The sequence below is a fragment of the Gluconacetobacter diazotrophicus PA1 5 genome (assembly GCF_000021325.1).
Lineage (GTDB): Bacteria > Pseudomonadota > Alphaproteobacteria > Acetobacterales > Acetobacteraceae > Gluconacetobacter > Gluconacetobacter diazotrophicus.
Genome location: NC_011365.1, coordinates 2,463,483 through 2,520,003, shown reverse-complemented (window position 1 = coordinate 2,520,003; position 56,521 = coordinate 2,463,483). Strand labels below are relative to the sequence as shown.

At 67.2% G+C, this 56,521-nt stretch carries 49 protein-coding genes and 1 tRNA gene (2 of these 50 only partly in view); 22 read left to right on the top strand and 28 right to left on the bottom strand.

The features are described from left to right. Together GDIA_RS11435 and GDIA_RS11430 are read left to right on the top strand one after the other, a co-directional pair. On the top strand, positions 1 to 1,280 hold the 3' portion of the coding sequence (locus GDIA_RS11435) for a hydantoinase/oxoprolinase family protein (RefSeq protein WP_012222437.1). The gene continues 814 nt to the left of window position 1, outside the view; the window shows 1,280 of its 2,094 coding nt (coding positions 815-2,094); its start codon lies beyond the left edge, outside the window; the stop codon is at positions 1,278 to 1,280. Next, positions 1,277 to 2,890, top strand: a complete 1,614-nt coding sequence (locus tag GDIA_RS11430) for a hydantoinase B/oxoprolinase family protein (RefSeq protein WP_012222436.1) — start codon at positions 1,277 to 1,279, stop codon at positions 2,888 to 2,890. The genes GDIA_RS11435 and GDIA_RS11430 overlap by 4 nt, the downstream gene beginning before the upstream one ends. Positions 2,891 to 3,008: 118 nt before the next feature. Here GDIA_RS11430 and GDIA_RS11425 read toward each other — a convergent pair whose 3' ends face one another. The 10 genes from GDIA_RS11425 to GDIA_RS11380 form a co-directional block, all read right to left on the bottom strand. Beyond that, a complete protein-coding gene (locus tag GDIA_RS11425) occupies positions 3,009 to 4,427 on the bottom strand; it encodes an Asp-tRNA(Asn)/Glu-tRNA(Gln) amidotransferase GatCAB subunit A (protein ID WP_012554227.1) in 1,419 nt (472 codons plus the stop codon). Further along, positions 4,424 to 4,618 (bottom strand): hypothetical protein, encoded by a 195-nt coding sequence (locus GDIA_RS11420; RefSeq protein WP_183116236.1) that lies wholly within the window; start codon positions 4,616 to 4,618, stop codon positions 4,424 to 4,426. The genes GDIA_RS11425 and GDIA_RS11420 overlap by 4 nt, the downstream gene beginning before the upstream one ends. A gap of 186 nt (positions 4,619 to 4,804) precedes the next feature. After that, positions 4,805 to 5,710: a LysR family transcriptional regulator gene (locus GDIA_RS11415; RefSeq protein ID WP_012222433.1), complete on the bottom strand. Its 906-nt coding sequence runs from the start codon at positions 5,708 to 5,710 to the stop codon at positions 4,805 to 4,807. Between the two features lie 56 nt (positions 5,711 to 5,766). Then, a complete protein-coding gene (locus GDIA_RS11410) occupies positions 5,767 to 6,441 on the bottom strand; it encodes an RraA family protein (protein ID WP_012554225.1) in 675 nt (224 codons plus the stop codon). Between the two features lie 37 nt (positions 6,442 to 6,478). Beyond that, entirely contained in the window at positions 6,479 to 7,939 is a 1,461-nt protein-coding gene (locus tag GDIA_RS11405) for an MFS transporter (RefSeq protein ID WP_244410083.1), read from the bottom strand. Positions 7,940 to 7,964: 25 nt separating this feature from the next. Next, positions 7,965 to 10,451, bottom strand: coding sequence for a TonB-dependent receptor plug domain-containing protein (locus GDIA_RS11400; protein WP_244410081.1), 2,487 nt, complete (start codon positions 10,449 to 10,451; stop codon positions 7,965 to 7,967). 441 nt (positions 10,452 to 10,892) lie between these two features. After that, positions 10,893 to 12,239, bottom strand: coding sequence for an MFS transporter (locus tag GDIA_RS11395; protein WP_012222428.1), 1,347 nt, complete (start codon positions 12,237 to 12,239; stop codon positions 10,893 to 10,895). A 139-nt stretch (positions 12,240 to 12,378) separates the two neighbouring features. Further along, positions 12,379 to 13,218: a putative hydro-lyase gene (locus tag GDIA_RS11390; RefSeq protein WP_012554224.1), complete on the bottom strand. Its 840-nt coding sequence runs from the start codon at positions 13,216 to 13,218 to the stop codon at positions 12,379 to 12,381. Positions 13,219 to 13,481: 263 nt separating this feature from the next. Next, positions 13,482 to 14,372 carry a LysR family transcriptional regulator gene (locus GDIA_RS11385; RefSeq protein WP_012554223.1) on the bottom strand — a complete coding sequence of 297 codons (891 nt, stop codon included), beginning with the start codon at positions 14,370 to 14,372 and terminating at the stop codon, positions 13,482 to 13,484. Between the two features lie 217 nt (positions 14,373 to 14,589). After that, complete coding sequence (locus GDIA_RS11380; RefSeq protein ID WP_012554222.1) at positions 14,590 to 15,609, bottom strand: zinc-binding alcohol dehydrogenase family protein; 1,020 nt, start codon at positions 15,607 to 15,609, stop codon at positions 14,590 to 14,592. Between the two features lie 100 nt (positions 15,610 to 15,709). Here GDIA_RS11380 and GDIA_RS11375 point away from each other — a divergent pair, with 100 nt between their 5' ends. Beyond that, the gene (locus GDIA_RS11375; protein WP_012222424.1) at positions 15,710 to 16,120 is read left to right on the top strand and encodes a winged helix-turn-helix transcriptional regulator; all 411 of its coding nucleotides are present in this window, start codon (positions 15,710 to 15,712) and stop codon (positions 16,118 to 16,120) included. Positions 16,121 to 16,253: 133 nt separating this feature from the next. Here the strand turns inward: GDIA_RS11375 and GDIA_RS11370 are convergent. Beyond that, positions 16,254 to 16,328: transfer RNA gene (locus GDIA_RS11370), tRNA-Gly, on the bottom strand. 199 nt (positions 16,329 to 16,527) lie between these two features. Between GDIA_RS11370 and GDIA_RS11365 the strand changes: the two genes are divergently transcribed. From GDIA_RS11365 to GDIA_RS11355, 3 genes are all read left to right on the top strand, one after another. Then, positions 16,528 to 17,544: a thioredoxin family protein gene (locus GDIA_RS11365; protein WP_012554220.1), complete on the top strand. Its 1,017-nt coding sequence runs from the start codon at positions 16,528 to 16,530 to the stop codon at positions 17,542 to 17,544. A gap of 64 nt (positions 17,545 to 17,608) precedes the next feature. Beyond that, entirely contained in the window at positions 17,609 to 18,283 is a 675-nt protein-coding gene (locus GDIA_RS11360) for an LON peptidase substrate-binding domain-containing protein (protein WP_244455139.1), read from the top strand. 26 nt (positions 18,284 to 18,309) lie between these two features. Further along, the gene (locus GDIA_RS11355; RefSeq protein WP_012222421.1) at positions 18,310 to 18,501 is read left to right on the top strand and encodes a Trm112 family protein; all 192 of its coding nucleotides are present in this window, start codon (positions 18,310 to 18,312) and stop codon (positions 18,499 to 18,501) included. A gap of 15 nt (positions 18,502 to 18,516) precedes the next feature. Here GDIA_RS11355 and panC read toward each other — a convergent pair whose 3' ends face one another. Beyond that, entirely contained in the window at positions 18,517 to 19,440 is a 924-nt protein-coding gene (panC, locus tag GDIA_RS11350) for a pantoate--beta-alanine ligase (RefSeq protein WP_012554218.1), read from the bottom strand. Positions 19,441 to 19,524: 84 nt separating this feature from the next. Between panC and GDIA_RS11345 the strand changes: the two genes are divergently transcribed. Further along, a complete protein-coding gene (locus GDIA_RS11345; protein WP_012222419.1) occupies positions 19,525 to 19,749 on the top strand; it encodes a hypothetical protein in 225 nt (74 codons plus the stop codon). 55 nt (positions 19,750 to 19,804) lie between these two features. On the opposite strand, the gene GDIA_RS11340 is transcribed toward GDIA_RS11345, so the two are convergent. The 4 genes from GDIA_RS11340 to GDIA_RS11325 all read right to left on the bottom strand — a co-directional run bounded on the left by GDIA_RS11340 (position 19,805) and on the right by GDIA_RS11325 (position 28,007). Continuing rightward, entirely contained in the window at positions 19,805 to 20,707 is a 903-nt protein-coding gene (locus GDIA_RS11340; protein ID WP_012222418.1) for a transglutaminase family protein, read from the bottom strand. Next, positions 20,704 to 23,271 carry a circularly permuted type 2 ATP-grasp protein gene (locus tag GDIA_RS11335; RefSeq protein ID WP_244410079.1) on the bottom strand — a complete coding sequence of 856 codons (2,568 nt, stop codon included), beginning with the start codon at positions 23,269 to 23,271 and terminating at the stop codon, positions 20,704 to 20,706. Before GDIA_RS11335 ends, GDIA_RS11340 begins: the two co-directional genes overlap by 4 nt. A gap of 90 nt (positions 23,272 to 23,361) precedes the next feature. Beyond that, a complete protein-coding gene (locus tag GDIA_RS11330; RefSeq protein WP_012222416.1) occupies positions 23,362 to 24,453 on the bottom strand; it encodes a zinc-binding metallopeptidase family protein in 1,092 nt (363 codons plus the stop codon). Between the two features lie 116 nt (positions 24,454 to 24,569). Next, the gene (locus tag GDIA_RS11325; RefSeq protein WP_012554216.1) at positions 24,570 to 28,007 is read right to left on the bottom strand and encodes a transglutaminase family protein; all 3,438 of its coding nucleotides are present in this window, start codon (positions 28,005 to 28,007) and stop codon (positions 24,570 to 24,572) included. A 246-nt stretch (positions 28,008 to 28,253) separates the two neighbouring features. Here GDIA_RS11325 and GDIA_RS11320 point away from each other — a divergent pair, with 246 nt between their 5' ends. Then, positions 28,254 to 29,726, top strand: a complete 1,473-nt coding sequence (locus GDIA_RS11320; RefSeq protein ID WP_012554215.1) for a circularly permuted type 2 ATP-grasp protein — start codon at positions 28,254 to 28,256, stop codon at positions 29,724 to 29,726. A gap of 38 nt (positions 29,727 to 29,764) precedes the next feature. Further along, positions 29,765 to 30,766: an alpha-E domain-containing protein gene (locus tag GDIA_RS11315; RefSeq protein ID WP_012554214.1), complete on the top strand. Its 1,002-nt coding sequence runs from the start codon at positions 29,765 to 29,767 to the stop codon at positions 30,764 to 30,766. A 38-nt stretch (positions 30,767 to 30,804) separates the two neighbouring features. Here the strand turns inward: GDIA_RS11315 and GDIA_RS11310 are convergent, their stop codons facing one another. Then, positions 30,805 to 31,695, bottom strand: coding sequence for a LysR family transcriptional regulator (locus GDIA_RS11310; RefSeq protein ID WP_012554213.1), 891 nt, complete (start codon positions 31,693 to 31,695; stop codon positions 30,805 to 30,807). A 97-nt stretch (positions 31,696 to 31,792) separates the two neighbouring features. Here GDIA_RS11310 and GDIA_RS11305 point away from each other — a divergent pair, with 97 nt between their 5' ends. Beyond that, positions 31,793 to 33,469 (top strand): alpha-keto acid decarboxylase family protein, encoded by a 1,677-nt coding sequence (locus GDIA_RS11305; protein ID WP_012554212.1) that lies wholly within the window; start codon positions 31,793 to 31,795, stop codon positions 33,467 to 33,469. A gap of 24 nt (positions 33,470 to 33,493) precedes the next feature. Here GDIA_RS11305 and GDIA_RS11300 read toward each other — a convergent pair whose 3' ends face one another. Then, positions 33,494 to 33,817: a hypothetical protein gene (locus GDIA_RS11300; protein WP_012554211.1), complete on the bottom strand. Its 324-nt coding sequence runs from the start codon at positions 33,815 to 33,817 to the stop codon at positions 33,494 to 33,496. Positions 33,818 to 33,951: 134 nt separating this feature from the next. Here GDIA_RS11300 and ku (GDIA_RS11295) point away from each other — a divergent pair, with 134 nt between their 5' ends. Then, positions 33,952 to 34,758, top strand: coding sequence for a non-homologous end joining protein Ku (ku, locus tag GDIA_RS11295; RefSeq protein ID WP_012222409.1), 807 nt, complete (start codon positions 33,952 to 33,954; stop codon positions 34,756 to 34,758). An 11-nt stretch (positions 34,759 to 34,769) separates the two neighbouring features. On the opposite strand, the gene ligD is transcribed toward ku (GDIA_RS11295), so the two are convergent. The 3 genes from ligD to GDIA_RS11280 form a co-directional block, all read right to left on the bottom strand. Then, positions 34,770 to 37,340, bottom strand: a complete 2,571-nt coding sequence (gene ligD / locus GDIA_RS11290; RefSeq protein ID WP_012554210.1) for a DNA ligase D — start codon at positions 37,338 to 37,340, stop codon at positions 34,770 to 34,772. A gap of 3 nt (positions 37,341 to 37,343) precedes the next feature. Further along, the gene (gene ku / locus GDIA_RS11285; RefSeq protein ID WP_012554209.1) at positions 37,344 to 38,207 is read right to left on the bottom strand and encodes a non-homologous end joining protein Ku; all 864 of its coding nucleotides are present in this window, start codon (positions 38,205 to 38,207) and stop codon (positions 37,344 to 37,346) included. Between the two features lie 68 nt (positions 38,208 to 38,275). Continuing rightward, complete coding sequence (locus tag GDIA_RS11280) at positions 38,276 to 38,908, bottom strand: NTP transferase domain-containing protein (protein ID WP_012554208.1); 633 nt, start codon at positions 38,906 to 38,908, stop codon at positions 38,276 to 38,278. Between the two features lie 112 nt (positions 38,909 to 39,020). On the opposite strand from GDIA_RS11280, the gene mobB reads away from it, so the two are divergent. Both mobB and cysG read left to right on the top strand, forming a co-directional pair. Continuing rightward, positions 39,021 to 39,554, top strand: a complete 534-nt coding sequence (mobB, locus tag GDIA_RS11275; RefSeq protein WP_012222405.1) for a molybdopterin-guanine dinucleotide biosynthesis protein B — start codon at positions 39,021 to 39,023, stop codon at positions 39,552 to 39,554. Further along, positions 39,551 to 40,963, top strand: coding sequence for a siroheme synthase CysG (gene cysG, locus GDIA_RS11270; protein ID WP_012222404.1), 1,413 nt, complete (start codon positions 39,551 to 39,553; stop codon positions 40,961 to 40,963). Before mobB ends, cysG begins: the two co-directional genes overlap by 4 nt. Positions 40,964 to 40,983: 20 nt before the next feature. Here cysG and hpxZ read toward each other — a convergent pair whose 3' ends face one another. Next, positions 40,984 to 41,370 (bottom strand): oxalurate catabolism protein HpxZ, encoded by a 387-nt coding sequence (hpxZ, locus tag GDIA_RS11265; protein ID WP_012222403.1) that lies wholly within the window; start codon positions 41,368 to 41,370, stop codon positions 40,984 to 40,986. A gap of 263 nt (positions 41,371 to 41,633) precedes the next feature. Here hpxZ and GDIA_RS11260 point away from each other — a divergent pair, with 263 nt between their 5' ends. Continuing rightward, complete coding sequence (locus GDIA_RS11260) at positions 41,634 to 42,806, top strand: GGDEF domain-containing protein (RefSeq protein ID WP_012554207.1); 1,173 nt, start codon at positions 41,634 to 41,636, stop codon at positions 42,804 to 42,806. 24 nt (positions 42,807 to 42,830) lie between these two features. On the opposite strand, the gene hflX is transcribed toward GDIA_RS11260, so the two are convergent. After that, the gene (hflX, locus tag GDIA_RS11255) at positions 42,831 to 44,183 is read right to left on the bottom strand and encodes a GTPase HflX (protein WP_012554206.1); all 1,353 of its coding nucleotides are present in this window, start codon (positions 44,181 to 44,183) and stop codon (positions 42,831 to 42,833) included. A 73-nt stretch (positions 44,184 to 44,256) separates the two neighbouring features. Here hflX and GDIA_RS11250 point away from each other — a divergent pair, with 73 nt between their 5' ends. The 6 genes from GDIA_RS11250 (at position 44,257) to glgP (ending at position 49,112) form a co-directional block, all read left to right on the top strand. After that, the gene (locus tag GDIA_RS11250) at positions 44,257 to 44,472 is read left to right on the top strand and encodes a hypothetical protein (RefSeq protein ID WP_012554205.1); all 216 of its coding nucleotides are present in this window, start codon (positions 44,257 to 44,259) and stop codon (positions 44,470 to 44,472) included. After that, on the top strand, positions 44,469 to 45,122 hold the full coding sequence (locus tag GDIA_RS11245; RefSeq protein ID WP_012222399.1) for a helix-turn-helix transcriptional regulator: 654 nt from the start codon (positions 44,469 to 44,471) through the stop codon (positions 45,120 to 45,122). The genes GDIA_RS11250 and GDIA_RS11245 overlap by 4 nt, the downstream gene beginning before the upstream one ends. A 54-nt stretch (positions 45,123 to 45,176) precedes the next feature. Continuing rightward, the gene (gene acuI, locus GDIA_RS11240; protein ID WP_012222398.1) at positions 45,177 to 46,160 is read left to right on the top strand and encodes an acrylyl-CoA reductase (NADPH); all 984 of its coding nucleotides are present in this window, start codon (positions 45,177 to 45,179) and stop codon (positions 46,158 to 46,160) included. A gap of 99 nt (positions 46,161 to 46,259) precedes the next feature. Beyond that, positions 46,260 to 47,336, top strand: a complete 1,077-nt coding sequence (locus GDIA_RS11235; RefSeq protein ID WP_012554204.1) for a hypothetical protein — start codon at positions 46,260 to 46,262, stop codon at positions 47,334 to 47,336. A 63-nt stretch (positions 47,337 to 47,399) separates the two neighbouring features. Further along, the gene (locus GDIA_RS19540) at positions 47,400 to 47,702 is read left to right on the top strand and encodes a hypothetical protein (RefSeq protein ID WP_197535942.1); all 303 of its coding nucleotides are present in this window, start codon (positions 47,400 to 47,402) and stop codon (positions 47,700 to 47,702) included. A 24-nt stretch (positions 47,703 to 47,726) separates the two neighbouring features. Next, positions 47,727 to 49,112, top strand: a complete 1,386-nt coding sequence (gene glgP, locus GDIA_RS11230; protein WP_197535941.1) for an alpha-glucan family phosphorylase — start codon at positions 47,727 to 47,729, stop codon at positions 49,110 to 49,112. Positions 49,113 to 49,117: 5 nt separating this feature from the next. Here glgP and GDIA_RS11225 read toward each other — a convergent pair whose 3' ends face one another. From GDIA_RS11225 to GDIA_RS11205, 5 genes are all read right to left on the bottom strand, one after another. Next, positions 49,118 to 49,789, bottom strand: coding sequence for a TetR/AcrR family transcriptional regulator (locus GDIA_RS11225; RefSeq protein ID WP_012222396.1), 672 nt, complete (start codon positions 49,787 to 49,789; stop codon positions 49,118 to 49,120). A 57-nt stretch (positions 49,790 to 49,846) separates the two neighbouring features. After that, on the bottom strand, positions 49,847 to 51,043 hold the full coding sequence (locus tag GDIA_RS11220; RefSeq protein WP_012553962.1) for an IS256-like element ISGdi8 family transposase: 1,197 nt from the start codon (positions 51,041 to 51,043) through the stop codon (positions 49,847 to 49,849). A gap of 275 nt (positions 51,044 to 51,318) precedes the next feature. Then, positions 51,319 to 52,914, bottom strand: a complete 1,596-nt coding sequence (locus GDIA_RS11215) for an acyl CoA:acetate/3-ketoacid CoA transferase (RefSeq protein WP_012224907.1) — start codon at positions 52,912 to 52,914, stop codon at positions 51,319 to 51,321. A gap of 55 nt (positions 52,915 to 52,969) precedes the next feature. Beyond that, positions 52,970 to 54,565: a GMC family oxidoreductase gene (locus GDIA_RS11210; protein WP_012224905.1), complete on the bottom strand. Its 1,596-nt coding sequence runs from the start codon at positions 54,563 to 54,565 to the stop codon at positions 52,970 to 52,972. Continuing rightward, positions 54,562 to 55,527: an aldehyde dehydrogenase family protein gene (locus GDIA_RS11205; protein ID WP_231854245.1), complete on the bottom strand. Its 966-nt coding sequence runs from the start codon at positions 55,525 to 55,527 to the stop codon at positions 54,562 to 54,564. The genes GDIA_RS11210 and GDIA_RS11205 overlap by 4 nt, the downstream gene beginning before the upstream one ends. Here GDIA_RS11205 and GDIA_RS19535 point away from each other — a divergent pair. Continuing rightward, positions 55,481 to 56,101 carry an ABC transporter permease gene (locus GDIA_RS19535; protein WP_012224902.1) on the top strand — a complete coding sequence of 207 codons (621 nt, stop codon included), beginning with the start codon at positions 55,481 to 55,483 and terminating at the stop codon, positions 56,099 to 56,101. The two genes, GDIA_RS11205 and GDIA_RS19535, sit on opposite strands and share 47 nt — an antisense overlap. 15 nt (positions 56,102 to 56,116) lie before the next feature. Next, a protein-coding gene (locus tag GDIA_RS11195; protein WP_012554202.1) for a zinc-dependent alcohol dehydrogenase crosses the window boundary here: on the top strand, positions 56,117 to 56,521 show its start. It continues 627 nt past the right edge of the window; the window shows 405 of its 1,032 coding nt (coding positions 1-405); it begins with the start codon at positions 56,117 to 56,119; the stop codon falls past the right edge of the window.

The window sequence follows — 56,521 nt, the reverse complement described above, 5'->3', positions numbered from 1 at the left end:
TCGCCGCCCAATGCGCCGGGCGCCTGGCCGAGGATCGTGTCCTGTCCTTCGACATGGGCGGCACCACGGCCAAGATCTGCCTGATCGAACACGGTCAGCCCGCATCCTCGCGCGTGTTCGAAGTGGATCGCACGGCCCGTTTCATGAAAGGATCGGGCCTGCCGCTGCGCATTCCCGTCATCGAAATGGTCGAGATCGGCGCGGGGGGCGGGTCGCTCGTCCATCTGGACGCCATGAAGCGCGTCGTCGTCGGGCCGGAAAGCGCATCGTCCGTACCCGGGCCGGCCTGCTACGGGCTGGGGGGCACGCGCCCGGCCGTGACCGACGCGGACGTGACGCTGGGCCTGATCCAGCCGGAGGCCTTCGCCGGCGGCAGCATGACCCTGCAGCCCGAGCGCGCGGCGATCGCGTTGCAGCAGGCCGTCGGCACCACGCTGGGCCTGTCGCCGGAAATGGCGGCCCACGCGGTCTATGAAATCGTGTGCGAGAACATGGCCAGCGCCGCCCGCGTGCATGCCGCCGAACGTGGGGCGGTCATCGGTACCCACACCATGATCGCCTTCGGCGGCGCGGCCCCGCTGCATGCCGCCCGCGTGGCCGAAAAACTGGGGGTCCGCCGGCTGGTCGTGCCGTCGAACGCCGGTGTGGGGTCCGCCGTCGGCTTCCTGGCCGCCCCGGTCTCGTTCGAGATCGTCCGCTCCTGCCCGGTGCGGCTGAATGCCGGCTTCGACACCGCCGCCATGACGTCCCTGCTGGACGATATGACGGACACGGCGCGGGACATGGTGCAGGACGGAGCCGACGCGGCGGCGCTGACCGTCCGGCGCGGCGGCTTCATGCGCTATGTCGGACAGGGACACGAAATCATCGTGTCCCTGCCGGACGGACCGCTGACGCCCGACGCCCTGCCGGCGCTGCGGGCGGCATTCGAGGCGGAATATGCCCGCCAGTTCGAGCGCGTCATCCCCAACGCCCCGGTCGAGATCCTGAACTGGTCGGTCTGTGTTTCGACCACGCCCGCGAAACCCGAACCCTTCGCCCCCACGCCGGCACGGCACGGGGCGGCGCCGGAACGGACGCGCCGGCTGTTCGACGGGGCCAGGGGGCAGTTCGTAGAACTGGCGGTCCATGACCGCGACGACATGCGCCCCGGCAGCATCGTTCCCGGACCGGCCCTGATCGCCGAGCGCGAGACCACCACCTACGTTTCGGCCCGCTTCGACGCCTTTATCGACGGCAGCGGCAATATCGTCATGGACATGAAGGAAACGGCCCAATGAACGCGCGGAACCAGATCGATCTCCAGATCATGTGGAACCGCCTGATCGCCGTCGTCGGCGAGCAGGCTCAGGTCCTGATTCGCACGGCCTTCAGCCCGATCGTGCGCGAATGCGAGGATATTTCGGCGGGAATCTTCGACCTGCGGGGCCGCATGATCGCGCAGGCCGTGACCGGCACCCCCGGCCACGTCAATTCGATGGCGGAATCCGTGGGCCATTTCCTGCGCCACTTCCCCATCGAGACCATGAAGGACGGCGATGCCTACATCACCAACGACCCGTGGATGGGCACGGGGCACCTGAACGATTTCGTCGTCACGACCCCGGCCTTCCACAGGGGAAAGCTTGTGGGGCTGTTCTCCTGCACCAGCCACCTGATGGATATCGGCGGCCTGGGCTGCGGCCCGGAAGGGACGGACGTGCTGATGGAGGGGCTGTCGATCCCCATGCTCAAGCTGATCGACCAGGGCCGGGTGAACGAGACCCTGATGGCGATGATCCGCACCAACACCCGCCTGCCGGTCGACACCGAGGGCGATACCTATTCCCTGGCGGCCTGCAACGACGTCGGCGTGCGCGCGCTGCGCGCGATGATGGACGAATTCGCCATCGATACGCTGGAACCGCTGGCCGATTTCATCATCGAGCGATCGTACGATGCCGTCGTGGAAAAAATCGCCGCCCTGCCACGCGGCACATGGTCGTACGACATGACGATAGACGGCTACGATGCGCCGCTGACGCTGCGGGCGAGCCTGACGATCGATGCCGATGGCGTGCAGGTCGATTATGACGGGTCGGACCCCGTCGTGCCACGCGGAATCAACGTACCGCTGGCCTATACCAAGGCCTATACGGTGTTCGGCCTGGCCTGCGCCATCGCGCCGGACGTGCCCAACAATGCCGGATCACTGGCGGCCTATCGCGTCACGGCACCGGCGGGAAGCGTGCTCAACGCGCCGTACCCGGCGCCGGTCTCCGCACGGCATATCGTCGGGCAGATGCTGCCGGACATGGTGTTCGGCTGCCTGCGCACGCCCCTGCCCGACCGGATTCCGGCCGAAGGCACATCCTGCCTGTGGAACATCACGGTACGCGGAAACTGGGTGCCGGACGGCCAGGATACGACGCAGGCCTTCGCCCTGGCCATCACGACCAATGGCGGCACGGGCGCGCGGCCGGGCCTGGACGGGCTGTCGGCCACCGCGTTTCCCTCCGGCGTCCATGGCACCCCGATCGAGATCGCGGAAATACAGTGCCCCCTCATCTTCTGGCGCAAGGAATTCCGCGAAGGCAGCGGCGGCGACGGCGAGACCCGCGGCGGCCTGGGTCAGATCATGGAGATCGGCAGCACGGAACAGCGGCCGTTCGACCTGCTGGCCGCATTCGACCGGATCACATACCCCCCGCGCGGCGCAGTCGGGGGCAAGGACGGCGCCCCCGGCTGCGTCAAGCTGGCGGGCGGCAGGGAACTCGCAGGCAAGGGGCTACAGATTATCCCGCCCGACGAGACGTTGATCATCATGACGCCCGGCGGGGGCGGCCTTGGCGCGCCCGGGGCCCGGACGGAAACACGACGCCAGGCGGACCGCGAGGGCGGTTATGTATAGCATACGACGGTACTGGCAGGCGGTCGAAAGACCGCCTGCCCCCGAGGCAGCCAGTGCCGGTTCACAGACATGACGGAACGGACGCATCGGCCGATGAGTCCGTTCCGACAGGCAGGATTCAGAGAGGCGGCTGTCTGGTGTGCCAGTCCGTGTCGCGCTGGTAGGCATCGGCAACCGTCATCACGCGCGCCTCGGCGAACGGTCGGCCGGCGATCTGCAGGCCGATGGGGCAACCGTTCGGGTCGAAACCGCAATTCACGCTGATTGCCGGCAGGCCCAGATAGTTGAACGGCCGCGTATTCGCGGACACGGCCATGAACGCCTGCATGGAAGCGGGCGACCCCTGGTCGATATTGGTCTCGGCCAGGGTCGGCAGGCAGGTGCGGATCGTGGGCGTCGCCAGGACATCGACCTGCCCGAAGACCTCATCCGCGAAGGCCTTGAGGATCGGGCCGCGCCGGCTCAACGCCTCCACGTAATAAGGAGCGGGAATGGCATTGCCGCCAAACAGCCGCGCGCTGAGCTGTACGGAATAGTCCTGGGGGCGCTCGCGCATCCATTCGGCATGGATCGCCGCGGCTTCGACACGGAGGAGAACACCGGCATAGACGGAAACCGCATCCATCAGCGGCAGCGGCAACCGCATTACGGTTGCGCCGCGTCCGGCCAGGACAGCTACCGCGGCCTCGAATGCGGCGACAACCGGAGCATCGGCGCCATCCAGAAAATAAGTGGTCGGAATGCCGACCCGCAGGCCCCGCAGATCGCCGTCCAGGGCGGCCTCATAATCCGGTACGGGCTCGGCGGAACTGGTCGGGTCGCGGCTGTCCTGCCCGGCGATGACCTTCATCATGCGGGCACAATCCCGCACCGTGCGCGTCAGGGGGCCCACATTGTCCGCCGAAAAGGAAAGCGGCATCACCCCCGCGCGGCTGACCCGCGTCTGTGTCGGCTTCAGGCCCGTCACGCCACAGGCAGCCGCCGGCAGACGGATGGAACCACCCGTATCGGACCCCAACGCGCCATAGGTGCAGCGCGAGGCGACCGCCGCCCCCGATCCGCTGGACGAGCCACCGGTGATATAGGGAAGGTTCCAGGGGTTATGACAGTCGCCGTAATGCGCGTTGTGACCCGTCGGGTTCATTGCGAATTCGGCCATGTTCAGGCCGCCATAGGCATAGGCCCCGGCCGCGGCCATGCGCTCGACCACGGTCGCCGTCACCGTGGGGACGAAATCCTTGCGGATCACCGATCCGCAGGTGCACGGCCTGCCGGCCTGATAGTACATGTCCTTGTGCGCCAGCGGCAGGCCGTGCAGCAGCCCCAGCGCAGCGCCCGCGGCCACGGCCTTGTCGGCGGCCTCCGCCGCGCGGAAAGCCCCCTCCCGATCGAGCCAGATGGTGGCGTTGATCCGCTCCTCGGCGGCGTCAAGCCGGGCCAGACAGGCCTCCAGAAGCGCCATGGAGGTCGTCTCGCGCATAGCGACCGCGTCCACCGCATCCACAAGGCTCAGATCGGCCAGATCCCGCGCGGTCATTGCTTTGCCGCCTGCAGCGCTGCTTCGAAGCTCGACGGTTCATCCTCGAACCGCAGTTGCCCCCGCATCGCCTCGAACGCGGAGATCGTCACCGCCAGTTCCGCCTCCAGCCGTCGCGCGAGTTCGCTCGGCGGTACGATGCCGCTCCATGTGGCGATGCCCGTCTCTATCATTTGTTCGAATTTCGTCACGATCTTCTCCTTCAGACGTCGAGACGGACACAAGACCATCCGCAACCGGCGACAATCCAGACGGCGTCACCATCAATGACTATAAAGGCACTTTGAACGAAAACCAGAAAAACAACGATGATAAGGTATTGTTATACAGTCATATATGACTTCATTACTTTGCCACACACCGGACCGATCGATGCATCATCCGGACTCACCGAATTCGTCAATCGCAACCTGCTGGGCAATCTTGACGACATCCTCGATAATTTCGGAATTATGCCTGATGAGGCGCCCCGCCACGCAATTGACCTTTGGAACGGGCATGCCGACGTCCAGAAGGCAGAGTTCCCCGGATTCGAGATGGTTCCTGACGACCGCCTGGGGGATCAGCGCCAGTCCCGGACGCTTGAGGAGCATGTTGACGATCATCGGCGCCGAACTCATGGCATGAATACGATGGCGACTGATCCCTTCCCTGGCCAGGAGGCTGCACAGCATCGAATGCGGGACGGTATTGCGCGAGAACGTCATGAGCGACAGGGAGGGCAGATTTCCGAGTCCGATCTCCTCCAGCCTGGCATCCTTGAATTTCTTCGAGGCGACAAGACCGAGCTTGAACTTGTAGACGGACGTCTCGATCATGACGGGAGAGTTCACCGGCCCGATGAAGATCCCGAGATCCAGCATCCCCTTCGTAACCTTGCGCTGAATATCGTCGGAATTCCCGATATCGAGATCGATCGTGATATTCGGATATTTCACGCCGATTCGCGAAAGAAGATGCGGCAGCCAGGTATGGACGACGGTCTCTATCGTCCCGAGACGCAGGATTCCGTTCTTCTCGCTGTGCCCCTTGATCGTCGCGACGGCCTCGTCATGAAGTTCGAGAATGCGCTCGGCATAATAGATCAGCGTCTTGCCGATAGGCGTCGGCGAGACCTGATTGCCCGTACGATAGAACAGCTTCGCGCCCAGTTCATGTTCCAGTTGCGCGATGCGTATCGAAATTGCCGGCTGCGTCAGGCGAAGACTCTCCGCCGCAGCCTTGAACCCTCCCAGACGGTCTATCGACAGAAGGACCTCGAGCGACTTGAGGTTCATCGCCATTCACCCTTGTCAGACATCACGGTTCCGGAAACACGCCATCCTGCGAACGGTCCCGCTCAACATCCGTGGCGCGCCACCCATTCGTTGATCACGTCGGTCGTGCCCATGATATCCGGATATTTCTCGCCGGCGGTGAGACGGGCAAGCGTCACCTTCTCGTCGGCCTGCATCTGGATGGCTCGTGCCGCGGCCGCAGCGACATCCGCGGGCGGCAGGACCAGTACCCCGTTTTCGTCCGCGAGGATCGCATCCCCCGGGTTGACCGCGACGTCACCGCAACTGACCGGAATGCAGAACTCGCCGCCCAGGCCCAGGGTTTTAACCGTGACGGCCGATGTACCGCTCGACCAGACAGGCACGCCGTACTGCCGCAATTCACCCAGGTCGGTCACCGCGCCATCGACGATGATACCAGCGACCCCGGCACATTTGGCCGCATAGGCGACCGCCCCCCCCATGGCGGCGATGGCCGTGTCTCCACAGCGGTCGATCACCAGGATATCCCCCGGACGCGCCTTTCCTATCGCATAATGGACGATCGACCCATCCATGCTGGGCATGCGGAGCGTCACGGCGGTCCCCGCCACACGCCGATCCTGGAAATGGGCGCGGATCCTGGGCATCATAAAACCGGCATAGCGAAAATGACCGATCACGGCGGGCTCGGCCTGGATCAGGAGCGCGAGGTCGCTGGCCGCCACGGCAGGAGGCAAAGGATTGAGGACAAACATTCTTTTATCCGATCTCAAGAGGATACAGAGTAACCGGCTATGACTGTTCGGAGGGTGTCCTGTGCCCCGCGGCGACAATGCCGGCCGCGGTGACTGCCAGGGTCACCATGACGTAAAGTGTAATCCCCCAGGTGCCTGTCCATCCGCCCACAATGCTGCTCATGATCAGCGGGGCGAATGCACTGCCGCCTGCCAGGCTGCCAAGCGTGTAAGCCAGGGACGACCCGGTATAGCGCACGGTGGAAGGAAACTGATTGGTAATGAATGTGCCCTGCGCCGCATACATCGCCGCATGGGACACCGTCCCGATCGCCGTCAGGCCGAAGATCGCCAGGGGCAGTTTCATGCCGAATACCGGAAAGAACGCTAGCGTGATGAGCGAGCCGGCCAGGATGCCGCCTGCATAGACTTTCCGGCACCCTATCCGGTCGATCAGAGAGCCGAAGACCGGAATCGCGACAAGTTCGCAGGCGCTGCCTGTCAGCGTGCAGCCCAGCGCGACGGAACGGGGCATATCGAGAAACTGCGTTATGTAGGAAATGCTGAAAATGAGCAGGAGCGAATAGAGGACGTCCGTCCCGATTCTCGAAGACGATGCGATAGCCAGCGCGGCCTTATGCTTGCGCAGCACTTCGACCAGGGGGGGCGCGCCGGCCTCGTGGCGGCTCTTGGCGAACACCGGCGTCTCGGGAACGGCGCGACGGACCCAAAGGCCGAACACCATCAGGAACGCGCTCAGGGCAAAGGGAACACGCCAGCCCCAGGACAGGAAAGCCCTGTCGGGCATGAAAATCCCCACGCCACCGATGACGAACGTCGCCAGCAATATCCCCGCCGCCGGCCCCATCTGCGCCCAGGATGAATTCCGCCCCTGACGGTGCGCACTTCCGTGTTCCGTGGCGATCAGAACCGCCCCCGCCCACTCCCCGCCCAATGCGAGCCCCTGCAGAAAGCGGACGATGCTGAGGCCCAGCGGGGCGACGATCCCGATCGATTCGAATGTCGGCAACACGGCAATGCTGGCAGTACAGGCCCCCATCAGGGTCAGGGCGAATACCAGGACCGTCCTGCGACCATATCGATCCCCGATCCAGCCGAACACGACCGCTCCGACCGGGCGCGAAACGTAGCCCACGGCATATGTCGAGAATGCGAGGATCATGCCCACACGCGGCTGCGCGGAGGGGAAGAAGAGGCGACCGAAAATCAGGGCCGCCATGGTATTGTAGATGGTGAAATCATACCATTCCAGCATCGTCCCCACGATGCTGGCAAACGCGATCCGCCATTGTGACAGCCGCGCCCGCATGATCTGCGGATTCTGGTCCTCCTGGAACGAAGCCTGCCGTGGCGTCACATTTTTCATCAATGACCGTTTCCTGAAAACAGAGCCGTCCCGTGCCGGTGTCGTCCACGCGACCTTTGCAGCGTTCAGTTCCCGGGGCGCCTTCACAGCGCCCCGGCGGAACATCGTAACAAGGTCCGTGATGGCGAACATCCGCGTTTCGGCGCCTTGTCCGTCGTCAGAATTTCAGGGATGTCTTGACATAGTACATCCCTCCATTGAAGCCGTATGGCGAGTTTCCTGCGTAGATAAAGGCATTCTGCAACGCGGCGCGCGAGGCGGCATTGGCGCGGGTAGGATAGTGGTTTCCCGCATTGTAGGCACCGACCGCGATGTGCCAGCGCTTGAAGACGTCATAACCGAGTTCGAGATTCGTGATATAGGATGGCCCGGCATACGTCCACTGGGTCTGGACGAGCGAGGGCGACGCGACCCAGGTATAGGAGCCGAAGCGCTGTTCCTGAACGCGGAACGAATAGGGGCCCTTGTTCCAGGAAACCGACAGATTCTCGATATTCTTCGGTGCCGAATGAAGCAGGAATTCCTCGTTGGTGCGATTGAAGGACGTCTGTCCAAGTGCGGTCAGAATACCGGGCGTCGCGTTATGGTGCGTGATCTCCGTATCGGCGATGTTAACCGAGAAACTGAAAAGGAATGTTCCGGACGTGGTATGCAACGTATAGCTGGTCGAAATATCACCGCCATTCGTCGCCGTATTGACCGGATTGCTGTAATAGGACGCATAGAGAACATTCGGCAGCCCGACGCCGGCCAGGATGGATTCGATGTTCGTGCCACCGAACAACGAGGAATTGTAGAGTCGATCGTTGATCGAAATTCGGTACAAGTTTGCGGTCAGGGTCCAGTTCGGCAGTAGCGTAACGTCGGCGCCGACGCTGAAGCTGCGCGACTGTTCACCCTTCAGCTTGGACGCGCCGAGTGCCCGCGCCCACGGCGAATTGACGGGCAGCTGTGCCGTCCGATACGTGGGAAAGGTGGTCTCGGAGAAAAAAGCCTCTTCCGCGAGGGTCGGGGGCCGGAATCCCGTATTCGCGTTGGCGCGGAGCGCGAAATTCTTGGTGAAATTATAACGCGTCCCGATGGACCCCGTGGCTGCGGCACCGACATCGCTGTAGCCTACGGCGTGACCGCCCAGGGTCCATTCCCATTTCCTGGTTGCGAAGAAATCGAGATTGACCGAACCATCAAAGACATTCCGCACCTGCGTCCCTGCCGCCAGCGGCGGGACGCCGAACTTGTCGACGGCGCCGGCCGCGACGACATGGCCCGCATCCGGACCGTCGAGCACCGTAGCCCCCCCGTCCGTGTAGGACGCGGGCTCTCCGGCGCCGATATGGAAGCTGTCCCGCCGATATTCAAAGCCATATGAGAAGTTGATCGGGCGGGGCAAAAGGGACGTATGAAAGAACTTGGTTGACTTGAAACCGGCCGCCAGCTCGTCCGAAATGAATCGCGCCGTGGAAAACGAACGCGGGCTGGCCAGGCCATAGGTGGGATTGTCGGTGTCCCTGATTTCGTTGGCCATCTGGTCTCTGCCGTAATTGGCATAGATATCCCATTCCATGCCCAGGAAGTTCGACGAGCGTATGCCGTCATTGACCTGGAAATCGTTTTCGGTGCCGATCAGGTACGGTTGGGTCCCATTGGGATAGAATGAACGAATGATAAGATCGTTCGAAGCCGCCCGATAGGTCTGGGCTTCCTGAATGTCCTTATGGGCGAATGTCGACGTATTGTAGAATTCGAAGTTCTTCGCCACCGGATAGGCGGCATTCAGGCTGACGGTTTCCAGCAGTGACTGAGGCGATCCCGAAAGATTCTGCACATTGCGCCCCAGGGCCGCGGCGCGGGGATCCGACGGGTCCAGATAAAGGCTGCCCAGATACGGCCCGGAGCGGTTTGTCCGGAGCTGATTGGTGATCTGTGCCGCGACATTCAGATAACCGCCATTGCGCCCGAGCGCCATCCCGTAATCGACGTTGCCATCGACCGTCTGACCGTCACCAGGGTAATAGCCACTGTTCTGCAGGTCGAACGTCCCGCCGTGCGTATCCTGCTTCAGGACGATGTTGACCGCTCCAGCCTCGGCATCCTGGCCGTAGAGGGCGCTGGCCCCTTCCGTGATGATCTCGACATGATCGATCGCACTCATTGGAATCAGCGAGAGGTCGGCGGGATCGGTGCCGTAGTTCTGTCCCGACTGGTAATAATTGAAATTGGCGTCGACGTGGCGGCGTTTTCCATTGACCAGCATCAGGGTCTGGTCTGCGCCGAGATTCCGCAACTGCATCGACTTGTTGAGGCCGTTGCCGCCGATGCCCGCGAACGGGGTGGAGGTCACGGCCGGCGAGAGCTGCGCGATGGCCGCATAGATGCTGGTCTGCCCGGTTTCCCGCAACTGTTCGGCGCTGTAACGGAATACCTGTACGGTACTGTGTTCGCGGGTCGAAATGGACAGGGCGGAATTTCCCGGCGTGGCCGTACCGCTGACGGTGATCGCTTCCGCCTGCTTCACCACATTCCTGGCGGAAGGCGACGCCGGATTCGGTTTATTGATATGCCGGTTGCTTTTCGACGTGAATGTCGCCTGGTCCGGGGCCTGGCTTACAGCTTGCGCTTGTGCCGTGTGGCTGGGCAGAAGCATCCCTGCCCCGACTACACATGACGTAATGCAGATATACCAATATATCTGCGGGCATCGCGAGTTTTCCGACATATGTATTCTCCATTTTCCACCACACCCTTGGCGACCAGTAAATCGCCTCGGACTACCAGCCATTCAAAAAAAACTCCTACGCTTATTGATGCTTCTTCGAGAAAGGTCAGGTTTACACCGCACTGTGAGCAGGAACCGGTATTGTGTCTATACCGAGACAAATTGCAGTCGAGCGACTGACTTTTTCCGATCTGGCTTCGCGTCTGATTCGGAATAATAACGATGTCGCAATTTTTCAATAATATTGTGATTATAGTTCGTCATAAAAATATATTATAACCGCTCAACGGCACCCATCCGGCATTGCCGCGTCCGATTTCGCGGCGCAGATTCATCAGCGCAGGGTCCGCGGCCTCCCGCCTGCCGCTGTCACGCCGGCGTCGCGACCCGGGCCGCATCCGTTGCCCGTCGCGGCAGGCACAATGTGGCAATCGCCCCGACGAGCGCACAGAACGCCACCAGAAACAGACCCGCCAGCGGCTGGCCGGTATGGACGCGCAGCCAACCGATCCCATACGGACCGACCAGCCCCCCGAGCGCTCCGAGACTGTTGATCCACGCCAGCCCGGTCGCCAGCACCTCCTGACCCAGCACCAGGGTGGGAATGGTGAAGATCATGCCCGTCACGCACAGCGCGGCCGCCAGCGCGGCCGTCAGAAGCAGCAGGGCCAGCATGCCGCTCCCCTGGCACAGGAAAGCCAGCACAAGCGTGACCGACACGATCAGGAACGGGGCCGCCATATGCCAGCGTCGCTCCTGATGCCGGTCGGAACTGCGCGCATTCAGGGTCATCGCCACCATTGCCGTCGCGAAGGGAATAATCATGTACAGGCCGATAGTCGCGGACGATGCCGCAAGCACCTGCGCGACGAAGGTAGGGATCCAGAAGACAATGCCGTAATTGCACACCGCCTGGCAGAAGCAGATCAGGATCAGCAACCGGACGATCGGGCGCGACAACGCGGCGAAGGGTCGCGCCCTGCCGACCGGTGCCGACGCCGCGCCGGCAGCCCCCCATCCCGCATGCACGCGTGCAAGGACGATCCGCCGCTCCGCCGCGCCGAGCCATCGTGCGTCTTCCGGACCGTCATCCAGACGCCGCCATACCACCAGGCCCAGCAGAAGGGGGGGCACGGCTTCCAGGAGGAACATCCATTTCCACCCGGGAATGGAGAGTACGCCATCAAAATGCGCCAGGATGGCGACGGAAACCGGACCGCCGATGGCGCCGGAAGCCGGAATGGCGATCAGGAAAGCCGCCGTGACCCGCGCGATCATCTGCCGCGAGAACCATATCGCCAGGTAATAGAGCACGGCCGGGTAGAACCCGGCCTCCGCCACGCCCAGCGACACGCGCAGCAGGCAGAACTGCCAGTCGGTCCCCACGATCGTGAACAGGAACGAGATCAGGCTCCAGCCTATCATGATGGCCGCGATGGTGCGCCTGACCCCGAAACGGGCCAGCAACAGGGACGAGGGCACCTGAAAGGCAATATAGCCGATGAAGAACAGGCCCGCCCCCAGCCCGAACGTTGCGTCGGAAAAATGAAGGCTGTTTTCCATCGGAACGCGGGCGAAACTGAGATTGATCCGATCGAGATAGGAAAACATGTAGCAGACGACGAGCAGCGGAATGATGCGCCAGGCTGCCGCCCGGAATACCGCCTGCTCGGTCACGGAGATCGCGTCACTTGCCCCTGTGGCATGGTCGGTCAACAGCTGATCCTTCTCCTGTAGCCCACCCCCGGCGGGGGCGCGGAAATACGCCCCCGATCTTATTTTATGTGCGAAACGATATGGAAGCGGGAACGATACCGGGCCGCGCACGCCCGCCGGACACCTGGCGAATGGCCGATCAGATAATCCTGCCCCGATGGCTCGCCACCAGGTCCTCGTAGCCTTCTATGGGCATGTCCGTGACCAGCATCGCGCCCGGCGCGTGGGTGATGGCGAATTCCGGCTTGCTGGCGGCCAGAACCGCCTGCGGCGTGACCCCGCAGGCCCAGAAGACCGGAAGTTCATCGTCAGCCACTTCCGTAGGGTCGCCGTAATCGGGGCTGTCGATGTCGGCAATGCCGATTTCTTCCGGAAAGCCGATCTGTATCGGCGCACCATGGGCCAGCGGGATCAGCGAACTGATCTGCACGGCCCGAATGGCGTCATGCGACCGGAACGGCCGCATGGACACGACCACCGGCCCCGCGAACGGGCCGACCGGCGTGCAGGCGATATTCGTCCGATAGACCGGCACGCCGCGGCCGAGCTGCAGGTGCCGCATGGGCACGTCACAGGCCGTCAGGGCGTTCTCGAACGAGAAGGAACAGCCGAGCGCGAACGTGACCAGATCGTCGCGCCACTGGTCCCGGATATCACCGGTTTCGGCCACCATGTTGCCGTCGCGCCATACGCGATAAAGCGGCAGGTCGGTCCGGAGGTCCAGGTCCGCACCCAGCGACGAAAGCCGGTAGTCCCCCGGACGCGACATGCCGACCAGCGGACACGGCTTGGGGTTCCTGAGGCAGAATTCATGGAATGCATCCGCGAGGCTGGCGGGCAGCATGACAATATTGGCCTGGATATATCCCGCGGCCATGCCGGCGGTCACCGGACCGCTCTCGCCCGCCCGGCAAAGCCGGCGGACTTCGGCAGGAGAGGCATTGAAATAGGGCAATCTCGCCGAATCGGAATCGACCATGATTCGCATCCCTTTCGTGACATCGGAGCGGGCCATCCCTGCGACACGCAACGCCGCGTATCGCGTGCCGATCCGTATCCACACAGAAACGACTATCTGCCCGGTGCCGAAAATTGCAAATGAGTAATGTATATGTTCGCGTATAAGGATATTTTATAGCGGGATTTCTTCGTATCGTCCGCCACGATACCGCTCGATTTCCCGTGTCATTCCCGGTTCTTGTGTCATGCGCGGCTTCGGCCGTCGCCGGAGCGTCACCTGCGTCAGGCCCCTGCGCTTTGCGCCACGTTCCGCGCCATGGCGACGACATCCTCCACCAGGCCCGAGCTGTACTTCATCAGCCGGCCGGCGACGCAATTGAGAGGCGGCAGCGCCTGCCCGACATCGAGTCTGCACAATGCACCCGAATCCAGATGTTCGCGCACGACATCCGGCGGCAACAGGGCCAGTCCCGCGCCGCTGAGGAGCATGCTGACGATCGTCGGTACCGAACTCATGGCATGAACGCGATGGTGGCTGCCCCCTTCCCTGCCCAGCAGGCGGTGCAGCATCGAATGCGGAACGGTATTGCGTGAGAAGGTCATGATCGGAAGCGCGGGCAGGCTGCCCAGATCCGTGCGCCCACCGCGCTGGCCCACGACCGTGCGATGCGCCAGCAGCGCGACCTCGAAGCTGCAGACCGGCGTCTCGATCATCATCGGAGAATTGACCGGCCCCATGAACAGGCCGACATCCAGCATGCCCTTCGCGACCTTGCGCTGGATATCGTCGGAAATGCCGATATCGAGATCGACCGTGATATTGGGGTATTTCTCGTCGATGCGGCAGAGCAGTTGCGCCAGCCAGGTATGCGCGGTCGTTTCCACGGTCCCGAGGCGCAGGATACCGTTTTCCTCGTTATGGCCCTTGATGGTCAGAAGTGCCTCGTCCCGCAGCTGCAGGATGCGCTCGGCGTAGTGGATCAGCGTCACGCCGACGGGCGTGGGCACGACACGCTTGCCGGAGCGATGGAAGATCCGCGTCTCCAGCATGGCCTCCAGCTGCGACACCCGGATCGAGATCGCGGGCTGCGTCATGCGCAGCGCCTCGGCCGCCGCCTTGAAGCCGCCCAGCCTGTCGATCCACAGCACGGCCTCCAGACTCTTCAAGTCCATCGCACCCGATCCCTGCCTATAAGGCGCGTTTATATCACAGGGACCGGTCGGCACGCCAAAGATAAGCCTCTCTCCGCACAGCCGCCCGTGGCCACAGGACTATTCGCAAGAAGTCCGGATTTTATATGTAAAAACCCATTATCAATATTTATTCCACTCAGGGAGACAGCAGCGCGGCACAGGCCGGATTTCGTCGCACCGTGTGTGATAACCCTGCTTATTGACCGAAGCCGGTGAGAACGATTTTCCCCTTTGCCCGCCCGCTCTCGATCAGGGCGTGCGCGCGGCGCAGGTTGTTCGCGTTGATCGGGCCGAAATTCTCGCCCAGCGTCGTGTGGATGCGCCCGCTGTCCACGAGCGCTGCGATCTCGTTCAGCAGCGTGCCTTGCTTGGCCATGTCGGCTGTTTCGAACATCGGACGGGTGAACATCAGTTCCCAATGCAGCGACAGGCTTTTGCGCTTGAGCGGCAACGCGCTGAGTTCTTCCGGATCGTCGATCAGTCCCAGGTGGCCCTGTGGCGCCAGCAACTCCACGATGTCGGCGAAGTGCTGGTCCGTCTGGGTCGTGGAGAAGACGAAGCCGGGCGCGCCGGTCGGCAGGTTAGCCACCTGTCCGGCGAGGGCGTTCCGATGGTCGATCACATGATGCGCGCCCAGGCTGCGGACCCACTCCTGCGTCTCGGGGCGCGACGCCGTGGCGATGATTGTCAGGTCCGTCAGCGCGCGGGCAAGCTGGATCGCCATCGAGCCGACGCCACCCGCGCCGCCCACGATCAGCAGGGACGGGACGGTGCCGGGGACCGGCCGCCGGATATCGAGCCGGTCGAACAACATCTCCCACGCCGTGATCGCGGTCAGCGGAAGTGCCGCGGCCTGCGCCCAGTCCAGCGATTTCGGCTTGTGGCCCACGATCCGCTCGTCGACCAGATGGAACTGGGCATTCGTGCCCGATCGGTGCAGAGATCCGGCATAGAAGACTTCATCCCCTGCCGTGAAGTCACGGACGTCCGGCCCCGTCGCTGTGACGACGCCTGCCGCGTCCCAGCCCAGCACGCGCCATTGGCCCGGTTCGGGTGCGGCACTCCGTCGCACCTTGGTGTCGACGGGATTGACCGAAACAGCCCGGACCTCGACCAGGAGGTCATGTCCGGTCGGCACGGGTTCGGGGAGTTCGATGTCCTGCAACGCATCGGGATCGTCGATCGGAAGGGGGGATTGATAACCAACGGCACGCATGGGTTTCGCTCCATCGTTGAATGGAGGGAAGATGGAGCGTTATGTTCGGCATACGCAAGAACGCACATATAATGCTCATAGTATCGGAAATGATACCGTCATGCCCCGCATTCGTCACAGGCGCCTCGACTGCAGCCCCGGCTGCGCCGTGGAAGCGACGCTCGAACTGATCGACGGGAAGTGGAAAGGAGTCATCCTTTTCCATCTTCTGCAGGGAACCATGCGCTTCAACGCCATCCGAAAGCGTTTGCCGAACGTCACGCCGCGCATGCTGACAGCGCAATTACGCGAACTGGAGCACGATGGGTTCGTTCTACGGACGGTCTACGCCGAAGTACCGCCCAAGGTGGAATACACCCTCACCGAGCGCGGCCGGAGCCTTGAGCCCGTCATCATGGCGCTGAAAAGCTGGGGCGATGCGCATACCAGCTTCGATCCTGCTTCGGCAGATCGTGCCACTGGCGGGACAGGGGCAGGACCACCGGATAGCTGGCCCGCGTGCCGTTCCTGAGCAGATGATCCGCACGCAGAAAATGAGGGGCTGTGCGCGCGGGAGCGTGCCGGCCTGGTGTCGGCCAGGCCCAATACGACGAAAGCCGCCTTGCGGCGGCTTCCCGTAACCGACTGACTTTCCATAGAAAATCTGGAGCGGGCGATGGGATTCGAACCCACGACCCCAACCTTGGCAAGGTTGTGCTCTACCCCTGAGCTACGCCCGCACCGTGTCGGTGGAGGGGGGTGTAAGGGAAAGCGAACTGCCTGACAAGGGGGGAAAATTCATCTTTTGCGTTTTTTGCGCGTGGGGGGTGCTGCGGCTTGTGGGACAGGCGGGGGATGACAATGTTAGGTCTTGGTTTCATACGGCGCCGGGCCGCGGGTCGGCGGCTGGAACAAGACAAACAGGCAGGATCGGGTTCTATGGATTACATCATCGGTCAGTCCCGCGGCGGCCAGCGCGCTACCGGCGGCCTGGTGGACGAGGCAGGCGTTCCCGCCGCGCCGTCGGGGATGGCCGGAGCGCCGGCCGGGCCCGGCGGGAATGGTGCGATGATCGTCGACGGCACCCAGGACACCTTCATGCAGGATGTCCTGGAGGCCAGCCGTACCCTGCCGGTCCTGGTCGATTTCTGGGCCACCTGGTGCGGGCCGTGCCGCCAGTTGACCCCGGTGCTGGAAAAGATCGTCCGGTCGGCCGGCGGCCGCGTGAAGCTGGTCAAGATCGATGTCGACGCCAACCGGGCCCTGGCCCAGCAACTGACCCAGGTCGGGCTGCCGCTGCAGTCCATCCCGCTGGTGGCCGCCTTCTGGCAGGGGCAGATCCTGGACCTGTTCCAGGGCGCGCAGCCGGAAAGCGAGATCAAGCGCTTCGTCGAAGGACTGCTGAAGGCCGCGGGCGGCGGCAGCATGCCGGCGGCGGACCTGATCGTCGCGGCCCGCGCGGCGCTGGAGGCCGGCAGCGCCGAGGAAGCGGCCGGCCTGTATGCCCAGACCCTGGAGATCGAACCCGAAAACGCCGCCGCCTGGGGCGGCCTGGTGCGGGCGCTGATCGTGATGGGGGACGAGGACGCCGCCGAGGCCGCACTGGCCGACGTGCCGGCCAGGATTGCCGACCATGCCGAGATCACCGGCGCCCGCGCCGCGCTGGACCTGAAGCGCGAGGGCCGCAAGGCCGCCGAGGCATCCGAAGGGCTGCGCCGGCGGCTGGCCGCGAATCCGGCGGACCACGAGGCCCGCTACGAACTGGCCGCCGCCCTGAACGCGGCCGGCCACCGGCAGGAAGCCGCCGACGAACTGCTGACCATCATGCGCCAGGACCGTGCCTGGAACGACGATGCGGCGCGGCTGCAATTGATCCGGCTGTTCGAGTCCTGGGGCCATGACGACCCGGCGACCCTGCAGGCCCGGCGGCGTATGTCCGCGCTGCTGTTTTCATGATGCGGGGGGCGGCACGGCATTGAGCGGCGACGATATTCCGCGCGCCGTGCCGCGCCCGCACGACATGACGCTGGCGGACCTGCCGCCCGAACTGGGATTGTTCCCGCTGCGCGATACGGTGCTGCTGCCCCGGGCCAAGCTGCCGCTGAATATCTTCGAACCGCGCTATATCGCCCTGGTCGAGGACGCGATGGCCGGGTCGCGCCTGATCGGCATGATCCAGCCCCGCCGCGATGCGATGGACGAGGATAACGGCGACGAGATGCAGCCGGCGCCGCTGCCCGCCCTGTACGATATCGGGTGCGCCGGGCGCATCACGTCGATGACCGAGCGGTCGGACGGCACCTATGCCGTGACGCTGCTGGGAATGGTGCGATTCCGGCTGTTGCGCGAAACCGGGCTGCATCGGGGATACCGCCGGGCGCGGATCGACGCGTCATCCTTCGCCAGCGACCTGACCGATGGCGAGGACCCGTTCTATGACCGGCCCCGCATGATCACGGCGCTGCGCCGCTATTGCCGCCGGCGGGGCTTCGGCGCCCGCTGGAGCGTGATCGAGCAGATGGACGACGAAGCCCTGCTGATCACCCTGCCGATGATCTGCCCCTTCCCGGCGGCCGAAAAGCAGGCGCTGCTGGAATCCGGGTCGCTGAACGACAGGGCCCGAACGTTGCAGACCCTGCTGGACCTGGCTGGACATGAGCCCGAGGAGGGTGCATCTGACCACCCGCCGTCGTAAGGATGGCAGGAGAGAGGACCGATCCGATGACCGAAACCGCCCAAGCCCCCCTGGACCCCCGCCTGCTGTCCGTCCTGGTCTGCCCCGTCACCAAGGGGCCGCTGATCTATGACCGCGAGGCCGGCGAGCTGATCAGCCGCCAGGCCGGCCTGGCCTTCCCGATCCGCGACGGGATTCCCATCATGCTGCCGGACGAAGCCCGCCCGCTGGACGTGTAGGAAGACGAATTGGGGTCAAGGGGTCCCCAACCCCTTGCCGGCCCGGGCCGGGCCCGGCTCTTCTTCCCCAGCTACCGGCACGTTGTCGATCAGGCGGACCGTGCCCAGCCGGCCGGCCACCAGCAGGCGCGCCGGCTGGTCGTCGCGCTGCGCCATGGGGGCCAGGTCGGAATCGCGCCGCAATTCCAGATACTCGATTTCGGCGAAGCCGGCATCCAGCAGGCGCGTCCGCGTCGCCGCCAGCACCGGTCCCACGGGACGGCCGGCGGCGATGTCCCGCGCGGCGTCGCCCAGGGCCCGCGGCAGGGCGCGGGCGCGATCGCGTTCGCCGGGGGCGGTCAGGCGGCGATTGCGCGACGACATGGCCAGCCCGTCATCCTCGCGCCGGGTCGGGCAGGCCACCAGGCGGATCGGGATGTCGAGGTCGGCGGCCATGCGGCGCACGACATGGACCTGCTGGAAATCCTTCTCGCCGAAAAAGGCGGCGTCGGCCTGGCTTTGCAGGAACAGCTTGCACACCACCGTGGCCACCCCGTCGAAATGGCCGGGACGGTGGGCGCCGCACAGCCCTTCGGATACGCCGGCCACCGAGATCGTGGTCGAAAAGCCGGGCGGATACATCTCGGCCACCGTGGGGGCGTAGAGGATATGCGTGCCGGCGTCGGCCAGCAGGCGCGAATCCTCGTCCAGGGTCTGGGGGTAGCTGTCCAGGTCGGCCGGATTGTCGAATTGCGTGGGGTTGACGAAGATCGAGACGATCACCCGGTCCATTTCCTGCTGGGCCGCCCGCACCAGGCTGAGGTGCCCGTCATGCAGCGCGCCCATCGTGGGCACCAGCCCGACCGTCAGCCCGTCCTGCTTCCAGGCGCGCACGACGTGCCGCAGGTCGGCGACGGTATGGAGGATGCGCATCGGTTCCGGCGTAAGGGTCTTCAGCATTCTGTCCTGCCGCTTCCTGTGACCTGACGGGTTACGACCGGTTATATCGGCCCGTTTCCCCGGCAAGGAAAGCCCCTGCCCCGTATGGGACGCCGGATCTTCCGCGCGGGGCGGATTTCCTGCTATGAACGCCGCCTGTCCAGGCGGGAGGCATCGTTGTTCCAGACTATTCGGCTTTTAGGCTTGGCTGCCCTGCTTCTGTCGGTCGCTGCCTGCGGCGGCGGGGGCAGGAAGAAACACCCGATGACCCAGAAGGAAGTCTGGCAGAGCATGGGCTTCGAGTCCGGCCTGCAGAAATCCAGCCCCTGACCGAATCGGTTTCCCAAGGCCCCCGGCCTGTGGCGGGACGTGGGGCGAAGCCCCGTCAGCCGCCGGCCAGGTCATCCGGCCATTCGTCGGCCGGAACCAGGTCCACGCCCACCGTCAGCACGTCGTTGCCGCCCCCCAGGATCAGCCCGTGCACCGGGCTGATGTCGGCATAGTCGCGCCCCCAGCCCAGGACGACATGTTCGTCCCGCACCACGATTCCGTTCGTCGGGTCCAGCCCGACCCAGCCATGGTCCGGCCCCAGCCAGGCCGCGACCCAGGCATGGGACTGGTCGGCGCCCAGCCGCCGCTTCTGGCCCGGCGGGGGGCGCGTGCGGATATAGCCGGACATGTAGCGGGCCGGCACGCCGATCCAGCGCAGGGCGCTGACCATCAGGTGGGTGAAGTCCTGGCAGACACCCTCGCGCCGGGTGAGGGTCTGTTCGATCGGGGTCGAGAGGGTGGTGACACCGGCGCGAAAGCGGAATTCGGTATAGATCCGCCGGTTGAGCTCCAGCAGCGCCGCCAGGACCGGCCGGCCGGGCGTGAACGACAGGGCCGCGTAATCCCCCGCCGCGCGGTTGGCCGCGCACATCGGGCTGTCGAACAGGAATTCGGCCACGTCCCAAACCGGATCGCCGCCGCCACGGGCGATGGCGACCAGGTCCTCCCATGCCGGGGTCGCGCCGTCCGGCGGCGGCGGGGCGAAGGAGACGTCGACTTCGGAATCCGCCAGGACGTCGAACGTGCGGTGCGGGGCCTCGTGATACAGCCAGGCGATGCGGTTGCCGAAGTAATCCAGGCCGTCCACCCGCCGGGCCGGGGCCGGCGTGACGTCCAGCCGGGTCCAGCACACCACCTGCCCCGGCAGGTCGCGCGGCGTGACATGCACGATGTGGGCGGCGAGGTCGACCGGGCTGCCATAGGCGTAGCGGGTCAGGTGGCGGACGCGGTAGATCATGATTCGTCCATCGTCCCGTCCATCGCGCCGGAACGGTCCGCGCCGCGCAGGCCGCCCACCGCGCGCGGGGGGGTCAGCACGACGAAATAGCGCCGGGCGATCTGCCGGCCCAGGCTGCGCAGCGTATCATGGATATCCTGAATCCGGTCGGGCAGCGCCGCCGCCGCGACGTCCTGCTGCGGGGATGCCAGCATGTCCGCGACCAGGGCGCGCAGCCGGTCCATGACCGCCCGCGCCGTTCCGGCCAGGCCCCCGTCCGCGCCGCCAGCGTCCCCGCCGCCCCCTTCCAGGTCGGCCAGGGACTCGGTGATCATCGCCATCTGGCAGGCGACGCCGCGGGGATTGCCCTCGTCCAGCAGCAGCAGGTCCAGCACCGGGGCGGGCTGCAGCACCGCGAAATAGCGCGAGCGATAGGTGATGGCGCAATCGCTGAGTTCCAGCATCAGCCGCAGCGCGCCCTCCATCCGGCCCCGCTGGTCGACGTCCTTCTGCCGCAGGACCAGCGCGACCGAGGTCAGGATCGCGCCAGCCCGTTCCACCCGGCGCCCCAGGTCGAGGAACTGGCGCCCGCCGCTGCGGACCATGTTTTCCGCCGTCAGCCCGGATATCGTCGCGCCATAGCGCAGCAGGCTGTCGGTGACGCGGCCGATCCGTTCCAGCGTGCGGCCCGGGTCGCCGGGCACGCGCGCGTCCTGCATCTGGATGCGCAGGGTGTCGGTCCCCTCGATGATGGTGTCGAAGGTTTCGGCCGTCAGGCGGTCGCGCAGGCCGCCGGCGACCCGCGCGATTTCGGACAGCAGGCGCTGCAGCAGGCCGGAATCGAACGTGACCGCCGACAGCGCGCGCACCAGGGTCGCGAACCCGGCCCCCACCGTGACGTCGCCCTGCAGCAGGCCGACGCGGCGGGCGAGGTGCAGCACGGTTTCCAGTTCCGCGCGGTCGCGGGGCGACCCGTCGACCCGGCCGACGCGGCGGGTCACCACACGCAGTACGCGGCCGGCGTCCTCCAGTTGCTCCAGGTAGCGGCCCAGCCAGAAGAAATCGTCGGCGGCGCGGCTGGGCAGGTCGCCCTGCCCCCGCCGGATGGCCAGGATGGGGGTGCGGATGGCGGCGGTACCGACCAGGTCGGCCGTGTCCTCGACCATGACCCAGACATCCTTGGTGACGACGTGGCCGTCGCGGGGGCGGTGCATCGGACTGCCCGGCGGGGTCTCGGCGTCGGGCAGCAGGCGGGCCAGCCCGCCCGGCACGACCTGCCAGTCCGTCCCGTCAAACAGGGCGAACAGCCGCAGGACGATCGACGCGGGTTCGATCCCGCCCGGCTGGACCGAGGGCGCGAGCGACGGCGCCACGGCCTTGACCGCCACGAAGCGGTCCGGCCGGTCGCGCAGGGCGGCGATCATGTCGCCCCCCGCGCGGTCCAGGCGGCGGATCGGCGCCATCGGGTCGGTCGCGTCGCGCAGCCACCAGGCCGACCGGTCGCCGGACAGCAGGCTGTCGACGCCGCCGGGCGCCGCCGGCCAGACCGTCCGTACATCCGCCAGCTTCAGGTCCTGGCCCAGCAGGGTCCGGGCCAGGGACGGCAGGAACGCGGCCAGGCCCGGGGCCTCGACCACGCCTGCGGCGGGGTGGTTGACCAGATGGACCGCCCCGCCGCGCGCCGCGTCCAGCAGGCCCGCGATTCCAGGCGTGGAGCCGCCTTCCAGTTCCAGCGGATCGACCGTCCAGCCATCCTGGCGCAGCAGCAGCACGTCCACCCGCCGCAGGCCGCGCACGGTCTTCAGCCACAGGGCGCCGTCGCGCACCGCCAGGTCGCCGGCTTCGGCCAGTGCGCAGCCCAGTTCGCGCGCCAGGATGACGTGTTCCGCCCACAGCATGCCGCGCGGGCGGGGGGTCAGCAGCACCAGGCCGGGATTACGGTCCGGCAGGTCCGCCAGCCGTTGCAGGCTGTCCTGCCATGCGTCGAAGAACGGGGACAGGGACCGGACCTGACGCCCCGAAAACAGTTCGGGCAGCATGCGGATCATCTGCCGCCGGTTTTCCAGCGCCTGGCCGACCCCGTTGGCGCGCGCCACCCGGTCGGCCACCACGCGCCAGGCCCCGTCCGGCCCGCGGATCAGGTCCGCCGAATAGAAGGTCATGAAGGGTGCGGCACGCCCCCCGGGATGCGTGCCGGGGGGCGCGCCGGGACCATGCCCCTGCCCCATGCGCAGGAAGCCCGGCGCGGGATAGACCAGAGACGGCGGCAGCACCCCGTCGGCCAGCAGGGTGCGCGGGCCGTACAGGTCGCGCAGCACCGCCTCCAGCAGGCCGGCGCGCTGGACCAGGCCATCGGCCAGGCCGGCGAATTCCTGCGCCGTCAGCAGCAGCGGGATCGGGTCGCAGCCGCCGGGGTGGCCGGCGGTGGCGGCCCCCGTCTGGTCGTGCAGGGCGCGCGCCATCAGCCTGCCCCGTTCGAGCAGTTCGCGATGGCCGAGGTCGCTGATCATGCTGAGCAGGCCGCGCCAATGGGGCCGGACGCCGCCACGGCCGTCCACCATCTCGTCCACAGGGATCTGCGCCATGTCCATGATGCAGGATGTATGGGCGAAGGACGGTCAACAGTAAACGGCTTTGCGCCGGCCGGGCGCGGCCGCCCCGGTGGGACGCGCGATTCAGGCGGTGCGGGCGCCGTGGACCAGGGCGTGGATGAAGGCCAGTTTTTCCAGCACCGCGGGCGGCAGGACGAAGGGATAGAAATCCCCCTGGCCCATCGAGCGGTTCAGGCTGTTGACGGCATAGGTCAGGGGCAGCCACGCCCGCGCGATCGGCGCGAAGGAATCGACTTCATAGGGATCGAAGCCGATGTCGGTCTGCAGCGAGGGATCGTGGGACACCCGCACGTCGACCGACAGGCCGTAGGCCCGCGCCGTTTCCAGCGTGGCGACGATGTGCAGGTAGTGCGCCCAGGTCTCGGCGAAATCCTCCCACGGGTGGGTGGTGGCGTATTCGCTGACGTAAAGATCCTGCCAGCCCGGGGGCGGCCCGGAGTCGTAATGGTGCCGCAGCGCCGCCTGGTAATCGGCGGTGTCGTCGCCGAACACCGCCCGGCATTCTTCCAGCCGTCCGCCGTCGCGCACCAGGACGTTCCAGTAATAATGCCCGACCTCGTGCCGGAAATGGCCCAGCAGGGTGCGGTAATGCTCGCCCATTTCCACGCGCATCGTCTCGCGCGCGGCATCGTCGGCCTCGCGCACCGCGATGGTGACGACGCCGTCCTGGTGGCCCGTCATCGCGTGGGTCCCGTCCGGCGCGTCCTCCAGGAAATCGAAGGCCAGGCCGCCCTGCGGGTCCTCCTGGCGGGTCTTCACCGGCAGGTTCAGGCGCAGCAGCGTGTAGATCAGCCGGTGCTTGGCCGTTTCCAGGCGGCGCCAGCGCTCGCCGTTGCCTTCGATCGACAGGTCGGGGATCACCCGGTTATGGCGGCAGGCGATGCAGAAGGCGTCGCCGCCATCGGGCACCAGCCAGTTGCACACGCCGTGTTCGGCATTGACGCAGAACCGGTAGAGTCCGCCGGCCGCGCCGGCCGCCAGGGGGCGCCACAGGCGCGTGGCCGTATCCTGGTCCGCGTCCGCATCCTCGGCCGGTTCCAGGGCGCTGAGGTCGTCGCAATCCGCCAGATAGCCGAGGACGTGATGGCAGCGTTCGCACATCGTGTTCTCGAAGAACAGGGTCTGGTCGCAGGACTGGCAGGCGAACAGCTTCACGGCGAGGGCCTCCGGGACGTTGTTTCACAGTCCGGACTAACGCCCGCGGCACGGCCGCCGTTCCCCCTGCGGCCCCGGTCGAGCCGCGCCGCAGGGAGAACGGTCAGCGGGAACGGTCAGGGAAAGCGGCGCAGGTCCAGCGTGCGCGGCTGTTCCAGCGAGCGCCGGAGCGCCGGCGCCGCCATCGCCCCCACCGTGTGGCCGAAGGGGAAGAAGCGCGTGCGGCGCCGGGCCTCGGCCTCGTTCGCGTTCACGGGGCGGGTTTCGTAATTGCGGCCGCCCGGGTGGGCGACGTGATAGGTCAGGCCGCCGAGGCTACGCCCCGTCCAGCTATCGTAGACGTCGAAGACCAGCGGCGACTGCACGCCCACGGTGGGATGCAGGGCGCTGGGGGGATTCCACGCCTTGAAGCGCACGCCGCCGACATATTCGCCCTGCCGTTCCGTCCGGGTCAGGGGAACGCCCACGCCGTTGCAGGCCAGGACGTAGCGTTCGTCCACCCAGCCCGTGACCTGGACCTGCACCCGTTCGGCGGAACTGTCGACATAGCGGACGGTGCCGCCCGAGCCCGGTTCCTCGGCCAGGGTGTGCCACGGTTCCAGCGCGTGGCGCAGCTCGACCGTCATGCCCAGCAGCGAGATCGCGCCGATTTCGGGGAAGCGGAAGGCCAGGTGGGGGGCGAACCACGCGGGATCGAGCGGCGCGCCCAGGGTGCGCAGTTCGGCGATCGCGTCCTCGAAATCCTGGCGGACGTAGTACGGCAGCATGAAATCGTCATGCAGGCGCGTGCCCCAGCGCACCAGGCGGCGGTCATAGGGCCGGTTCCAGAACGCGGCGACCGCGGCGCGCATCAGCAGCATCTGCGCCGCCGCCATCTGGGGGTGCGGCGGCATTTCGAAGGCGCGGTATTCCACCAGCCCCAGCCGGCCGGACGCGCTTTCGGGGGCGTAGAGCTTGTCGATGCAGAATTCGGTGCGATGGGTATTGCCGGTGATGTCCGCCAGCAGGTTGCGGAACAGCCGGTCCGTCAGCCAGGGGGGCGTATGCTGGCCGGGCCGCACCTGGGCGAAGGCGATTTCCAGTTCCGCAATGCTGTCGTCCCGGGCCTCGTCCACCCGTGGGTGCTGCGAGGACGGGCCGATGAACAGGCCGCTGAACAGATAGGACAGCGACGGGTGGTTGTGCCAGAAGCCCAGCAGCGATTTCAGCAGGTCCGGCCGGCGCAGGAACGGGCTGTCGGCCGCGCGGGCCGCGCCCATCACCACGTGGTTGCCGCCGCCGGTGCCGACATGGCGCCCGTCGACCATGAATTTCTCGGCGATCAGCCCGACCTGCCGCGCCTGGTCGTACAGTTGATCGCTGCGGGTGACGTGTTCGTCCCAGCTTGCGGCGGGGTGGATGTTGACTTCGATCACCCCCGGGTCGGGCGTGATCGAGAAATTCAGCAGCCTGGAGTCGCGTGGCGGCTGGTAGCCTTCCAGCACCACCTTGCGGCCGAAGGCGCGAGCCGTATCCTCGACCGCCGCGCACAGGTCCAGCCAGTCCTCGGCCGCGTAGAGCGGCGGGAAGAACACATGCAGGATCCCGCCCCTTGCCTCGACCGCCAGGGCGGTGCGGACCAGTTCCGGCTCCTCCTGCCCCACGGCGACCAGGTGATCGGCCATCGCCCGGTCCAGCGACATACGGCCCAGCCCGCCGCCGGGATAGGGCGGCAGGGCCGGCAGGTCGGACAGGGCCGGCCCCTCGGCGGCCGCGCCGCCCGGAATGCTGCCGTGGTCGCGGCCGGGAACGCCCTGGCGGGTCCATTCGGGGGCGATGCCATCCAGGGCGGGGCCCGTCCGCCGCGCCAGCGCCGGATGGGGCGGCAGCGGGGCCACGGGCGCGAACGGGTCGCGTTCCACGTCGTGGTCGATGCTGGCGTCGCTGGCCCACAGCAGGCTCTGCAACGGCAGGCGGAAGCCCAGCGGGGCATCGCCCGGGACCAGGAACATCAGGTCGCCACGGAAGAACCAGCGGCCGGACTGCCAGCGGCGCACCCCGTCGCGCACCACCACCCGCAGCGGCAGCACGCTGCCCACCGGCACGTTCAGCCCGTGGCCATAGACCCGCGCCAGGCGTTCGCGCTCCAGCGGGTCGCGCAGCTTCGCGTCCTCGACCACCACGTTGGCCGGCAGGCGGTGCTCGCGCCACAGATAGTAGTGGATATCCTCGTAGGCCGGGCTGACCAGGCCGGGATCGACCTGCAGCCGTTCGGCCAGCGCGGCGCAGAAGGCGGCGGCGTCACGCTCGGTCGCGGTGTCGGTGTCGTCGTCCGAGGCCAGCAGTTCCGGGTCGGTCCACACCGGCTCGCCGTCCCGCCGCCAGTGGCACAGCAGCGCCCAGCGCGGCAGTTGCTCGCCGGGGTAGTGCTTGCCCAGCACGTGCTGGATCGCCGCCCCCTTCGACCACAGCGGCAGCAGGCGCCGCAGCAGGCGGCCGGCATAGGCGCGCTTGGTCGGACCCAGCGCGTCGATGTTCCATTCCGGCGCGTCCATGTCGGCGGCGGCGATGAAGGTGGGCTCGCCCCCCATGGTCAGGCCGACATGGCCCGCCGCCAGCGTGGCGTCCACCGCCCGGCCGGCCTCCAGGATCGCCTGCCATTGCGCGTCGTCGTACGGGCGGGTGGTGCGCGGGGTTTCCAGCACCCGCGTCACCGCCATGGAAAAATCGAACTCGGTCTCGCACGGTTCGACCAGCCCGGAAATCGCCGCGGCCGAGGCCGGTTCGGGCGTCGCGGCCAGGGGAATGTGCCCCTCGCCCGTCAGCAGGCCCGATGTCGCGTCCAGCCCGACCCAGCCCGCGCCGGGCAGGTAGATTTCGGCCCAGGCGTGCAGGTCGGTGAAATCCTCGGTCGGGCCCTCGGGCCCGGTCACGGGCTTCTGGTCCGCGACGAGCTGAATCAGGTAGCCGGACACGAAACGCGCGGCGAAGCCCAGGTGCCGCAGGATCTGCACCAGCAGCCATGCGCTGTCGCGGCACGAGCCCTGCCCGCGTGCCAGCGTTTCCTCGGGCGTCCAGACGCCCGGTTCCATGCGCACCACATAGGCGATGCGGTGCTGGATCTGCTGGTTCAGCGCGACCAGCATGTCCACCGTGCGCTGTTCGGTCCGGTCCAGCCCGTCCAGCAGGGCCTGCAGCAGCGGGCCCGGGGTTTCGCGGACGCGGTACGGCGCCAGTTCGCCCGCCAGGACGGGGTCGTAGGCGAAGGGCCAGTGCTCGGCCTCGGGCTCCAGAAAGAAGTCGAACGGATTGATTGTGGCCATGTCGGCCACCAGATCTACCGCGACATCGAAATGCGTGACGCGTTCGGGAAAGACGATCCGGGCCTGGTAATTGCCCGACGGGTCCTGCATCCAGTTGATGAAATGGGGTTTGGGTTCGATCCGCAGGGCGTACGACACGATGGGCGTGCGGGCATGCGGGGCGGGACGAAGCCGGATCGTCTGCGGACCGAGCGAGACCGGGCGGTCGTAGCGGTACCGTGTGCGATGTGTCAGCGCGACATGCAGGGTCATGCATCGACCTTGAGGTAAATGGAAATTCCGCCCGGGAACGCTAGCCAGCTTTCCCGTCCGCGACCAGAGGGAAACACCGTAATTCGGCCCGGCCCGCCATGAAATCATCGTGGCCGGAAGAGTATACGGATTGTGTCTTGGCGGCGGGGCGATTTCTTGCTTGGCTGTAACGGAAACGGACCAGCAGGTGGTGAAAATGATTCCTTCGCGCCTGATCTCCTGCCTCGCAGGGGGGAAAACGGGACAATGAGCGACCTGACGGAGCACAACGCCCCGCAGGGGCCGGGCCTGTTCGTGTCCTATGACAAGCCGGATTTCTTCTGCGAACTGATGAACCGCAGGGACGCCCCGCCCGACAGCCTGGCCCTGGTGCGCGAACGGCTGTCGCAGTTCGGCCTGACGGAACTGCGGCAGAGGGCCCGCGCGGCCGAGGCCGGACTGTACAACCTGGGCATCACCTTCACCGTCTATACCGACCGCGACGCGATCGACCGCATCCTGCCCTTCGACCTGATCCCGCGCGTGCTGACCGCCGCCGAGTGGGACCATGTCAATCGCGGCGTGCAGCAGCGGGTCACGGCGCTGAACCATTTCCTGTGGGACATCTATCACGAACGCCGCATCCTCAGGGACGGGATCATCCCGGCCGACCTGGTGCTGGGCAACGCCAACTACCGGCCCGAGATGGAAGGGCTGGACGTGCCGGGCGGGGTCTATGTCCATATCAACGGCACCGACCTGGTCCGTGACGGCAACGGCACCTTCCTGGTGCTGGAGGACAATGCGCGCACGCCGTCCGGCGTGTCCTACGTCATCGAGAGCCGGCACATGATGCTGCGCGTCATGCCCGACCTGGCCGCCGGGCTGGACCTGATGCCGGTGGACGAGTACGGGCCGCGCCTGCGCCACGCGCTGGCCGAGGTCGCCCCCCAGGGCGTGGCGGACCCCGAAGTCGTGCTGCTGTCACCCGGGATCTACAATTCCGCCTATTTCGAGCATGTGTTCCTGGCGCGCGAGATGGGCGTGCCGCTGGTCGAGGGCCGCGACCTGGTGGTCGAGGGCGGGCGCGTGTTCATGCGCACGGTCGCCGGCCTGCGCCCGGTCCATTCGATCTACCGGCGCCTGAACGACGATTTCCTGGACCCGCGGGTCTTCAACCCCGACAGCATGCTGGGCGTGCCCGGCCTGGTGGACGCCTATCGCCGGGGCAACGTGACCATCGCCAACGCGATCGGCACCGGGGTGGCGGACGACAAGGCGGTGTACGCCTACATGCCGCGCATCATCCGCTATTACCTGTCGGAAGAGCCGATCCTGTCGAATGTCGAGACGCATATCTGCGCCGAGGCCGAGGGCCTGGCCTACACGCTGGCCAACCTGGAGCGGCTGGTGGTCAAGCCGGTGGGGGAATCCGGCGGGTACGGCCTGATCATCGGCCCGCACGCGACGAAGACCGAGCTGGAGGAATTCCGCGCCAAGCTGCTGGCCGATCCGGCCAATTACATCAGCCAGCCGGTCATCGACCTGTCGGTCTGCCCGACCCTGTGCGAGGCCGGGATCGAGGCGCGGCATGTCGACCTGCGGCCCTTCGCCGTGACGGGGCGATCGACCTGGGTGCTGCCGGGGGGGCTGTCGCGCGTGGCGCTGCGCAAGGGATCGCTGGTCGTCAACTCCTCGCAGGGCGGGGGGTCGAAGGATACATGGGTGCTGGCATCATGAGCCATATCGTCGTCGATCTTCCGCCCGGGGGCATCGCGATGCCCAACCTGCTGTCGCGCTATGCCGAATGCACGATCTGGCTGGCGCGGTACATGGAGCGGATCGAGAACCTGGCCCGGCTGATCGACGTGACCGAGACGTTCGTGCGCACGCGCAGCACCGCCACCGGCTGGCTGTCGATCGTGCAGATCAACGCGGACGAGGAGCGGTTCTTCGCACGGCACGACACGGCGTCCGAGCAGAATGTCGTCGATTTCTACGTCACCGACCGCGAGAATCCGAACTCCATCGCCTCGATCGCCCATGCGGCGCGCGAGAACGCCCGCGCGCTGCGCCCGCTGATTTCGACCGAGATGTGGACGCAGCTCAACATCTTCACCAATTCGATCCGCGCGCTGGGGCCCAGCGATATCCGGTCGTCGAACCTGTCCGGCCTGTGCGCCCGGCTGAAGCAGGATTGCCAGACCCATCACGGCATTACCGAGGGCACGTTCTATCGCGACCAGGCGTGGCTGTTCTACCTGATGGGCCGCACGCTGGAACGCGGCGACCAGATCACCCGGCTGATCGACATCAAATACCACACGCTGCTGCCCAGCGGGACCGGCGTGGGGTCGGAGGTCGATATCGGCCAATGGTCCGCCGTGCTGCGTGCCGCCGCCGCCTATCACGCCTTCCGCCGCACCGCGTCGGGCGAGATCACGCCCGGCCGCGTCGTGGGCTTCCTGCTGAAGAATGACGGCTTCCCGCGCGCGCTGTCGACCAGCCTGCGCCAGTTGCACTGGGCGGTGGGGCATCTGCGCACCGATTACGGGCTGAAGAACGGCTACGCCGCCGCCGAGCGGATCGAGGAACTGCGCGCGACCCTGGCCGAACAGACGGTGCAGGACATCATCCTGCGCGGCCTGCACGAATTCCTGGACTGGGTGCAGCGCGAACTGCGCCTGGTGCAGGGCGAGATCGCCCAGGCCTTCTGGCCGCCCACGATGCCCGAAGCCCCGCCCGACCAAGGCCAGAACCAGACCCAAAGCCAGTCCTGAAAAGACCTGAATAAATCAAAAGTTTTTTGGCTCTTTTTTCAAAAAAGAACCACCCGCTCCCGCAGCGTCTCGACAAAGCGCGGCACCAGCGGCCCCGATGCGCCCGCCAGCGTCGCGATAGCCAGCGAGGCCAGCGGCGCGGTGCCGCGAATGGCGTGGTAGGTGACGCCGCCGGCATGGATCTGGCGCAGGCAGTCCGGCACGATCGACACCCCCAGCCCGGCGGCCACCAGCGGCACGGTGGAGGCGATCTGCGGCGCCCCCTGGCCGAATGCGGGCGTGAATCCCGCCGCCTGGCAGGCCGACAGGATCGCGTCATAGAAGCCCGGGCCCAGGGCGCGGTCGAAGATGATCAGCGGTTCGCCCGCGATGCGCGCCAGGTCGATCTCCTCCTCCTCTCCCGCCGGGTGGCCGCTGGGCAGGGCGATCACCGTCGGTTCGTCCAGCAGGGGCGTCGTTGCGATGTCGGGCTCGGCGACCGGGGGGCGGATGATCGCGATGTCCAGCCGGCGCTGGCGCAGGGCGTCGATCAGCGCGGGGGTGTTGCTGTCCTCCATCGTCAGGACGATGCCGGGCCAGCGGTCGCGAAACAGCCGGATCGCCTGCGGGATCAGCGGCAGCAGGGACACCGCCCCCGCCAGGCCGATGCGCAGCCGGCCCTGCTCGCCCCGCGCGATGCTGCCGGCATCGGTGCGGAACTGCACGTCCATCGCCAGGATGGTCCGCGCCTGGTCGATCAGGCAGGCCCCGGCCTCGGTCAGGCGGACGCCGCGGCTCAGCCGCTCGAACAGCGTCACGCCCAGTTCCTGTTCAAGCTGGCGGATCTGCTGGCTGAGCGGCGGCTGCTCCATGTGCAGGCTTTCGGCCGCGCGGGTGAAGCCGCCCCGTTCGGCGACCGCCACGAAATAGCGCAGGTGACGCAGGTCCATATCCATATATCCTGTGTATGGAATCGACACATACCATATATTTGACGTTGGTATAAGGCAGGATCACCATGGCTGCAGCGATGCAAGGAGCCATGTGATGACCTATACCGTTGGACGCTATCTCGCGGATCGGCTGGCCCAGATCGGGCTGAAACACCATTTCGCGGTGGCCGGCGACTACAACCTGGTGCTGCTGGACCAGCTTCTGCTCAACACCGACATGCAGCAGATCTATTGCAGCAACGAGCTGAATTGCGGGTTCAGCGCCGAGGGCTATGCCCGCGCCAACGGGGCCGCCGCCGCGATCGTGACCTTCAGCGTCGGCGCCCTGTCGGCCTTCAACGCGCTGGGCGGCGCCTATGCCGAAAACCTGCCCGTGATCCTGATTTCCGGCGCGCCGAACGCGAACGACCACGGCACCGGGCACATCCTGCATCATACGCTGGGCACCACCGATTACGGCTATCAGCTTGAGATGGCGCGGCATATCACCTGCGCCGCCGAATCCATCGTGTCGGCCGAGGACGCGCCCGCCAAGATCGACCATGTGATCCGTACCGCCCTGCGCGAGAAGAAGCCCGCCTATCTGGAAATCGCCTGCAACGTCGCGGGGGCGCCCTGCGTGCGTCCGGGCGGGATCGACGCGCTGCTGAGCCCGCCGGCCCCGGACGAGGCCAGCCTGAAGGCGGCGGTGGATGCGGCGCTTGCCTTCATCGAACAGCGCGGCAGCGTGACGATGCTGGTCGGCAGCCGCATCCGCGCGGCCGGCGCGCAGGCCCAGGCCGTGGCCCTGGCCGACGCGCTGGGCTGCGCCGTCACCACCATGGCCGCCGCCAAGAGCTTCTTCCCCGAGGACCATCCCGGCTATCGCGGCCATTACTGGGGCGAGGTCAGCAGCCCGGGCGCGCAGCAGGCGGTCGAGGGCGCGGAGGGCGTGATCTGCCTGGCGCCGGTCTTCAACGATTACGCGACCGTCGGCTGGTCGGCCTGGCCCAAGGGCGACAATGTGATGCTGGTGGAACGCCACGCGGTCACGGTGGGCGGCGTTGCCTATGCGGGCATCGACATGCGCGACTTCCTGACCCGGCTGGCCGCGCATACCGTGCGGCGCGACGCCACCGCCCGGGGCGGCGCCTACGTGACGCCGCAGACGCCGGCCGCAGCCCCGACCGCGCCGCTGAACAATGCCGAAATGGCCCGCCAGATCGGCGCCCTGCTGACGCCGCGGACCACCCTGACCGCCGAAACCGGCGATTCCTGGTTCAACGCCGTGCGCATGAAGCTGCCGTACGGCGCGCGGGTGGAACTGGAAATGCAGTGGGGCCATATCGGCTGGTCGGTTCCCGCCGCGTTCGGCAATGCCCTGGCCGCCCCCGAGCGGCAGCATGTGCTGATGGTGGGCGACGGGTCGTTCCAGCTGACGGCGCAGGAAGTCGCGCAGATGATCCGCCACGACCTGCCGGTGATCATCTTCCTGATCAACAATCATGGCTACACGATCGAAGTCATGATTCATGACGGCCCGTACAACAACGTCAAGAACTGGGATTATGCGGGCCTGATGGAGGTCTTCAACGCCGGCGAGGGCAACGGGCTGGGCCTGCGCGCCCGCACCGGGGGGGAACTGGCCGCCGCCATCGAGCAGGCGCGCGCCAACCGCAACGGCCCGACGCTGATCGAATGCACGCTGGACCGCGACGACTGCACGCAGGAGCTGGTCACGTGGGGCAAGCGCGTGGCCGCCGCCAACGCCCGCCCGCCGCGCGCGGGCTGACCGGCGGGCCGCCCCGCCGGCCCGTCAGGGCGGCGCGGTGACCGGCGGGGGTGCCGAGGGCGGACGGCTCGGCTTTTTCGGCACCTCGCTGGATGGCGGGGTCGCGCCGGGCGGGGCCGCATGTTCGGGGGGCGGTCCGGGCTTTTCGGGATGGACGCACTGCGTCGGCGTCATTTCGCTGGCGCAGAGCATGGAATGCGTGCTGCCCATGCGTTCGGGCGGGACGGCGGCGTGGGGATTGGCCGCGGGCGGTATCCTGGGCGGCTGGGTGCCCTGGGCCAGCGAAAGGCCCGGGCCGCCCAGCGCCGCGCAGCAGACGATCGCGGCCAGTCGAACGGCGCTTTTCATGACGGTCCCCCCGGGCGCAGGCGTGCTTCGCCTGGAACGACCGGATGATACGGGAGTTGCACGGCCCGCGCGGGGGAACCGCCGGCGCGGGCGGGGCGTTCGGCCGGCATAAAGGCATGAACGGGCGCGTCGCCATGGCGGACAGACCATCCTGGACGGGCTATCTGAAGGTCTCGCTGGTCACCTGTCCCGTGACCATGATGCCGGCGACGACCGGCAGCGAGACGGTTCGTTTCCACACCATCAACCGGCGGACTGGCCACCGCGTCGTCAGCCGCTATGTCGATGCGCAGAGCGGCGCGCCCGTGGCGGACGACGAGCAGGTGCTGGGCTATCCGCGCGACGACGACCATTATGTGCTGCTGGAGGACGAGGAGCTGGAATCCGTCGCCCTGGACAGCACTCGTACGATCGACATCGAAAGTTTCGTGCCGGCGGGCAGCATCGGCTGGGTCTGGTATGACGCGCCGCATTTCCTGATGCCGGACGATACCATCGGCGTGGAGGCCTTCGCCGTCATCCGGGCCGCGATGGAGGCGGCCGGGATGGTCGGCATCGCGCGCCTGGTGCTGTACCGGCGCGAACGCGCGGTGCTGCTGGAACCGCGCGGCAAGGGGATCGTGCTGTGGACCCTGCATGACGGAAACGCGGTCCGCAATGGCGGCCACCCCGCCGCACGGACCCGGCCGGCGTCCGAGGCCGAGTCCGCCGACAGCCCGGAAATGAAGCTGCTGACGGCATTGATCGACCGGCAGACGCAGCCCTGGGACCCGGAGATGGTCCGCGACCCGGTGCAGGAACGGCTGCTGGACATCATCGCGGCCAGGCAGAAGGGCCGGAAGCGGGCGCCGGCCCGCGAGGCCGCGAAACCGAAGACCGGCAATGTGGTCAGTATCCTGGATGCGTTGCGGGCCAGCCTGGCGCAGGATGGAACCTCCTGACGGAGCGGCCCTTAACGGAGCGGCCGGGCCGCGTCACGGATCTCCGCCCACGGGTCCGCGACCGCCAGTCGGGCGGCGATCGTCCCGATGGTGAAATGCGCGGGTCCGATATCCGGCCCCAGTTCGTTCCAGGCCAGCGGCATCGCGACCGGCGCGCCGGGGCGGGCACGGGGGGAATAGGGCGCGACGGCGGTCGCGCCGCGCTGGTTGCGCAGGTAATCGACCAGGATACGGCCCTGGCGCCTGGATTTGGTGATGGTGGCCACGTAACGCTGCGGGCTGTCCGACACCATCGCCTGGGCCATGGACCGGGTGAAGGCCTTGACCGCCGTCCAGTCGGCCCCGGGTTTCAGCGGCGCCACGACATGCAGCCCCTTGCCGCCGGTCGTCTTGACGAAGGACGCGAGGCCGGACCGTTCCAGCCGCGCGCGGATTTCCCGCGCCGCCTCGATCACCATGGACCAGGGCACGCCGTCGCCGGGATCGAGGTCCATCACGATCATGTCGGGCTGGTCCCACGCCTGGGCGGACGCGCCCCAGGGATGGATTTCCAGCGCGGCGGCCTGCGCCAGGTCGATCAGCCCGTCGCGGTCGCGCAGGCCGATCAGCGGCGTGCCGGGATCGCCTTCCGGGTCCCGCAACGGCACCAGGTGACCGCCGGCGCCCTTCCATAAGTTCTTCTGGAAGAAGCGCGGCCCCGCGATGCCGTTGGGGCAGCGCAACAGCGCCAGCGCGCGGTCGGTGATGAAGGGCGCCATTCGCGGCCAGATCGCGGCGTAATAATCGGCCAGGTCCTGCTTGGTCACGCCGGCATCCGGCCAGTAGGACCGGTCGGGATGGGTCAGGGTGCGGGCCGGGCGGGCAGGCGCGGGTTCCGGGGAAACCGGTTTGACCGGTTTGGATGAAGGGCCGGAGGATACGGGGTCGGGCGCTTCGACCTCGCGGACGATGTCGGCCGCCGGCTTGTCCTCGCGCAGGCCCAGGAACGCCGCGTGGCGCAGATGGCCGTCGGCGGTCCAGGCGCGGAATTCCACTTCCGCCACGCAATCGGGGCGGACATAGCGCACCCCCTTTCGCTCGCGGGCCGTCAGGGCAGCGGCGAAGGGACTGTCGGGAACATCAAGCGGTTGCAGGCGCCGGAGCAGGTCCGCCGCCGTCGCGGCGGTGAAGCCGGTCCCGACCCGGCCGACATGGACCAGCCTGCCGTTTTCCTGGACCCCAAGGACCAGCGAGCCGACCGCCCCCCGGCTGGCGGTCGAGGGCACGTAGCCGCCGATCACGAATTCCTGCCGCGCCACGCATTTCGATTTCACCCAGTCCCGGCCCCGTCCCGACCGGTAGGGCACGTCCCGCTGCTTGGAGACGATTCCCTCCAGGCCCAGGCGGCAGGCATGGCGCAGCACCTGCCCCCCGGCCTCGTCGAAATGGCCGCTGAAGCGCAGCCGCGCCGCATCGTCCGGCACCAGGTCGTGCAGCGCGCCCTTGCGCGCCTCCAGCGTCGCGTCGCGCAGGTCGTAGCCGTCCAGATGCAACAGATCGAAGACGTAGAAGATGAAGCGGTCGGTGCGGCCGGCGCTGAGATCGGCCTGGAGAGCGGAAAAATCCGAGGTCCCGCCTGCGGTTTCCACCACCAGTTCGCCGTCGATCAGCGCCGTCCGCACCGGCAGGGACGCCAGCGCGGCACTGATCTGGTCGCCGAACCGGGCGGTCCAGTCCAGGCCCGTGCGGGTCAGCAGCACGACCCGTCCGGCTTCGATCCGCGCCAGCAGGCGGTAGCCGTCGAACTTGACCTCGTGCAGCCATTGCGGGCCGGTGGGGGCCGCGCGCACCAGGGTGGCCAGTTCGGGCTCGACGAAGGATGGCAACGGGCCGGGCTTCGCCCCCGCGCAGGGTGCGGCGCCTGTCGCGGCCGCGTCCGCCTGCGGCGCGTCCTTCGGTATCGCGGCTTTCTTCGTCACGGCTTTTTGGGCCGCCGCCTTCCCGACCCTGTCCTTCCCTGGCGCACCGGCCGCGATGTCGTCCATCGCACGGCCGGTCTTTACGGATTCCGGCCGCTCTTCGAGGATATCGGCATCGTTCTTCGACCGTGCATCGGAATCGGCGGCCTTGATCAGCAGCCAGTTCTCATGCGTTCCCTCGCGGTGTCCGTCCATCCGCACCAGGTTCCAGCGTCCGTGAAGCTTTTCGCCCCGCAGTTCGAAATCGAGATGCCCCTTGGCGAGGCCCCGGACCGGATCGTGCAGCGGCGTCCACGTGCCCTTGTCCCAGAGCATGACCGTGCCGCCGCCATACTGCCCCTTCGGGATCGTGCCCTCGAACGTGCCGTAATCCAGCGGGTGGTCCTCGACCTGCACGGCCAGGCGCTTGTCGCCCGGGTTCAGGCTGGGGCCGCGCGTCACCGCCCAGCTCTTCAGCACGCCATCCATTTCCAGCCGCAGGTCGTAATGCAGGCGGTGTGCCGCATGTTTCTGGATGACGAACAGATGGCCCGCGCCGGTATCCGGCTTTTCCGCCGCCTCGGCACCCTCGGGCTCGGGCGTCGCCTTGAAATCGCGCTTGCTGCGATAGGTATCCAGCGCCATGGCTCAACCCGCCTTGCGATGCGCGGCCGCCGCCCTGCCGCGCGCGGCGCCCCGGCGGTGGGCCGGGGTGGGGGGTACCTGGCCCGCGCTTTCGCGCAGGGCCTGCATCAGCGTGATCGCCGGGGCGGCGGGTTTCGCGGGTGGGGACGGCAGGGCCCGGCCTTCGATCCTGGCCTGGACCAGGGCCGTCACGGCGGCCTCGTACCGGTCCTCGAACGCGGCCGGATCGAACCGCCCCTGGCGGGAGCGGATGATATGCCGGGCCAGGTCCAGCATGTCGGGCGTGGGCGTGAAGTCGGGAATGGACTCGAACGCCGCCTGCGCCGGGCGCACCTCGTAGTCGAAATGCAGGGTGGAGGCGACCAGCCCCGCGCCGTCGGCCCGGATCACGAGGGTGCGCATGCGGCGGAACAGCACGGTGCACGCCAGCGCCCCGACCTGCCGCGCCTGGATGGCGTCGCGGATCAGGGGATAGGCGCCCGCCGCCGGTCCGGTACCGGGGGCAAGGTAGTAGGTCCGGTCCAGATAGAGGTCGTCGATGTCGCGGCATCGCAGGAAGGCCGACACCGACAGGGTCTTGTCGCTGTCGGGGATCGCGGCGGCGATGTCCTCCGGCGTCAGGATCACCTCCTCGCCGCTGTCGGTCTCGTATCCCTTGACCTGGTCGTCGCGCTCGACCACGCGGCCGGTGTCCTCGTCGATATAATCCCGGCGCACCCGGTGGCCGGTAGCGCGGTTGATGATGTGGAAATGGATGCGCTCCGACGTCGAGACGGCGGTGTACAGCGCGACCGGGCACTGCAATGCGCCGATCCGCAGCATGCCCCGCCAGTTCGCCCGCGCGGTCATCCTTGCCGGTGCGGTCATCCTGTCTCTCCGCCGCTCTTTCCGCCTTTGTCCGGCCGTCAACGCACCGGGCGGGCCGGCGTTGCCGTCTACGCCCGTGGGGCGTCCTGCGTCGCGGCGATGCGCCGGGCGGCGGCCAGGTCCTCGGGCGTGTTGACGTTGAAGAACGGGTCGAAGGGCTGGTCCGGGAAAGTGACCTCCCGCATGCCGATCGTCTCGGCAAAGGCCCGCACGCCGAAGGCCGCGCGCGGCGCGCCCGCCGGGGTGGCGGCCAGCCGGGCACGCAGCGCCGCACGCGCCGCCACCGGCCACAGCGCCACCAGGTGGTGGCGCCGCCCGCCCGACAGCGCGACCGCCGGCGCGGACGCCAGCGCCGCCAGCAGGTCGCGCGGCACGAAGGGCGTGTCGCCGGGCACCGTCAGCACCGCGTCGCACCCCAGCCCGGCGGCCCAGTCCATTGCCGCCAGCACGCCGGCCAACGGCCCGGCCCCGCCATCCGGCACGCCGTCCGCCGTATCGTCCGGCAGCACCGGCAGGCCGAAGGCGGCGAAGCGCGCGGCATCCCCGCGCGTGTTGATGGCCATCGGCACCCCGGCCCCGGCCAGCCGGTCCAGCAGGCGGCCCAGCAGGGTCCGCCCGCCGGCCAGCAGCAGCGGCTTGTCCCCACCGCCCATGCGCGTGGCGGCCCCCCCCGCCAGGATCACGCAAGCATACCGCATCATTTTCCCCTGCCCCGCCCATCTTGTCAGCACCGGGGATTATAGGCACCTGTACGCCCCGACGACACGACCACCAGGGCCATCAGGCACCACAGCAGGGAAGACGGGCGGACAGATGCGGACACCCGCCATCATGGGAATTACCGGGCGCAGCGGCGCGGGCAAGACGACGCTGGTCGTCCGGCTTCTGGCGGCGCTGGGCGCGCGGGGGCTGCGGGTCTCGACCGTCAAGCACGCGCATCATGGGTTCGACATGGACCAGCCGGGCAAGGATTCCCACCGTCATCGCGAGGCCGGAGCGCGGGAGGTCATGGTGGCGTCGGGCACGCGCTGGGCGCTGCTGCATGAATGCGCCGCCCCGGGCGAGCCGGCGCTGCCCGACCTGATCGCGCGCATGGCACCGGTGGACCTGATCCTGGTCGAGGGCTTCCGTGCCGCGCTGCCCGTGGCGATCGAGGTGTATCGGCCCGACGTGGGCAAGGACGCGCTGTGGCCCGCCACCCCGCACATCGCCGCCGTTGCCACCGACGCGGCGGCGCTGCCCCTGCCGCCGGGCCTGGCGCGGCTGGACCTGGCGGATACCGCCGCCATCACCGATTTCATCCTGGCGCGGGCCTGCCCCCTGCCCGCCCCGGCAGGTGCGGCATGAGCGATGCGACCGACCCCGGCTGGTTCCCGCTGGCGCTGCGGCTGCGCGGCGCGCGGGTGGTGGTGGTGGGCGGCGGCGGGATCGCGCTGAACAAGGTCCGGCTGCTGCTGGCCCACGCCGCGCGGATCGACATCCTGGCCCCCCGGCTGGAGGACACGCTGGCCGCCTGGCAGGCCGAAGGGCGGATCACCCACATCGCGGGCGAGGCGACGCCCGACCGGGTGCGTGCGCTGCTGCCCGGCAGCCGCCTGGTCTATGCCGCGACCGACGACCGGGCGGTGAACCGCGCCGTCGCGGCGCAGGCCGATGCGCTGAATATCCCGGTCTGCGCGGTGGACGACCCGGAGCCGTCTTCCTTCATCACGCCCGCGCAGATCCATCGCGGGCCGGTGCGGATCGCGATTTCCACCGGCGGCGCGGCCCCGGTGCTGGCCCGGCGCCTGCGCGAGCGGATCGAGGCCGTGATGCCGGCCGGGCTCGACGCGCTGGCGCGCTTCCTGCAGGCCGAGCGCGCTCATGTCGTGGCTGCCTGCCCCGATATCGGCCGCCGCCGCCGGGTATGGGAGGATTTCCTGGACGGCCCAGGCGGCGAGGCGGCGCAGCGCGGCGAACACGCGGCCGCGCGACAGGTACTGGACCACCTGCTGGCCGGCGCGCAGACCGGGGGCGAGGTCTGGCTGGTCGGCGCCGGGCCGGGGGACCCGGACCTGCTGACCCTGCGGGCGCTGCACCTGATGCAGAACGCGGATTCGGTGCTGTACGACCAGTTGCTGCCGCCCGCGTTGATGGACCGGGTGCGCCGCGATGCCGAGCGGGTGTTCGTGGGCAAGCAGCGCGACCGCCACACCATGCCGCAGGACGACATCAATGCCGAACTGATCCGCCGCGCGCGGGCGGGCGAGCGGGTGCTGCGCCTGAAGGGCGGGGACCCGTTCATCTTCGGTCGCGGCGGCGAGGAGATCGAGGCCCTGATGGCGGCGGGAATTCCGTTCCAGGTCGTGCCGGGCATCACGGCGGCCAGCGGCTGCGCCGCCTATGCCGGCATTCCGCTGACCCACCGGGACTGCGCCCAGTCCTGCCTGTTCGTCACCGGTCACGCCCGCCGCGACGGCACGCTGGACCTGCCGTGGGACAGCATGGCCCGGCCGGGGCAGACCATCGCGATCTATATGGGCGTCACCGCGCTGCCGGACCTGTGCACCATGCTGGTGCGCCACGGCCTGCCGCCCGACTGGCCCGCCGCCGTGGTGGAGCGCGGCACCCGGCCCGACCAGCGCGTGCTGACGGGAACCCTGGCCGACCTGCCGGCGCTGGCGCGCGCCCATGCCGTGGGCAGCCCGGCGCTGGTGCTGGTGGGCCAGGTGGTGCGGCATCGCGTCGTCACGCCGCCGCCCCTGTCCGGTACGTGAAAGGCTGCCTCGCAGGCATCCTACGAGATGTCGGCCATCAGCGAGACATGGGCGCAGGTGATCTTCCAGCCGGCCTCGGTCCGCAGCCAGGTCTGGCTCTGCCGTCCGATGCGGGTCGCGCCCTCGCGCTGGAATTCCAGGTTCACGGTCGCCATGTCGGTGCCGAACGTGGTGACCACCCGCCGCAGCACCCGCCGCTGCGGCGACCCGCCGGCACGGCCCACGCGGAAGGCCGCGATCTCGGCAAAGCCATACAGGACCTCGCCCACGCCATAGCGGATCGTCTCCGGCGCATCGCGGAACAGCGCGTCCAGCACCGCCACGTCATTGGCCATCAGCGCGGCCTCGTACCGGTCCGACATGGCGGTCACTTCCGCCACGATGGCCGGATCGTCGATCTTGAGCATCGCGGACCTCCTGAACCCTGCCGGGCAGCCTACCGCGACGATCGGTTTTCGCAACCGGGACGCGCCGGCGGCACCCCGCCGGGACCGCGCAGTTTCACCGTGGCGGCGGACGTGCCGGCCCGCTAGATTGGTTCGGCGACCATCGCTGATGGAGGGGCGGGTCCCCGCAGACAGGCCGCTCCCTTACAGTGAAGGCCTTCGCATGAACCTGGTCATGCGAGGGTTGTACCGAAATTTCGCACCGTGATACCCGGAAAGCATCCATGCAGGCTGGCCTATTGACCCTCTATTGCCTGGCGATCGGCACGCTCGTCATCGGATGCGGCGCGACGCTGTGGGAGCTTCACGAACAGCCCGGCCGGCGCGTCCCGCTCCTCTGCTGGGCGGCGGCCTATGCATGTTATGCGATCGGGTGCGTCATCACCCTCCTGCGGCCGGACCTGCCCGGTGTTTCCGGATGGGCCGTCAGCAACGTGCTGTTCACGGCAGGCTATGCCCTGGTCCTGAACGGGGTCGGGCAACTCGATCATCGGCGATACGTCGCGACTTCGATCACCCTGCTCGTCGCCGTGTCCCTCGTGTGGATCATCGGCGGGCCCGCGATATGCCGGATCATGTGGGATTATGGCGCCGCGTTCCCCATCGCCCTGATGTGCGGCCTCACGGCCTGGCATATCCAGTATCGGTCCGGCATCCAGGCCCCGCGTTCGCGGCCGGTGGTCGCGGCGATCGCGTGGGGACACGGGGTGTTCTATCTGTTCCGCGGCGCCGTCATGCCCCTTATGGTCCTTTGGAAGGGACAGCATGCTTCCTCGGTTTTTGCCGAGGTCACGATGTACGAGGGCGTTCTGTATTCCGTTGCGATGCCGGTCGCGCTGCTGTCCGTGGTCAGGGAGGAGAGCCGCCTCGCCATGCTGAAAATCGCACAGACGGACTTCCTGACGAATATCGGAAACCGCCATTTTTTCTATCAGGCCGGCCAGAAATGCCTGTCCGGCCAGACGGTCGGCCAGCCGGTTTCCCTGCTGATCTTCGACATAGACCATTTCAAGTCCATCAATGACATCCACGGTCACGCAATGGGCGACGCCGTGCTGAAGCTCTTCGCCCGTGCCATGGGCGAGGAGGTGGGCCAGGAGGCGATCATGGGCCGCCTGGGCGGCGAGGAGTTCGCGATGCTGCTGCCGGGAAGCGACAGGGCCACGGCGCGTGCGGCAGGCCAGAATATCGCACGGCGCTTCACCGCCCTCGCGGCTCAGGACTTCCGGCCGCCCCTGCACGTGACGGTGAGCATCGGCCTGACGGAGGTCCGGACCAGCCGGATAACGCTGGACGACCTTCTGGCCGCGGCAGACGGCGCCCTGTACCAGGCGAAGACCCTCGGCCGAAACCGCATCGAATTCGCCAGCGCGGGCGCCTTCCACCCGGCGGCGTAGCGCAACCCGGGCCGCATCGATGCTTCAGCGCGCGGCGAGGCTTCGCTTCAGGCGGGTGATGGCGGCGGGCAGGGCGCGGACCTTCAGCACGCGGCCGGTCTCGTCATGGTCTTCGGACAGGACGCGGGCGCTTTCATAGATTTCGCCGATCAGGCCCTGTTTCGCGTAGGGCAGCACCAGGGTGTCCTCCACCATCTCGGCCTCGAAGAACGCGATCAGGGTGTCGCGCAATGCGCTGACGTCCGCGGGCGTATGGGCGGAGAGCATGATGGCGTCGGGGTGTTTGTCCCGCAGCGCGGCACGGGCGGCGGGGTCCAGCCGGTCCATCTTGTTCAGGACCAGGCGGGACGGCACGGTGTCGGCCCCGATTTCCCGCAGCACGCCACGCGTCACCTCCAGTTGCGATTCATAGGTCGGGTCCGACGCATCGACCACGAACAGCAGCAGCGAGGCCTCCAGCGCCTCGGCCAGGGTGGAGCGGAACGAGGCCACCAGGTCGTGCGGCAACTGCTTGATGAAGCCGACCGTGTCGGAAACCAGGATGCGAGGGCGGGTTTCGGGCTGCAGGATGCGGACGGTGGTGTCCAGGGTCGCGAACAGCTTGTCCTCGACCAGAACCTGGCTGCCGGTCAGCGCCCGCATCAGGGAGGACTTGCCCGCATTGGTGTAGCCGACCAGCGCCACCCTGAGCTGGTCGCGGCGGGCGGACCGGCGCTGGTCGCCGTCGCGCTGCACCGCGTCAAGCTGGGTCTTCAGTTCCGCCAGCCGGTCGCGGATCTTGCGGCGGTCGAGCGCCAGGGTGCTTTCGCCGGCGCCCGGACCCTGCTGCCGGCCGCCGCCGCCCGAGGTTTCACGCAGGCGGGGGGCCACGTATTTCAGGCGCGCCATTTCCACCTGCAGCCGCGCCTCGCGGGTGTTGGCGTGGCGGTGGAAGATCTCGACGATGACGCCAGTGCGGTCCAGCACCTGGGCGCCGGTGGCGCGTTCCAGGTTGCGGATCTGGCTGGGCGAGAGTTCATGGTCGACGATGACGAATTCGGGCCTGCGGGCGGCGTCCGGGTCGGCCTCGGCCGGCGCGGCGCCCTCGGCCGCGCCTTCGAACCGCTGCCGGGCCTTGGATTTCGGGGGCGGTGCCATCGAGGTCACGACACCGGTGCCGCCGGTCAGCGCGGCCAGTTCCGCCAGCTTGCCGCTGCCCAGCAGCAATGCGGCGCCGGTGCCTTCGCGCTTCTGCGACACGGTGCCGACGACCGCGTAGCCCAGCGTCTTCACCAGGCGCCCCAGTTCGGCCAGGCTGGCCTCGTGCGCGATATCATCGACGTCCGGCGTCTGGATGCCGACGAGGACGGCGAGCGGAATCGGGGGTTTGGTCTCCATGGATGGTGACATAGCACGGATGCGGCCCGCTGTTCGGTTGCAAGCCGGCCGCGAAACGCCGATCCTCGGGCCCATGTGGACCGAACCGTATCTGGAAACCTGCTGCCGGTCGGCGCTGCACCGGCTGATCCTGAGCGGCGCCGCCGGGCGGCCGGCGGGACTGAAGGACCAGCCCTGCCTGGAGCGGCTGGACCGGATGGGACTGGCGGCGCGGGACGCGGCCGGGCGCTACCACGCCACCGGCGAAGGCGTGGCCCGGCACGATGCCGAGATCCTGAATCCGCCATGATGCGGCACGACGATCTGTGGCAGGCGCTGGACAACCTGGCCGCCGAGCGCGGGCTGACGCCGTCGGGCCTGGCGCGGGCGGCGGGGCTGGACAGCACCAGCTTCAACCCGTCCAAGCGCGTGACGCCGGCCGGCCGGCCGCGCTGGCCGGGGACCGAGAGCCTGGCCCGGGTGCTGGACGCGACCGGCCTGACCCTGGAATCGTTCGGCCGGCTGATGGCCGGCCAGGCGCTGCCGCGCGCGTCCCGCGCCGCCGGCCGGTCGCGCCTGCGCCTGTCGGCGCTGTCGCACCTGGAACAGGGCGGCATGTTCGACGCGGCGGGCCTGCCGGTCGGGCGGCATTGGGAGTCGTGGGACGTGCCCGGGCTGGGCGACGCCGAGCTGTATGCCGTCATGGTCGATACCGATGCGTTCGAGCCGGTCTTTCGCGCCGGGGCGTTCCTGGTCGTCTCGTCCGCCGCCGCGATCCGCCGGCAGGATCGGGTGATCCTGCACCGGGCGGACGCCACCCTGTGCGCCGTGGTGCTGGACCCCCGCCCGGGCGCGTACGATCCCGGGCCGCTGCTGGGCGGAATCGGCGCGCGGGACGGCATGGAAATCGAAACCGGGCCAACCGACCACCTGCACCGGATCATGATGGCGTTCCTGTGAAGGTCTTCCCCTTCCCCGAACGGATCGATCCCACCAACGAGGAAAGCCGAGACGATGTTCGACGCCCTGATGATCGAAAAAGCCGCCGACGGCACGCAATCGGTCCATGTCGGCCCGGTGGCCGATGACCGGCTGCCCGAAGGCGACGTGACGGTCCGCGTCGAATGGTCGACGCTGAACTACAAGGACGCGCTGGCCATTACCGGACGGGGCCCCATCGTGCGGCAGTTCCCGATGGTGCCCGGAATCGATTTCGCCGGCACGGTCGAAACGTCCGCCCATCCCGCTATCCGCCCCGGTGACCGTGTGGTGCTGAACGGCTGGGGCGTGGGCGAGAAACAGTGGGGCGGACTGGCCGGGCGCGCCCGCGTGAACGGCGACTGGCTGGTACCGCTGCCCGATGCCTTTACCACGCGGCAGGCGATGGCCATTGGTACCGCGGGCTATACCGCCATGCTGTGCGTGCTGGCGCTGGAACGCCAGGGTGTCGCGCCCGACCATGGCCCCGTGCTGGTAACCGGGGCGGCCGGGGGTGTGGGCAGCGTGGCCGTCCTGCTGCTGGCGCGCCTGGGCTATCGCGTCGCGGCGGTGACCGGCCGCCCGGGCGAACGAGAGTACCTGACCGGCCTGGGCGCCGCCGAGATCCTGCCGCGCGACGCGTTTTCCAGACCGGGACGCCCGCTGGAAAAGGCCCGCTGGGCCGGGGCGGTGGATGTCGCGGGCGGCGTGGTGCTGGCGAATGTCTGCGCCGCCATGCTGCCCGACGGCGTGGTCACCGCATGCGGGCTGGCGGCCGGGATGGATTTCCCCGCGACCGTCGCCCCCTTCATCCTGCGCGGGGTCACGCTGGTCGGCATCGACAGCGTGATGTGCCCCCGCGCGCGGCGCCTGGACGCATGGCGCCGGCTGGCCGACCTGATCGACCCGGCGATTCTGGAGAAGATGGTCACTGAAATTCCGCTGACGGACGCGCCCGCCAGGGCGGCGGCCCTGCTGGACGGCCACGTGCGCGGGCGGATCGTCGTGCGCCTGCCGTGACCCTTCGACCGCCGGGTCAATGATACAATTTGTTTCGATTATATAACTAAAGCCGAAACCGCGTCTCTATACTCTCGTTTGCGATGAGCGAGAGAGAAGATGCAAGACCCGTACTGGCATGACGCCTGGGTCGCCGCCCAGCGACATGTCGGCCGGGACGACAGGCTTCTGTTGCCGCGGGGCGACTGGCCCGGCGGGGCCGCCGGCGATATCCGGTGTTACGACGATGCCATTGACCTGGGCGACGCCACGATCTTTTTCCTGCACAAGGGGCGCATGGGCTGCATCGACAGGTCGGCGCTTCGGCAGGTTTTCCGCACGTGGCACATCTTCCACGCCAATGAAGTCTTCATCTGTTTCCGGAAACGTCGTCCGTTCCTGCCCCTGTTCCGGGGCATGGCACATTCGCGCCATGTCGGGGTCCTGACGCGGTATCTCGATTCCGGACGCCGGAAGCGCACGGACCGGACCATGTTCTTCGTCCATCTGCCGAAGACCGCCGGGACGTCGGCCTGGAGGGCGATGGCCGCACACGTGCCGTCCAAGATCTATTACGAGATGTACTCGGCCTTTATCGCCAATCCCCCCGCGGCGGGGGAATACGACCTTGTCGGGGGCCATATCCCGTTGCGGGTGATGGAACCGCGCATCCGTCCCGACGACGTCGTCACGTGCCTGTTCCGCGAACCCGTCAGCCGGTTCAGGTCCGCGTTCCTGCACAGCCGGCGGCCGGACGAGGACCCCGCCACCTTTACCCCGGTCATGCGGGCCATGAGGGACATGCCGCTTCGCGAATTCCTCAAACGCCCCGACGCGCGCATGGAGGTCTCGCAACAATCCCTGATGCTTGGCTTTTCGTTTCGCGAACACTACCAGGAGAGCCTGGACGGCGACATCTTCGATTCCATCAGACAGTATCTGCGCCATCCGCTTCATGTCTTCATGACGTCGGACGCGATCGAACCCTTCGTCAACCGGACCGTGGGACTGCTTCGGTCCCGGCCCGGCATGGTCAAACGCCACAACAGCTCCGACATCGTCCGGCAGCAGGCCGACGTGGCGGAATTCGAGGACTGCCTGGAAGAGGTCAAGGCGCTGGGCGCGCTGGACGCGGCCGTGTACCGGCTGATCCGGGCGCAGCAGGCGCGCGTCCTGCACCCGGCACGCGCGTCCTGAACGGATCGAAGAACGCGGACGGATCTTCCGCGTTACACGCCGGCTTGCAGTCGCGAGGTCGGCATGGATCGGGTCCGTCGTTTCACAGGCAGGGTGTCGGTCGCCTATTTCACGATGGAGATCGCTTTCGATCCGGCGGTTCCGAGTTACAGCGGCGGCCTGGGCATCCTGGCCGGCGATGCCGCCCGGTCGGCCGCCGACCTGGGTCTGCCCATGGTGTTCGTGACACTGGCCTCGCGCGCCGGATATCTGCACCAGGTGGTCGACGCGAAGGGCGTGCAGCACGATCACCCGCAGCCCTGGGACCCGGCCGGAATGGCCGAGCCGCTGTCGGCGATGATCGCCGTCACCATCGACGGGCGCTAGGTCTGGATTCGTCCCTGGCTGTATGTGCTGGAACGGCCTGGCGGCGCGATTCCCATCCTGCTGCTCGACACCCGGCTGGCGGAAAACGACCGCGCGGACCGCCCCATCACGGACCGGCTGTACGGTGGCGACGATGCCTGGCGCCTGTGCCAGGAGATCGTCCTGGGAATCGGCGGCGAGAAGATGCTGACCGCGCTGGGGTTTTCCATCCGGACCTATCATATGAACGAGGGGCACGGCGCCCTGCTGCCCCTCGCCCTGCTGCGCCGGCATTCCCGGCCCCCCAGCCATGTCGCGGGGGACATGTTCCCCTATGACCGGGAACGGGTTCTGGAACGTTGCGTCTTCACTACTCATACGCCGGTGGAAGCCGGGCACGACCAGTTTTCCTACGACCTGGTACGCCGGATGCTGGGCGATTTCGTCGAGATGCCGGTGCTGCAGCAGCTTGCCGGCACGGACAGGCTGAACATGACGCGGCTGGCGCTCAACCTGAGCGGGTATGTCAACGGGGTGGCGGAACGCCATGGCGAGACCACCCAGCGCATGTTCCCCGGCTATGCGATCCGGTCGATCACCAACGGCGTCCATCCCGAAACATGGGTCCATCCGGCGTTCGCCGACCTGTACGACCGGACATGCCCGCGCTGGCGGCACGAACCCGAATTCCTCTGCTCCGTCGATACACTGGACAGGCAGGACTGGTTCACCGCCCACGATGCCGCGAAGGCGGCGTTGCTGGACCGGGTCCGCGACCTGACGGGCCAGTCCCTCGACCCGTCGCTTCCGACCCTGGGCTTCGCCCGGCGCATGACGGCCTACAAGCGCGCGACCCTGATCCTGGACGATCCGCAGCGACTGGCGCGCATCGCGGCGCACCGGCCGTTCCAGATCGTCTTCGCCGGCAAGACCCATCCCCATGACCGGGACGGCAAGCGGCTGATCGCCCGGATCATAGACCGGGCGCGCCTTCTGAAAGGCAAGGTGCCGATCGTCTTTCTTCCGGACTATGATTTTTCGCTGGCCAGGAACCTGGTCGCCGGCGCCGACCTCTGGGTGAATACGCCCCTGCCCCCGATGGAGGCATCGGGAACCAGCGGCATGAAGGCGGCGCTGAACGGCGTTCCCAGCCTGAGCGTGCTGGATGGCTGGTGGGTCGAGGGATGCATGGAAGGCGTTACGGGATGGGCGATCGGCACGCCCGACATGCCCCCGTCAGAGCATGGACACGCCATGCTGGACAAGCTGGAGCACGTGATCCTGCCGCTGTTCCACGATGACCGGGCCGGCTGGGCGCGCGTGATGGCCGGGGCGGTCTCGAAATGCGGGTCGATCTTTACCAGTCACCGCATGATGCGACGCTATGCCAGCGAGGCGTATCTTGATTGCATGCCCGGGCAGGGACAATAGGCGGATCATGCCTGGACGATGCGCAAGATACTCTCGACATTGAAATCGACGCGCTTGTCCAGCATGTCCTTGGACATGAAATCGCGCTTGAAAATAATGATTCCGGTATATCGGTTGGTTATATAATAATATCCGACCGCGGCGATGGAAATATGCAACTGCATGGCATCGATTCCGGGACGGAAGACACCGTCCTTCTCGCCGCGTTTCAGGAGGTTTTCCAGCATGCGCAGGCGGTTCTGGCTGACGCTGCGCAGGACGGCCGAATCCTGCAGATGCACGCCGCAGTGCAGGTTCTCGCTGTTGACGAGGGTGATGAAATCGGGATTCTTCAGGTAATAGTTCCACGTGAACCTGACGAAATGATCCAGCGCCGACCTGGGATCGAGATGGTCGAGATCCAGTTTCTGCTCGGCCTGGTAGAGATCGATATAGGCATCTTCCAGGATCCGGGTGAACAGCGCCTCCTTGTTCCCGAAATAATGATAGATCATCCTTTTTTTGGCTTCGGCTTTCTCCGCGATGATATCGACGCGCGCGCCGGCCAGGCCGCTGGTTGCGAATTCACGCCTGGCCGATGACAGAATGCGCTTCTGGGTTGCTTCGGCGTCTCGCTTGCGGGGACCGGTCGGATCGGCCTGCCCGTCTGGATTGCCCCGCTTTTTCCTGCTTTCCATCAGGCTGTGTCCCGAGGTGTGGTGTAGGAGCACCGTTCCTCGAAGGGTTCGAGGTTATCAGGCGGCCACGGCGGGCAGGCTGATTGTGGGATTATGGCTGATGGCGGCCAGTCCTTCCAGCGTCATGTAACGTCGGCAGACCGCCCACTCGTCGTTCTGTTCGAGCATCAGCGCGCCGACGAGGCGGATAATGGCGGCATCGTTGGGGAAAATGCCGATGACGTCGCAGCGACGCTTGATCTCCCTGTTCACCCGCTCGATCGGGTTCGTCGACGAGATTTGCGTCCAATGCTCCCGAGGAAAGCCCATGTAGGCAAGCACGTCCACTTCCGTCCGCTTCATGAATTCGGCCAGCTTCGGAAAGCCTTCGCGCAGCTTGTCGGTGACGTGCCGCCATTGGCGTGACGCATCCTCGGCGGTTTCCTGCGTGAAGATCGTGCGCAACAGGGCCGAGATGGCAGGACGCTGCTTCGCATGGGCATGGGCGAGCGCATTGCGCAGCCAGTGCACCCGGCAGCGTTGCAGGGTCGCATTGAACACGCGACCGGCCGCGGCCCGCAGTCCGGCATGCGCGTCGGCCACCACCAACTTCACGCCGCGCAGGCCGCGATCGGCCAGGGAGCGCAGGAAATCCGTCCAGAACGCTTCCGCTTCGGACGGTCCCGTCGCCACGCCGAGCACCTCACGACGGCCGTCCGTATTTACGCCCACGGCGATTATCACGGCAATCGAGACAATCCGGCCACCCTGGCGCAGTTTCAGATAGGTGGCGTCGATCCAGAGATACGGCCATTCGCCCTCGATCGGCCGAGACAGGAAGCTGTTGACCCGTTCGTCGATCTCGCCCACCAGACGACTGACCTGGCTTTTGGAGATGCCCCCGGCGCCCATCGCGCGGACGAGATCATCGACCGATCGCGTGGAAATACCCTGGACGTAGGCTTCCTGGATGACCGCCAGCAGTGCCTTTTCCGCCGTTTTCCGCGGCTCCAGGAAGGTCGGGAAATAGCTGCCCTTGCGTAGCTTCGGGATCGCAAGCTCCACCGTGCCCGCCCGGGTGTCCCAGTTCCGAGCGCGGTAGCCGTTGCGTTGGGTCGAGCGGGAGGCCGAACGCGCGCCAAGCGGCGCACCGGTCCCGGCCTCAACCTCCATCTCCATCATCCGATCGGCAGCGAACGCCAGCATCTCACGAACAAAATCGCCATCCGACGCTTGCTCCACAAGCTCCAGCAGCGCCATCTTCTCGTCGGTCATCGTCAGGTCCTTCAGGTTCAGTTCGCACCCGAACCCTATCAAAGACCGGCGATGGCCGCCTCAGCAGCCAGACTCGCTCCTACACCACACCTCGGGACACAGCCTTCCATCAGCACCATGCATTCCTTTCGGGAGCAAAAAATTCCGCCCACAGTATCGCGGGTTGTCCGACCCTGGATGCATAAGACCTATCATTTTTCATGAAGTAACAGGATATTTATATAGCTCCGCGCCAGATGCCCCGGCCGGGCATCCGGCGGGGGCGGTCCTCGGGTTCAGGCGGCGGCCTGCTTGGCGGGTTCGGACACCGGCGCCTTGCCGTCGGGCCGGAACAGCGCCGCGTCCATCACGCGCAGGTCGGGCGCGACCAGCAGCGGGATTTCCGCCTGGTCGAGGATCTGCGTCTGCAGATCGATGCCGGGCGCGATTTCCGTGACCATCAGCCCGTCCGGCGTCAGCTTCATCACGCAGCGTTCGGTGACGTACATCACCTCCTGCCCCTGCGCGATGGCGCGTTTTCCGGAGAAGGAGACCTGCTCCAGCTTTTCGACGATCTTCGCGATCTTTCCCTCGCGGTCGATGGAGACCTTGCCGTCGGCGATACTCAGTCTGGCCCCGGCGTTGAAATAGCCGGTGAAGATGATGCGGCGTGCGCGCGAGGTGATGTCGACGAAGCCGCCCGACCCCGCCGTCACGTGCGGCCGGGCCGAGAGTTTCGAGACATTGACCGAGCCATGGCGATCGATCTGCAGGAAGGACAGCAGCGAGACATCGAACCCCCCGGCCTGGAAATAGGTGAACTGGTGCGGCGAGGCGACGAAGGCCTCGGCATTGGACGAGCATCCGAACTTGAAGTCCAGCAGGGGCACGCCGCCCACGGCGCCCTGTTCGATGACCCATGTCACGTCGCCGTGGCGGCCCTGTTCCAGCAGCACGCGCGGAACGACGGCGCAGATGCCGAAGCCGATATTCACCGCCCACCCGGTTTGCAGTTCGCAGGCGACGCGGCGCGCCATGACCTTCGCGACGTCGAAGGGCGGCAGTTCGAAACTGTCGAGCGGGCGGAAGATTTCGCCGGAAATCGCCGGATCGTACGGGGTGGCCGTGGTCTGCAACTGGTCCGGCGCCTCGATCACGTAATCGACCAGGATGCCGGGCACACGCACGTCGTGCGGCTTGAGCGTGCCGGACTGGGCCACGCGCTTGACCTGCGCGATCACCATGCCGCCATTGTTGTGCGCCGCAAGGGCCAGTTCCATCGCACCCAGATAGGCGCCCTCGTTTTCAAAGGTCAGGTTGCCGCGTTCGTCGGCGGTGCTGGCACGGATCACCGCGACGTCGGGATGGATGGCCTGGAAATACAGCCAGTCCTCGCCTTCGAAGGCAATACGGCGCACGATCGGCTTCTCGCGCGCCGCGTCGTTCATCGCGCAGCCCTCCTGGTCCGGATCGACGAACGTATCCATGCCGACCTGCGTCATCACGCCGGGACGCCTGGCCGCGCCCTCGCGCAGCAGGTCGAAGATGATGCCGCTGGGCACGTTATAGGCCGCGACCTCGTTGCGGGCGATCATCTGGCGGATCACCGGCGGTTCCGCGCTGGACGGACCGGACGGATAGGACCCGCCGATGATGGTCGCGATCAGGCCGGGCTGGGCCAGGTGATCGACGCCCTTGGTGCCGAACATGTCGCCCGCCGCGATGGGATGGATCATGGTGACGTTCCGGGGCGTGCCATGATCGCGGTACTGCGCGCCGATCGCGGCCAGCACCGCATCCGGGCAGCAGAGCCCGCTGGACGAATTGACCGCGATCACGGCGCCGTCCCTGATCAGCGTTGCGACGTCCGCGGCCTGCTTGACTTTCGACATGGTGCGTCTCTCTTGAAAACTATCTGGTTAGATACTTTACCGGACCCGACCGAGCCTAGGCATTGCCCCGGATCAGGTCGGCGGCGCGCTCGGCGATCATGATCGTCGGCGCGTTGGTATTCGATCCGATCAGCGACGGCATGACCGAGCTGTCGCAGATGCGGATGCCGTCCAGCCCGTGGATGCGAAGCTGCGAATCGACCACCGCCATCGGGTCCTTGCCCATCTTGCAGGTGCAGGTGGGGTGATAGGATGTCCGGCCGTTCTGCCGGGTGTAGTCCTCGTAGGTGCGGGCCGTCGGCCGGATCTCGTCGAACAGGTTGATCGACTTGATGTATTTCTGCAGCGACGGTTGGCGGAACATCTCCACGCTGATCTTCACGCCTTCGGCCGAGATGCGCAGGTCGTCGGGGTCGGCCAGGAAGTTCGGATCGACGATCGGGTTGTCCCGGGGGTCGGACGACCGCAGCGTGACCGTGCCACGCGATTTCGGGCGCAGCGTGTAGCTGTTGAGGGTAATGCCGGACGCGCCCTTCGGCACCGAGACCACCCCGGCTTCCGCCCCCGCGCCGGCCAGGAAGTGGAATTGCAGGTCGGGCGTGCGCGCGTTGCGGTCCGCATACCAGAACGCGCCGCCTTCCACGACGTTGGACGCCAGCGGACCCGAGCGGAACAGCGCGTATTGCAGGCCGGCCCACGCCGCCCAGTGATATTTGTTGTACCGGTTGTAGCTTTCGTGATCTTTCAGTTCGGCGACGATATCCACGCCGAAATGGTCCTGCAGGTTCTGGCCGACGCCCGGCAGGTCATGCACCACCGGAACGTCATGGGCCTGCAGGTGCGCGGCCGGCCCGATGCCCGACAGCATCAGCAGTTTCGGCGTGCCGATGGCGCCGGAGGTGACGATGACTTCCTGTTCCGCCCGCACTTCCCGGACCTGGCCATCCACCGCATAGACGACGCCCTTCGCGCGCTTGCCCTCGAAGGCGATGCGCAGGACCTGCGCCCTGGTGATGACATGCAGGTTGGCGCGCTTGCGCGCCGGACGCAGATAGCCGACCGCCGCCGAGCAGCGCCGGCTGTTGCGGACCGTCAACTGGTAGAATCCGGCCCCTTCCTGCCTGGGGCCGTTGAAGTCGGGATTGTACGGAATGCCGTATTCCTGGCAGCTCTGCACGAAGGCGAGGCTGAGCGGATTGGGCGAGGTCGGGTTGGACACGCCCAGCGGGCCGTTCGTGCCATGCCATTCGCCCGACAGCGCCGTATTGCCCTCGGACCGGATCAGGTATTTCTGGATGTCCTTGAAGGCCCAGCCCTCGGCGCCTTCCTCCACCCAGCGGTCATAATCCGACGGAACGCCGCGCGTGAAGACTTCGGCATTGATCGAGGACCCACCGCCCAGGACCTTGGCCTGCACATAAGGGATTTCACGATTGTTGGCGTGCTTCTGCGGCGCAGTGGCCAGCCCCCAGGTCAGCGGTCCCGTCGTCATCTTGGCGAAGCCGATCGGGATGTGGATCAGGGGATTGGTATCGGGGCCGCCGGCCTCGATCATGCATACGCGCGCCGCCGGATTTTCCGACAGCAGCGCCGCCATGACGCAGCCCGCCGACCCCCCGCCGATGACGAGATAGTCACAGCTTTCGGTCATGATTCGATCCAGTGCGCGCGCGGGCCGATATCCACGTGGACGGCCTTGACCTGCGTATATTCCTCGACCCCCAGGACGCCGGTCTCGCGCCCCCAGCCCGACTGCTTGAAGCCGCCGGCCGGCGTTTCCGGGCCGCCCGCCATGATGGTGTTGACCCAGAACCGGCCGGCCCGCACGCGGCGCGTGACCGTCAGGGCCTTGTTCAGGTTGCTGGTCCAGACCGAGGCGGCCAGCCCGTAGACCGTGTCGTTGGCCAGCGTGATAGCTTCCTCGATGGTGTCGAAATGGAAGGATGACAGGACGGGCCCGAAAATTTCATCGCGGGCGATCGACATGGACGGCGCGACGCCCGAGAACAGCGTCGGCTGGATGAACTGCCCGCGTCCCAGATCGAGCGGCCCCCCGCCGTACACGATCTTCGCCCCTTCCTGCTTGCCTTTTTCGATATAGCCCAGGATGGTATCGTTCTGCGCGGCGGTCGTGATGGCACCGACCTGCGTGCGCGGATCGAGCGGGTCGCCGACCCGGATCTGCGCCATCTTCCGGGCCAGGATGCGTTCGAATTCCGGGGCGACCGACCGTTCGACGATCAGGCGACTGGAGGAGACGCAGCACTGCCCGGTGTTGAAGCTGATGCCGAAGGCCGCGCCGCCCGCCGCATCGTCCAGGTTGGAATCGGCAAAGACGACGATGGGGTTCTTGCCCCCCAGTTCCAGCCCCAGCTTCTTCAGGTTGCTGGCCGCCGACGCCTGCACGCAGGTACGTCCGACGGCGGTCGAGCCCGTGAAGGACAGCATGTCCACATCCGGATGTTCGGCCAGCGCCTGGCCGATCACGCGGCCCGCGCCGGTCACGACGTTATAGACCCCGGCCGGCAGGCCCGCCTGCTGCAGGATATCCGCCAGAATCAGCGTCGTGGCGCTGGTGCCGTCCTTCATTTCGACACTGGCGGTGGGCGGCATCGCCCTGTCGGTGGCCCAGTTCGCCTCGGGCCAGCGGGCGCTGCACATGGATGCCGAAATGCGCCGCCATGCCTTCGGCTGGATGGTGGGGCGCAGCGCGGGCGTGCCGCACGAATTGCTGGTCGCCCTCGTCCCTGGCGCCATCGCCTGGTTCGTCCAGACGCGGATGACGGCGGGGCGTATCTTCAAGGCGATCGGCACGGCCGAACCGGTGGCGGTCGCGTCGGGCATCCGCGTCGGCCGCTACAAGATCCTGGCCTTCGCGCTGTCCGGCATGTTCGCCGCCATCGCCGGGGTGATGTTCTCGGTCCGGCTGTCGGGCGGATCGCCGACCCTGGCGGAGGGGTTTCTGCTGCCGGCGATCGTGGCCGTGCTGGTGGGCGGCACGCCACTGACCGAGGGCGTGGGCGGCGTGCTGAACACGCTGATCGGCGCGCTGATCGTGGCGGTGGTACGCGCCAGCATGCTCTATCTGAACATTCCCGCGACGGGACAGCAGATTTTCTTCGGTCTTGTGCTGATCACCGCCATCGCGACCACCATCGACCGGTCGAAGATGCGCGTCGTCAAATAGGTGACGAAGGATATCATGGATACGATGCGCGCGGCCGTCCTGGTCGCCCCCCACAGGTTCGAAGTCAGGGCCGTGCTGCTTCCCCCGGTCGGCCCCGACGACGTGCTGGTCAAGGTCGATCGCTGCGGTATATGCGGCACCGACCTGCATATTTTCGCAGGCCACTACGCGGCCGACCGGCTGCCGCTGGTCCCCGGTCACGAATTCACGGGGACGATCGCGCGGATGGGCGAGCGCGTCACCGGCCTGGAGCCGGGACAACGGGTCGTGGCCGACATCAATGTGGGATGCGGCCACTGCTTCTACTGCCGGCGCAACGAGGTGCTCAATTGCCGGGCGGCGTGGCAGGTCGGCATCCATCGTGACGGCGCCTTCGCCGAATATGTCGCGATTCCGGCGCGGCAGATCGTCCCGGCGCCG

What these genes read in the sequence shown, in the direction of transcription:
- GDIA_RS11430 (WP_012222436.1), top strand. Translation starts at nt 1,277, where the DNA reads ATGAACGCGCGGAACCAGATCGATCTCCAGATCATGTGGAACCGCCTG.
- GDIA_RS11425 (WP_012554227.1), bottom strand. Translation starts at nt 4,427, where the DNA reads ATGACCGCGCGGGATCTGGCCGATCTGAGCCTTGTGGATGCGGTGGAC.
- GDIA_RS11415 (WP_012222433.1), bottom strand. Translation starts at nt 5,710, where the DNA reads ATGGCGATGAACCTCAAGTCGCTCGAGGTCCTTCTGTCGATAGACCGT.
- GDIA_RS11410 (WP_012554225.1), bottom strand. Translation starts at nt 6,441, where the DNA reads ATGTTTGTCCTCAATCCTTTGCCTCCTGCCGTGGCGGCCAGCGACCTC.
- GDIA_RS11405 (WP_244410083.1), bottom strand. Translation starts at nt 7,939, where the DNA reads ATGTTCGCCATCACGGACCTTGTTACGATGTTCCGCCGGGGCGCTGTG.
- GDIA_RS11400 (WP_244410081.1), bottom strand. Translation starts at nt 10,451, where the DNA reads ATGCTTCTGCCCAGCCACACGGCACAAGCGCAAGCTGTAAGCCAGGCC.
- GDIA_RS11390 (WP_012554224.1), bottom strand. Translation starts at nt 13,218, where the DNA reads ATGGTCGATTCCGATTCGGCGAGATTGCCCTATTTCAATGCCTCTCCT.
- GDIA_RS11385 (WP_012554223.1), bottom strand. Translation starts at nt 14,372, where the DNA reads ATGGACTTGAAGAGTCTGGAGGCCGTGCTGTGGATCGACAGGCTGGGC.
- GDIA_RS11380 (WP_012554222.1), bottom strand. Translation starts at nt 15,609, where the DNA reads ATGCGTGCCGTTGGTTATCAATCCCCCCTTCCGATCGACGATCCCGAT.
- GDIA_RS11375 (WP_012222424.1), top strand. Translation starts at nt 15,710, where the DNA reads ATGCCCCGCATTCGTCACAGGCGCCTCGACTGCAGCCCCGGCTGCGCC.
- GDIA_RS11365 (WP_012554220.1), top strand. Translation starts at nt 16,528, where the DNA reads ATGGATTACATCATCGGTCAGTCCCGCGGCGGCCAGCGCGCTACCGGC.
- GDIA_RS11360 (WP_244455139.1), top strand. Translation starts at nt 17,609, where the DNA reads ATGACGCTGGCGGACCTGCCGCCCGAACTGGGATTGTTCCCGCTGCGC.
- GDIA_RS11355 (WP_012222421.1), top strand. Translation starts at nt 18,310, where the DNA reads ATGACCGAAACCGCCCAAGCCCCCCTGGACCCCCGCCTGCTGTCCGTC.
- panC (WP_012554218.1), bottom strand. Translation starts at nt 19,440, where the DNA reads ATGCTGAAGACCCTTACGCCGGAACCGATGCGCATCCTCCATACCGTC.
- GDIA_RS11345 (WP_012222419.1), top strand. Translation starts at nt 19,525, where the DNA reads ATGGGACGCCGGATCTTCCGCGCGGGGCGGATTTCCTGCTATGAACGC.
- GDIA_RS11340 (WP_012222418.1), bottom strand. Translation starts at nt 20,707, where the DNA reads ATGATCTACCGCGTCCGCCACCTGACCCGCTACGCCTATGGCAGCCCG.
- GDIA_RS11335 (WP_244410079.1), bottom strand. Translation starts at nt 23,271, where the DNA reads ATGGCGCAGATCCCTGTGGACGAGATGGTGGACGGCCGTGGCGGCGTC.
- GDIA_RS11325 (WP_012554216.1), bottom strand. Translation starts at nt 28,007, where the DNA reads ATGACCCTGCATGTCGCGCTGACACATCGCACACGGTACCGCTACGAC.
- GDIA_RS11320 (WP_012554215.1), top strand. Translation starts at nt 28,254, where the DNA reads ATGAGCGACCTGACGGAGCACAACGCCCCGCAGGGGCCGGGCCTGTTC.
- GDIA_RS11315 (WP_012554214.1), top strand. Translation starts at nt 29,765, where the DNA reads ATGCCCAACCTGCTGTCGCGCTATGCCGAATGCACGATCTGGCTGGCG.
- GDIA_RS11310 (WP_012554213.1), bottom strand. Translation starts at nt 31,695, where the DNA reads ATGGACCTGCGTCACCTGCGCTATTTCGTGGCGGTCGCCGAACGGGGC.
- GDIA_RS11305 (WP_012554212.1), top strand. Translation starts at nt 31,793, where the DNA reads ATGACCTATACCGTTGGACGCTATCTCGCGGATCGGCTGGCCCAGATC.
- GDIA_RS11300 (WP_012554211.1), bottom strand. Translation starts at nt 33,817, where the DNA reads ATGAAAAGCGCCGTTCGACTGGCCGCGATCGTCTGCTGCGCGGCGCTG.
- ku (WP_012222409.1), top strand. Translation starts at nt 33,952, where the DNA reads ATGGCGGACAGACCATCCTGGACGGGCTATCTGAAGGTCTCGCTGGTC.
- ligD (WP_012554210.1), bottom strand. Translation starts at nt 37,340, where the DNA reads ATGGCGCTGGATACCTATCGCAGCAAGCGCGATTTCAAGGCGACGCCC.
- ku (WP_012554209.1), bottom strand. Translation starts at nt 38,207, where the DNA reads ATGACCGCACCGGCAAGGATGACCGCGCGGGCGAACTGGCGGGGCATG.
- GDIA_RS11280 (WP_012554208.1), bottom strand. Translation starts at nt 38,908, where the DNA reads ATGATGCGGTATGCTTGCGTGATCCTGGCGGGGGGGGCCGCCACGCGC.
- mobB (WP_012222405.1), top strand. Translation starts at nt 39,021, where the DNA reads ATGCGGACACCCGCCATCATGGGAATTACCGGGCGCAGCGGCGCGGGC.
- cysG (WP_012222404.1), top strand. Translation starts at nt 39,551, where the DNA reads ATGAGCGATGCGACCGACCCCGGCTGGTTCCCGCTGGCGCTGCGGCTG.
- hpxZ (WP_012222403.1), bottom strand. Translation starts at nt 41,370, where the DNA reads ATGCTCAAGATCGACGATCCGGCCATCGTGGCGGAAGTGACCGCCATG.
- GDIA_RS11260 (WP_012554207.1), top strand. Translation starts at nt 41,634, where the DNA reads ATGCAGGCTGGCCTATTGACCCTCTATTGCCTGGCGATCGGCACGCTC.
- hflX (WP_012554206.1), bottom strand. Translation starts at nt 44,183, where the DNA reads ATGGAGACCAAACCCCCGATTCCGCTCGCCGTCCTCGTCGGCATCCAG.
- GDIA_RS11250 (WP_012554205.1), top strand. Translation starts at nt 44,257, where the DNA reads ATGTGGACCGAACCGTATCTGGAAACCTGCTGCCGGTCGGCGCTGCAC.
- GDIA_RS11245 (WP_012222399.1), top strand. Translation starts at nt 44,469, where the DNA reads ATGATGCGGCACGACGATCTGTGGCAGGCGCTGGACAACCTGGCCGCC.
- acuI (WP_012222398.1), top strand. Translation starts at nt 45,177, where the DNA reads ATGTTCGACGCCCTGATGATCGAAAAAGCCGCCGACGGCACGCAATCG.
- GDIA_RS11235 (WP_012554204.1), top strand. Translation starts at nt 46,260, where the DNA reads ATGCAAGACCCGTACTGGCATGACGCCTGGGTCGCCGCCCAGCGACAT.
- GDIA_RS19540 (WP_197535942.1), top strand. Translation starts at nt 47,400, where the DNA reads ATGGATCGGGTCCGTCGTTTCACAGGCAGGGTGTCGGTCGCCTATTTC.
- GDIA_RS11225 (WP_012222396.1), bottom strand. Translation starts at nt 49,789, where the DNA reads ATGGAAAGCAGGAAAAAGCGGGGCAATCCAGACGGGCAGGCCGATCCG.
- GDIA_RS11220 (WP_012553962.1), bottom strand. Translation starts at nt 51,043, where the DNA reads ATGACCGACGAGAAGATGGCGCTGCTGGAGCTTGTGGAGCAAGCGTCG.
- GDIA_RS11215 (WP_012224907.1), bottom strand. Translation starts at nt 52,914, where the DNA reads ATGTCGAAAGTCAAGCAGGCCGCGGACGTCGCAACGCTGATCAGGGAC.
- GDIA_RS11210 (WP_012224905.1), bottom strand. Translation starts at nt 54,565, where the DNA reads ATGACCGAAAGCTGTGACTATCTCGTCATCGGCGGGGGGTCGGCGGGC.
- GDIA_RS11205 (WP_231854245.1), bottom strand. Translation starts at nt 55,527, where the DNA reads ATGCCGCCCACCGCCAGTGTCGAAATGAAGGACGGCACCAGCGCCACG.